Genomic DNA, 53,320 nt, shown 5'->3' on the forward strand with positions numbered 1-53,320 from the left:
CTATTGCACAAATCAGGTTTCCTGATGTGTATACCAAACTGGGAGGAGTGCAAAGTACCGGAAACAATTTAGTTGCTTCCTGGGGATACAAAGGCATTATATCTATGTGGGGTGGCTTATTTAGCGATAAAGTAATTGACACCAATTATCGTGCATATCCGACCATCTTTTTCAGAGGATCCAGCGATGATGGTATACCAGACAGTATGGGCCATTATGCACAATGCCCCAATTTTGGCATTATTTATGGCGCCACAGGTTTGTATGAAAGATGCCGGACCCAAAATACCCCATCGGTTTATTATTTGTTAGATGGGGCCTCACATCCTGCTTATGATGACATTTTCTGTGTTGAGCAATCAAGTTGTTTTCTTAAAGCAGTATTAGATAAAAGAGGATACACCGGGCAGTTTAGTGGTTACGTATCTTCCTGTCAATAAATACATATACCTAAATCTTAAAAGTAGTTTTCAAAAATTTTATTAACACCAAGTATTTACAGATATGAATATCAAATCTTTACTTCTAATCATAGCATTAACCGCAACATCGGGTATTTTATTTGCGCAAAATGCACCCAGAATTGTTTGGCAAAAAACATTTGGCGGCGCTGGCAACGACAGCCTGGTAGCTATTTTACCTACAAACGATGGCGGCTTTATCATGTCGGGCCATTCTAATTCTAATGCTTTTGGAGACAAAACACAGAATTCGTATAACAATACCCTTGACTATTGGGTAATTAAAACCAATAGCAAAGGCAAAATACAATGGTCAAGAACCCTTGGTGGGACAGGTATTGATAACGATCCTGTAGTTATTCAAACAGGAGATGGTGGATTTTTGGTAGGAGGTACTTCTATTTCAATGCTATCTGGCGATAAAACTGAAGATGCAATTAACGGAAGTAACGATTATTGGGTGGTTAAACTGGATAAAAATGGTGTAACACAATGGAATAATACTATTGGCAGTATACAAAGGGAATCATTAAATGCACTTGCACAAGCATCTGATGGCACTTATAGAATTGCCGGCAATTCCTGGTCAAATTTCCCCGGAGATGATAAACGCGACGCTAACCGTGGATCAAGTCTTTGGCCTGATTACTGGGTAGTTAAACTGGATAAAAAAGGTAAAGTTGTTTGGGACCATTGCTATGGTGGTGGTAACGAGGATTATCTTACCTGCTTAAAACCAACAAAAGACAGTGGATATATCATGGGCGGCTATTCTTATTCGCCTGCAGAATATGAAAAAACAGACAGTTTTATTGGCAGCAATGATTACTGGATTGTGAAAATGGATAAAGACGGAAATAAAACTTTTGACAAGACACTTGGTGGAGATTTATCAGATTACCAAACCGATGTACAGGAAACCTTTGACGGTGGTTATATACTTGGAGGCTATTCCAACTCAAATGCTACATTTAATAAAACCGGCATTTTTAAAGGATGGATGGACTACTGGATTGTAAAAACTGCTGCTGATGGTAGTGTTCAATGGGATAAAACCATGGGTGGAACTTTGGGAGATTATTTAAGCACAGTTCAACAAACAAAGGATTCCAGTTATATTATTGGTGGTACTTCCAGTTCACCAACCAGTGCTACTAAAAATAGCCCTAACAAAGGTCTTGAAGATTACTGGATAGTTAAACTAAATAAGAATGGCCAAAAGTTATGGGATACTACTTATGGTGGTTCAGGCTCAGACAGGTTAGGCGCCATTAAAGAAATTAGCACAGGCGAGTATATTGCTGGTGGCACTTCTAATACCAGCAGAAATGGTGATAAAACAACTGGTACTGTTGGCAACACTGGCCTTAACGATTTCTGGATTATACGCCTTAGCGAAACACCATTGCTTAAACCAGCTGCAAAATCTACCGAAAATATTCAACAGATTACCAGCAATGCTACACCAATTGAAATGTCAAAGCTTAGTATGCAAGCTAACCCCAACCCTACCAAAGGCCCGGTAAATATTAGCTATAGCAGTACAGAAAAATCGAACATATCCTTTATGGTATACGATGCAAAAGGTGCTTTGGTAATCACTAAAACATTGGCTGCAGGCAAAGGCAATTTCACTATTGATATCAGCAACCAGCAAACAGGTATTTACTATGTGGTTATGAACGCCAAAAACAATAGCGTAACCAGAAAAATTATAAAAGAATAATAAATTAGCTCAATAAAAAAAGGCATTCATAATTGAATGCCTTTTTTTATGTCTGTACTCTAATTAAACTGCTTTTTCTCTTTTTATCGCCACCCAATAATTTATTACCAGAACGCCTATCAAAATTAGTAGCCCAAAAAATTCTCTCGATTCCTCAATCCAGGGCTTTTCTGCTTTCATTGTTTCGGCAAGATTTTCCGCGTCATGCAGGTTAAGCCAATCCAATAAACCATTGGCGTCAAATACTTTGTACACCGCATACATGGCATACACAACAATACCCGCAATATAGGCTTTAGGATAATACCGTTGTTTTATGGCAAACCAACATAAAACAGCTGTATACACATAAATAGGCACCCAAATATAAGGGTCCGGGTCGTTATATTGTAAAGCCGCAAACACAATAAAAAGAAAACAAAAAATCCCATTAAATACTTTCATTAAAGCAATTTAAAGCAGTTAAAAAATATACCTCACTACAAAAACTGCAAAGCCCATTGAATGCAGTTTACCCTTTCAATAATTAAATATAAAATTTAGCTTTCATAAAAACTGCCAGAAGGTTATTTTTTTAAACAACAATAAAAATTGTTGCCCAACCATGGGTAATTCTGTTCAACAACTGTTGTGTCACTCACTTGTACTTCAGGATACTTTATGCAGCCATATCCATTTCGCATTGGTATTAGTTTATGCAACAGCATAAATACAACGAATCTCTTCTTAAAGGTTTTAACTTATGCCAAACATAGATAAGATAAACAAACCAATGATTAACGAAAAAAACGGCACTAATACCTTTTTATTTGCTGTATCCTGTTCTGTCGCTGGTAGCTGGTTAAAGGCGGCCACAGTAGTTTCAAAGTTTTTTTGGCTGCCTACCGTATTTGAAACTGCAAAATAAATTAAGGCAAATAAAGGAATGGCAAGCAATTTACCTACCGTTTTACCAGATAAAAATCCAAATACATCAGTAAGATTTTCCGAGAGTAACCTGTTAAACCCGGGAAGTGTGACTATACAAAAAAGCAAAAAATCCAGTAGTATCAAAAAAATAATGGCGCTTAATAAAATATTGCCATTCAACCTTCCTTTATTTCCATCTTTTCCATTGGCGGCAATTTCTTTGTATTGGCTGCCGTAAATAGCTTGCAGATATGTCATTTTTTTGCTTTAAAAGTCTGTGTATTTAGAGGACTTGACTATACCCATCACCGCGTATTTTTTGAAAAGCATAATAAAAAATATGGCTTAAATTGATAATAATGCGACTGCTGTTTTGCCGCCATAAAAGAGGAACCCTGAACCGAGCGTGGCAAGCGGTGATGCCATGGTTAACCAAAGCTGGTTTCAAAAAAAATAATAAGAATGTTTTTGTGCTTTATTATATAGAAGGTAAGAGTTGCGTTAAAGGAGTTTCTTCCGCAATGGTGCGGGTGGGAGTATTGTTTTGGTAGCTCCATTTTACCAATCTGATATAACCATTGGCAATTTCAATTCCCGTGATGGTACCACCCTGAAAGCAACAGCAACCTGTGTTGAAATAGGAAGGATTTAGATTTTTGTAGGATTCGTTTACAAATTTATATTGCTGTCTGCGGGTGGCAATTTCGGTTTCAATAGAGGCAATTTCAGCAGTGTTATTTTGATCTTTTGCCATTTCGAGTTGTAATAACAATCTTTCTAAATGGGTAAGCGATTCAAATACCGGCTGGTGCGTATGACCCGTAATTAATAAGGCATTTGGTTGTTTGCTGGCCCATTGATACATGATTTGGTTATGCAGGCTTTTAAGCTCCTCGTTAGCAGAAACTGAATTGGTGTTTATTTGCAAAAAAGATTGCAAGGGGCCCCAGATATAACTTACAAACCATTTGCTAAATGCATTGCCATCGCTTTGGGCATCGCCCTGGTGGCCGTGGGTACACAATATGTCTAAGTTTTTATCAGCAAGTGGAATACGTAAAACAGCAGCTTCGTAAATGGGTACTGGTTGTCCAAATAAATCTTTTAGTATGCCAGGAGCCAGCAGCGGATCGTTTTTCCAGAATAAATCATGATTGCCAATAATTTTACAGTAAGCATTTCTTTCCAGAAAAAGTTGCTCTGCCTTAAAGGTGGCTGGATAATTTTTTATAACGGTATTCACCGTATTCTCCCATAATTCTTCGCTATCGCCCAGGTTGATGAAGTAAAAATTGTTGGCGTTATAATGTTCCAATGCAGCCATATAATTGGCTTCGGCGGCTGCAAAATCATCTGAGCCATCCCTGGCACCCTTGTGCTGATCGGAGAAAATAATTACCGGTGTTTGGCCAATATCGTGTAATAGGAGGATATCTTTTTGCTTTTCTATGGGCTGCAAAGATTGATTATACAATTTTGTTAATGCGGCAAATACATTTTCCTGTTTGGGAGCAGAGGAATAGCGATGTGCCAAATAAGTAACAGGACGAGTAAGTATTTTTCGGAACAACTGCTTAAACATATTTAAATGTAAAGAATAGCGACAAATAAGTTGCCGATTTGCCAATTGCATCCAAAAATTAGTTGATTAGCTGAACTTTTTACTTTTTAAACCATTAGTTATATATGCAACATATTACTTTAAGCAATATCAGGAATTGGGAGCGGTTTTACAGGGCTAATTGTATTAATTGCCTTACTGGTTTTAAATCTGTTAGTTTAATAGGCAGTGTAAATGTAGCCGGCCAACCCAATCTTGCCATGTTTAGCAGTATTGTTCATTTGGGTTCTGACCCCGCATTGGTGGGGTATATCAACAGGCCAAGGGCCGCAGCACCGGATACACTACACAATATTGAAGCTACTGGTGTATATACCATTAACCATATTCAGGCAAATTTTATTGAGGCAGCGCACCAAACCAGCGCCAAATATCCCTCATCAGTAAATGAATTTGAAGTAGTTGGTTTGGAACCGGAATTCAGGGATGGTATTATTGCCCCTTTTGTGCGGGTGAGTGAGGTAAAATATGCTTTGAAACTGGTAGAGATTGTACCAATTAGCCATAACAATACATTTCTGGTAATTGGCGCTGTAACAGATGTTTTTATACGTCCGGATATTTTACAGCCAGATGGCTTTTTGGCGATTGAAAAAGCAGGCTCGCTTACCAGTTTGGGGGCAGATGGATATTATACTACACAGCCATTGGCAAGGTACCAATATGCTAAACCCGACACACCTGTAAAGCGGATAGAACAATAATTAAAAAGTACTTACCTGCCAGCTACGTTGAAATATTTGAGAGGCAGCCAATACATTGATACCTTCTTTTTCGGATAGTTCGCCGGTGGTGTTTTCACTATCGGCTATACCACACCAGGGTTCTATACAAACAAAATCGGCGTCTTTAGCATTCCAAATACCCATAAATGGAAATTGCTGAAAATTTACTGCAATGCCATGTTGGGTTGCATTGCTTAGAATGGAAATGCTTTCAGATTGCAGGTGCTTAAATACCAGGGCATCTTCATAAAACAAGGCTTTGGTTAAAGCAATGCGATTACTATTGTTAAAATAATTGTTAGGTGTTGTTTTAATTAAACCATCAGCAGTAAGTGGCCAGCGGCCACCGTTTTCTGTATGGCTAAATTGCAGATAATAATCCTCAAAACGGGTATTTGGGCTTAGCGGCACTTTAAATGCCGGATGGGCTCCTACTGAAAAATACATTTCTTCTGTACCCGTATTTTCTACGGTATACTGTACCTGCAAACTATTTTCTATTAGCGTATACTGCAGAGAAAAAATAAATGTAAACGGGTATTTTGCCAGCGTTACTGCGTTACTTTCTAAGGTAAAAGTGATGCTGTCATCTGTTTGGGCAGTTACGGTAAAATCCATTTCACGGGCAAAGCCGTGACGGCCCAAGGTATACGTGTTGCCTTTGTATTGATAAGCATTGTTTTTTAGCCCGCCTACCACCGGGAATAGTACCGGGCTTTTTTTACCCCAAAAAGCAGCATCGCCACTCCACATATATTCCAGTCCGGTGGTTTTATTAAACAGGCTTTGCAGTTCTGCACCTTTGGTATGTATTGATGCCCTTAATTGTGCATTTTGTATAGTGTAAATCATTGGGGTATGGATATTTTGTTGATGTGTATTTGCTGCATAACATTGTTGCCGTACAAGAGTGCGACGCAAGGATGCTGCCAAAGTGTACCATTGCCGGGCTACAAAAATTAACCCGAAGTATCTTCTTTTATTACTTCATCCTGTGCATTGGCTACAATCATGGCGCTCATTTTACGCAACGGATTTTTATGCATATCAGCATAGCGGGACCTAGCATTTACAATGTCTAATGCCGTGTACATGGCTTCGAGGAAGGATAGATGATCTGCAATACCCTTGCCCGCAATATCGAATGCGGTACCATGATCGGGACTGGTTCTTACCACCGGCAGGCCGGCTGTAAAATTTACACCCTCGCCATGCGCCAGCGATTTGAAGGGAATTAAACCCTGGTCGTGATACATGGCCAATACCGCGTCGAACTTTTCATGTTGGCCGCGGGCAAAAAAAGCATCGGCACTATAGGGGCCAAATGCCAGTATATTTTGGTGGCGGGCCTCTTTTAAAGCGGGTTTTAAAATGGTTTCTTCTTCGTTACCAATAAGTCCTTCATCACCAGCATGGGGGTTTAAACCCAGCACGGCAATTTTGGGTTTATCAATACCAAAATCTTTTTGCAAACTGGCATGCAGTATTTTAAGTTTACCCATCACATTGGCTTTGGTAATATTTTGGGCAATTCCGCTAACAGGTACATGTTCAGTAACAAGTGCCACCCGCATATTGCTGGCTACCATTAGCATTACCACATCGTTTACTTCAAAAAATGCTTTTAAATATGGCGTGTGGCCGCTATAATTAAATGCCTCGCTTTGTATATTTTTTTTATGAATGGGCGCTGTTACCAATGCCTGTATATGACCGGCTTTTAAGGCTTTGGTGGCCTGCTCTAAAGAGGATAATGCATATTTGCCACCTAACTCTGTTAACTGGCCTGGGGTTATTTGCACTTCTTCTTCCCAGCAATTGTATACGTTTACCTGTTTGGGGTTAAGGCGGCTAAAATCTTTTATGCTTTGATAGGCAAAGTTAATATCGGGTAATACCTTACGATAGAAATTAATGCTTTTGTTGCTGGCAAAAACTACGGGGATGCAAACATCGGTAATTCGACTGTCGGATAAACTTTTTATGATTAGTTCAATACCTATTCCGTTAATATCGCCACAACTAAAACCAACTACAGGCTTGTGCATTTCAACATTCATTCCGTTAGATTTATTGGTAAAAATACGGATTATAGTGAAGTATGCACCAGTAAATGCAAGTTATAGGGCTAAATGCGGGTAGCAACTAGTTTTAGTAAATATTTGTATTAACCCGGCAGTGGATATTTTATGGCATCGCCGCTTGCGTCGCACTCTTGTACTTTTGGTTATAGCATGGGCCAAATGGCCGGCGGCTGATAATTTATTAAATGGTTTTGCAGTTAATGCTATTGGCTGTTAAATGCCGCACCTAATTACTACAGTAAAAGTGAGCGACGCAAGTAAAGCATCAATTCAATTACATTGCCGGGCCCAAAAAACAAATGGGTTTATTTAAAATTTACTAATCATCCATTTGCCATTGTATACATATTGCAAAGCCGCTACCGGCGATTTTGCTTTTATAAAAACCGGTGTTTCGGTGGCTATAATTTGTATTTGGCCATTGGTTACAGGCAGGTTTTGTTGATGCATGCTATTGGCACCCGCAGTTGGGGTATATATGGTTACAGAATCTGTTTGTTTAAAAGTTATTTGACAAGACTGGGAGGCACCGGTTTCAGTAGGCATCCATACGGCATATATGTAACTGCCATTCAAATCATACTCATCTACAATTGGATAGGTTTGCAGGGTGCGTTTATAGCGGTAATTGCCCATTAATGCATTGGTTTGAAACAGGTAATCCATAGCTGGTTTACGCTGGTAAACAGAATCTGTTAAACCCATTGAATTGTATTGGGTGCTGCTATTGATATTATTGTCGTTTAACTCATAAAAGAACGTATGGTTTATACCTTCTCTTTGGTTAACGAGGGCAGAACGTAAAATCCAGTCGGCCTGCGTTTGCAAAGCGGTTTTATTGCCAATGGCAATGGCCTTACGCGGACTGCCCTGGTTGATATCGAAACCCATTTCGGTTATCCAAACTGGTTTGCTATAGGCATATTTTTCTGAGAATGAAACAAAAGCTTGAGCAACAGAATCTGCGCCGCCAATTTCAGGTGCTGCACCACGTGTAGCCACGCCCGACTGGGATTGGCCATTGTCAGTAGAATAGTGGTGATAATTGATTACATCCCAGCAAAGATTGATTGTGCCATCTGCTTTATAACCACGGTTTTGTTTACACCATTCAATCATTCCCCTTACATAAGATGGTTTAGACCACGCAATACCATTCATAACTACCTGAATCGTAGAATCTGCATTTTTAACGCCCACATCGGGGCCCAAAGCATTTTTGTGGCCATCATAAAATGCAGATAAGGCAGCAGCATATTCGTAAGGACTCATATAACCATTAATGCCTTTCCACCATTTATCCAGTTCGTTACCACATTCCATATAGTGTACATAATCCAAACCTATTTTTACGGTATTGGGCGGATCGTTTGTCCACCGTGGGGTAGTATTTACTTTTATAAGTGCCGGTGCAATATTTGTATTACTGCCATACCGCGCCGCAAACTGAAATGCTACTTTACCATATTCTATATAAGATTGTGGGTTATCTTTTGGCAGGCCATATTTCAAAGGAATATTATCAACAGCCTTTAACGAATCTGGCCAGGTATTTTGCATCCAGCTGGCAGTATTTTGTATGCAGGCCAATACTTCAATGCTATCGCGTTTACAACGTTCGTAGGTTAAGTCATAATCCCAACCGCCGGAATGGGTGGGGTTAAATGTGTATTGCCCTTCTGTATTCTCCAGCTTTTGCCAATCAATATAATGTCTAAAACCTCTGAAGTTTTGAATAGCGGCATATTTGTCTTCTGCAATAACTCTTGAATTTACAGATGGGCGTACAAAATCCCATTCAAAAGCATTCATGCCAAGTGTTGTACGAAAAGGGGCATAAGTTCTGGGTTTTTGTAATAAAATAGTTGGTGCTTTATAATAGCCGTAAAATTCTATTTCAGTTGGCAGATCGTTACGGTTGCAGCTAATGCCAATGTATTGGATATTGGTAATGGCAGAATCTAACATAAATTGAGCATCGCCTACAATGGTTCTATCCGGGTAAGGCCCTACCCAAACGTTATAATTACTACCTGTAAAACTGCCAATATTAATACGGGTGCCATCTTTTTTTATTACAAATAATTGTACAGGGTTGGCGGTAAATACACCTGTATAATCAAACATTTTTATTTGCTTCAGGGTAATAGATTCACCTTCATCAATCGGGTAAAGTGCTTCGTAGGTTGGTTTAAAACTAGAAGCCCCGGTGTTTATACTTTCAGTCGTTACACCATTAAATAATGAAACCAACCCATTAGGTACATAATTTAGCGTGTACCATCTTTTTGCTTCGATTGGTATTTTAACAATGGGAATGGTATCCGTTTTTTTAGTGGTATCCAGCTTGCCATAAGCCCAAACTTTTTGAGGGATATTATTACCGTATTTCCTAACAACGATTGCTTCGGCAGATGGGGTATCCACAAAATTATAGTCTACAAATTCTTTATATTTTAAACCCTGGAAATTGGCTTTTAGCGTAAGCGTACTGTCATTTTTAATAAATATAGCAGCAGGATTGGTGGTAAAAATACCCGCATCATCGAACAACGATATTTTACTGATTTTATAGGCAGCCGGAAATTTTACTTCCACATCTACCCATTGCATATTGATGGCATTGAACACAGGCTTTACCAGGCTGTCTGTGCTTTCCAATAACCAGGGGGTATAATCCATACCAGTAATAATGCCGGGCTTAACTGAGGTAATAGGCACCTTACTGTCTTCTACCGGCATATGAATCAATTTCATTTCGTCAAATGGCAAAGTGCGGCCAAAGGTTTGTACTTTTTGTGGTATGTTATTGCCGTATTTTCTTACAATAATGGCATCGGCCTGGGTTCCTTCGGGGATTACCATATCGACAAACTGCTTGTACAATAATCCCTGAAAAGTGCCTATCAGTTTCATAGAAGTATCCTTAAGTACATATACATAGGCGGGATTGGTGGTAAAAATACCGGCTTCATCATACAACCGTATTTTGGCTATTTGAGCCCTTTTATCGTTTAATAATAATTTTACGTCGGTGTACTGCAAATTGATGGGTGTGTATACACTTTTTACAAGATCGGTTAGATTATCTGTTAACCAGGGCTTATAGTTCATTCCTGTATTAACGAATGACTGAATACTATCCGTTAATAAACGAATGGGAGTGGAATCCGCAACAGCACCGGCTATATACTGGCTTCCATACACCTGCACTTTTTGCGGTATATTATTTCCATATTTTTTCATGGCAATTTTGGTAGCTACTACCGGAAAGGGACTGGCTATATCTACAAAAGCCTGGTAGGTTTCGCCGGTAAACTTGCCCAGATAGACTGTATCTGCACCATTGATAGCGTAGAAAAATGCGGGCTGATTGGTAAACACACCTGTATAATCATATAAAGAAAGTCGGGTAATATTACTTTTTGCCTGCAGATTAATAATTACGGTGGAATAACTATATTTCTGTAACCATACCGATGGCACGAAAGCACTAAGGTTATCATTTAAATAGTTGGAATAATTCCAGGCTGCAAAACTTTGATCTGCTACAGATACAATTGGAATTCTTTGTTCCGATTGCGCAATACTTAAGCACGGTATGCACAATAATAAAAACAAGCCAACAATTATTTGCTTCATTTGGTGTTATTGGTGCAGGGTATAGCTGCGGTTCAGGAATATGTAAGGGTATTACAATGTGCGGTAAAATTATTACAAAAGCACGCAGCAGCAAGGTGTTCAGGTATAAAGTAATATTAAGATAACCAGTTTTTTGGGGTAAAGGAGATTTGATTAGTTAAGCCACTTTAAAGTTTTCTAAACAAAATTTAATAAAAACTCCAGCGAAAAATAAACCAATTGCTATTTATACAAATTTATTTACATATATAAAATGCTATTTATAAATCTTAAAAAGGGGTTATGGTTTTTTTGAATTATCAAAATCCAAAATCTACCACCCGCCTGGAAAATAATTTGTCCTGAATAATCCAGGTTACCTCGTAGCCATTTTTATTGTCTATACTGTTTAGCATATAAATGTAGATTTTACTTCCATCGTTGGAAAGGTAAACAGCACAATTACATTTGGCATCGCTGCTAACATTTCCGGTACAAAATACCGGATCGTACAAATCGTTAATAGCTGTGGCAGGTATTTGTACCGTATCCCGGCCAATGGTTACTAATACTGATTCTATGGTTTTTTTAGGCATATCGCCCAGTTTGGCGCTAAAAAATGGTTTATTGTCCAGCTTTAAAGTGTATTTATCATCATACAACATTAGTTTGTGTTTGGTTTTATCGAAGGTACCGGCAGTGATGGTTACCGAAATTTTACCATTAGAAAATTGTACAAGTCCGGGTTTATTCTCCGTTAATGGCAGTTTTGGCAGGCTTTCTTTATTCAAAGCCTCGTCTAGACTACTAAGGGTAAAAGCCGCCAGTTCGCTACGCAGGCCTTTATCCAGTATTTTTTTATAATTGTCTTTCTTAGGCCTGTAATCGGGTATATCGCTTATTTGGGCATTGGCAAAACTGTATGACACCAACAAGCAAAACAATAATAAAAACCTTTGCATAATGTGTTTTTTGTTGTTAACTGATAGATAACGTTCACCCTATTAAAAAAGTACAAATAACCTGTTGTTTTATGTTGCAAATGGGTTTGCAGTACAAGTGTGCGACGCAAGCATGCCGATAGCGCCTTGCTGCCGGGTACATAATGCCAAATTATATCTGCAGATTGCTTAACATATCGGCCGTAATACGCTGCAAATCGTATTCATGTTGCCAACCCCAATCGGCCCGGGCAATGGAGTCATCAATGCTTTGCGGCCAGCTATTGGCAATTTGCTGCCGGTAATCGGGCTTATATTGAATGCTAAAACCGGGTTTATGCAGGGCAATTTCTGCGGCAATTTCTTTTGGCGAAAAGCTGATGCCCGCAATATTATACGAGGTGCGCACCGATATTTTTTCCGCAGGCGCTTCCATTAATTCAATGGTAGCTTTTATAGCATCGGGCATATACATCATGGGCAGGTAAGTATCCTCCGTTAAAAAACATTCGTAACTGTTTTGTTCCAGCGCCTCATGAAAAATTTCAATGGCATAATCGGTAGTGCCGCCACCGGGTGCAGATTTATAGCTAATAAGTCCGGGATACCGCAAACTGCGCACATCTACACCAAACCGCTTATGATAATAATTGCACCAAAACTCTCCGGCATATTTACTTATGCCATATACCGTTATAGGTTCTATTACAGTTTGCTGGGGGCAGTTTTGTTTTGGACTGGTGGGCCCAAATACCGCAATGCTGCTTGGCCAATATACTTTGGTAAGTTTTTCTTCACGGGCTATATCCAATACATTTAACAAGCCCTGCATATTCAGGTTCCAGGCAAGGTTGGGATTTTTCTCGCCGGTAGCCGATAAAATGGCAGCCAACAAATAAATCTGCGTAATATTCTGGCGTATTACCTGTACATGCAGCATTTCCTTATTCATCACATCCATAGAAACATAGGGCCCGGTACCTTTCAGCAATTCGTTTTCCTCCCGCATGTCAGATGCAATTACATTGCTGTTGCCATATATTTTTCTAAGGGCCAGCGTAAGTTCTACCCCAATTTGGCCACTGGCGCCAATCACCAATATTTTTTCTTTAACCATTGCGTTTAATTCTAAGTGGTAAAAATAAAGGTTATCTGTAAAACCTAACAATAATTAGTTATGGATATTTATTAGTTAGAAAACAAGGAAAATTAAATTAGTTAGCCGGGCAGCAGATGCTATATGAGGCTTTACTTGCGTCGCACTCTTGTACTGCAAATCAATAGTCAACAATACTGATGGTCTGTAATTAATCAGGAGTAAAACAGGAGGTAAAAGCCATCCATAAAAGATGGGGCCTTGCAGTTAATCCAGTACCACTTGTTTAATAAAATATCCGGCTGGGAATGTGGCCGTAAAAACATGGTTTGGCTCAAAAATACCAAAACAGGTACTGCCGCTGCCACTCATGGCTGCATAAACGGCCCCCTGATTATACAATGTTTCACAAATAGTTGTAATTACCGGGTGGGCAGCCGCAACTGCAACCTGAAAATCGTTGGTTAAACTTTGCCGCCAGTTAACTACCGGTGTTTGTATTAGCTCCAATAAATTTTTATCTGGTATTGCAGGACTGATCGCCTTAAAAGCCCAACCCGTATTTACATGTATTCCCGGGTTTACCATTACACATGTATACCCTTTTAACTGTACAGAAACCGGAGTTAATTCCTCTCCCCTGCCTGTGGCATAACTAGGTTGGTTAACAATAAAAAATGGACAATCGCTGCCCAATTGTAATGCATAGTGTATTAACTGTTGTTCAGTTAAGCCCAGTTGGTATTTTTTGTTAAGTGCCAGCAGGGTAAAAGCACCATCGGCACTACCACCACCCAGGCCTGCACCCATTGGAATAGCCTTATGCAAATGCATTTTTACAGGGGGCAATTGTGCAAAATCTTTATGTAAAAGCTGGTAGGCTTTAATACAAAGATTACTATCAGCCGGGCCATCAATGGCTAAGCCGCTGCAACTAAATTCAACACCGGTAAATTCCTGCTTATTGGGGTGGGTAATTATTTCTAGAGCATCTGTAATTGGAAGAGGATAGAAAACTGTTTCCAGGTTATGAAATCCATCATCCCGCCTGCTAATAACATGTAAGCCAAGATTAATTTTGCAATTGGGAAATACAACCATGTATGCTTTAATTAGGGAAAAAATAGTTGCTATTGCAGTTAGCTATTTGCGCTTATTAATTTCATCGCGAATTGAAATGGCCCTTATATAATCTTCCTGTTCAAGAACGTCATTTAATAAGGTATGTAACTCTTCCAGGTTTAATTTGCTTAATTCCTCTCTTGAAGCATCCGAGGTAACGGCAGAAGGTTCTTCCACCTGAATATCTGATTTGCGCTTTTTGCCGGTATCTTCCATTAAAATGCCTGCACTTTCCAAAATATGATCGTAGGTATAAATAGGGCAGCCAAAACGTACGGCCAATGCCAATGCATCGCTGGTACGGCTATCTATTTCCACTGTATCATGTTCGCTTATACAAACCAGTTTCGAGTAAAAAATGCCTTCCTGCAAATCACTGATGATAATTTCCATCAGCTCTACATTAAATGCATTCATAAAATTTTTCATCAGGTCGTGGGTAAGCGGACGACTGGGTTGCATACGTTCCAATGCCACTGCAATAGCCTGTGCTTCAAATCCGCCAATTACAATAGGTAAACGGCGCAGTCCATTTAGCTCACCCAACACAACTGCATATGAATGCGTTTGTGTTATGCTATGAGAAAGGGCCACAATTTCCAGTTCTATTTTCTTCATATCCTGACAAAAAATTTCTATTTGGCAAAAGTAAAGATTTAAAAGACTGTTTAAAAATTCAATTTCCACATACCAGCTATCATTTTTATGGCAGCATCCTTGCGTCGCAATCACTTTATCAGCAAATCATTTGGCAACTCTGGCCTCCGGTACAAAGGGCTTTGTAAAAAATACACCTGTTTCATGCATTTTTTATCAACTGCTAATTTCAAAACATAAAAATGGCTGCCATTAGACAATGGCAGCCAATGCACATGAGAAATATTCAAAATGTTTACAGATCGGTTGTTTTTAAATTTTTGGGGAATTTTACCTCCAGGGTTTGTTTCTTACCGTCGCGGCTAATTTCCACTTTTACAGTATCGCCTTTTTTAACCTCTTTCATTTTTTCTTTAAAATCATCTACTGAAGTGATGTCTTTACCATTTAAATTGGTAATAATATCCTCTTCTTCAATGCCTGCTTTGGCAGCTGGCTCATCCTCATTTACTTCCAATACGGTTACACCTTTACCATCTTCTGTATCCTGTACCTGAAACCCAAAACGGGGTTTATCATCGTTCCAAAAAGATTGTCCACCGGCAAAATCACGTATGCGTGGCATCATTTCTGGTGCAATTTGCATATTAAAGGCTTCATCATTATCAGCACCAGCCCCATTTCTCCAGCTATATACCCTAACCTGTTTATTTTCCCCTAAGGTAGCTTCGGTGGTAGCAGGTTTACCATCGCGTAAATAGGCAATGGTTACTTTGTCTTCAGGTTTTAGCTTGCCAATGGTTTTATACAGGTCATCCGCATCGGTTATGTTTTCATCGCCTACTTTGGTGATGATATCTCCTTCCTTAAGTCCAGCCGCTTCTGCTGCACTTTTATTAGTTACCTCAGTAATTTCAGCGCCTTTATCAGCCTTTTTTGTCATAACGCCCAAAAAGGCCTTATTGCTTCTCACCTCACGCATAAAATCATCGTTCATCGTGGTGAATCCGTTAGCCTCCGGTGCTAATGGCGCAATGGGCATTTCCATTTGCAATACGGCCAAATCGCCATCTTTTATAATTTCAATGTTTTTCCCCTTAAAATCAGCAACTGGTTTACCGTTAAGTGTTACTTTATTGCCATCAATTACAATGGTCATTTTTTCGTCGGCCTTGCCTTTTTTGCGGATGATGATATTCTCCTCCGTTTTTTTATCAGTAGTTGATGCTTTTGGTGCATTTTGTGCTGATGCAATGGTTACTGCACAAATACAAGCGAACATTGATAAACTTAGTATCTTTTTCATGTTATTTATTTTTACGTCTACGAAATGTTTAGTAGTTCAAATGTAGGGAGTTTTTTCAAATACGAAGAGTTTCGGAAATGTTAAAAGAATTTAATTTTGAATTAGCAACATCCAAACTATAAAATATATGGTTGTAATAGCCGTTTGCCTATTTAGTTTAAATATTCGTTATTAAGAAAAAAAATCACTACAAATGAATAAACAACCTTCACTGGTATTTTGCCTTTTAATGGATTTGCTTGGCAGTATTACCTATATCATTCCAGGTATTGGTGAAACGGCCGATATTATTTGGGCACCTATATCGGGTTATCTGTTTTATAAAACTTTTGGTGGGCGTAAAGCAGCTATTGGTGGCCTGTTTAACTTTGCAGAAGAACTGCTGCTGTTTACCGATATCATTCCCAGCTTTACCATTATGTGGCTTATACAGCGCTTTTATGCCAATAAGCCATTACCAATTTTGCCGCTATGAAAGCGGAACCCTGAACCGAGCGTGGCAAGCAAAGTTCCTTTTTATTCTACAGTTTAGTCCCAAAAAACAAATAACCAAAAGACAAAAAGCTTTAAAATAATTACCCAATTTTATTTTTACCAATTTGGGGTAATTATTATATTTATACATGCCTTTTCTTACCCCAAAAACTTTAAAAAAATACCCCTTCATCCGTTTGCTGGCAGCATTGGTTGCCGGTATAATATTGCAATGGTATATCAGTTTCTCTCCAATATTTCTTTTATCTGCATTTCTTGTTGTTTTGTTACTGCTACTTCTGTTTAGCTTGTTACCCAACGCCCGAAAATTTACAGGTAAATGGCTGCAAGGCCAATTGATTTTATTTGTGTTTTGCATTGCTGGTGCCCTGCTTGTTTATTCAAAAGATATTAGGCACCGCAATAACTGGATTGGTGCAGTTTATCAGCCGGGCGATACCATCCTGATAAGCTTATCAGAACCACTGGTTGAAAAAACAAATAGCTATAAAGCGCAGGCTGCTGTAAAAGCCATACAGCAAAATGGCAATTGGGTAAATGTACAGGGCAATATACTGGTGTATTTTAAAAAAGCTGATAGCCTGCCACCATTAGAATATGGTTCTGTAATAGCACTGTATAAAGCATTGCAACCCATCACCAATAGCGGTAATCCGGGTGCATTTGATTATAACCGCTATTGTTTGTTTCAGGATATTACCGCACAGGTATTTGTACAAGATGAAGATTATACTGTTTTGCCGCAATCAGATAAAAACCTTTTGCAGCAATTGATTTTTAATACCCGTGACGCAGCATTAAATACCCTGCAGCAATATATTCCCGGCGATAAAGAAACAGGGGTGGCAGAAGCCCTGCTTATTGGTTACCGCAACGATTTGGATAAGGACCTGGTACAGGCCTATAGCAACACCGGCGTAGTACATATCATCGCTATTAGTGGCTTGCATTTGGGTATGATCTACGCATTGCTTCGTGTATTTTTCAGTTTCTTTAAAAAGCGAAAATGGTTGTTGATTGTACAGCCACTCTCCATTTTGTTTGTGTTATGGGCATTTACATTGGTTGCAGGTGCCGCCCCTTCCATATTACGCTCTGCAGTAATGTTTACATTTATCGTTATTGCGGAAAGCATTGGCCGCCGCACCAATATGTACAATACCCTGGCAGCCGCTGCTTTTTGTATGCTGATATACAATCCATTTATGCTTTGGGATGTTGGTTTCCTGCTATCTTTTGCGGCGGTTATCAGTATTGTAAGTTTTATGGTACCGGTATATAACTGGTTTTATTTCAAAAATAAATTAGCCGATAAAATTTGGGCGCTTACGGCTGTTACCATCTCGGCTCAGGTGCTTACAGTGCCTATCATTATTTTTTATTTTCACCAGTTTCCTAACCTGTTTCTGCTCACCAATTTTATTGCCGTGCCACTCTCAGGTATTATTTTGTATGGGGAAATTATTTTAATTTGTTTGGCATTTATTCCATTGGTGGCCCATTATGTAGGCATTGCCCTTTTTGGGTTAATATGGTGTATGAATAGTTTTATTGAATTCATCAACCACCTGCCTTTTGCAGTTTGGAATAACCTGCAAATCTCCATTACCCAAACCTGGTTATTGTACCTGATTATTGTAAGTATATGCATATGGCTTTTAAGAAAATCCATAACAGCCTTGCTGTTTGCTGCAGGCGCATTTGCTGTATTGGCATTATCACTTAGCGTTAATTGGTTACAGGCTGCCAGTCAGCAACAGCTAATTGTATTTAATGTACCCAAACACACTGCTATGGATGTATTGCAGGGCCACCAGTACCATTTTAAAGGCGATGAAGAGATAGTAGCAGATGGTTTTTTACGCAATTTCCACCTAAAACCTGCCCGTATTGCCTTTTATGTAAATACTGATACAGTCCCACTTTTATCCATCCCGCACAATACCATTTTCCAAATAAATAACACCACGGTTTTGGTAATAGATAGCCTGCTTAGCCTACCGTCGCCTGCACAAAAAATACCGGTAGATTATATTATTCTCAGCCATAATCCACCGGTAGATCTCAATCAATTGGTGCAATTTTTTGCCTGTAAAACCATTGTTTTCGATAGCAGCAATCCTTTGTGGAAAACAGAGCTATGGAAAAAAGACTGCGAAAACTTACATTTGCGCTTTCATTCAGTAGCCCAACAGGGTGCTTTTATCACAGATCTTAATTAAAAAAGGCAGCAGGTTATTTTGTAACAGTACAAAAATTAGGTGCCCGGCAACAGAATCAAATAGCAGCATTCTTGCGTCGCACACTTGTACGTTCTGATTAAGTATCAGCAACACAGTACCCAATTTGCCAATAAAACAGTATCAATCATCATTGCCATGCAAAAGAAAATTCAATCTGCACTTATTTCCGTTTTTTATAAGGATGGTCTTGCCCCTGTTGTAAAAGAATTGGAGCGCCTGGGTATTACCATTTATACCACCGGCGGCACCCAAAAATTTATTGAAGATCTGGGTATTTCCTGTGTGGCGGTAGAAAGCCTAACCACCTACCCTTCTATTTTGGGTGGCCGAGTAAAAACATTGCACCCTGCTGTGTTTGGTGGTATTTTGGGCAGAAGAAGTGTTGCACAGGATCTTGTAGAAATGAAAGAATATAATATTCCCGAAATAGATCTGGTAATTGTTGACCTGTATCCTTTCGAGGAAACCTTACGTACCACCAGCGAAGAAAAACTAATTATAGAAAAAATAGATATTGGCGGCCCATCTATGATTCGCGCCGCAGCAAAAAACTTCAGCGATCTGGTTGTAATCGCGGCCAAAGACGATTATGCTTCACTGGTACAAATTTTAGAAACCCAGCATGGAGAAACATCGCTTGATCAACGCAAAGCCTATGCTGCAAAAGCTTTTGAAGTAGTAATGAATTACGATATTGCTATCAACAACTACTTTAACGGTAGCATTTTACAACCATTAACGCATAAACAATCCATGCGCTATGGCGAAAACCCACATCAACAGGCTTCATTTTATGGTAATCTTGCCGAAATGTTTAACCAATTAAATGGTAAAGAATTATCTTATAATAACCTGGTAGATGTGGATGCAGCTATTCAGCTTATTACCGAATTTCCGGCAGCCACTGCTGCAGAAGCGGTATTTGCCATTATTAAACACACCAATGTATGCGGTGTAGCTGCCAGGGCAACTGTAAAAGAAAGCTGGGATGCCGCTTTAGCCGGCGATCCTGAAAGTGCATTTGGCGGCGTACTTGTTAGTAACGGCACCATAGATAAAGCAACCGCCGAAGCCATTAACGAAATATTTTTTGAAGTTTTAATTGCCCCTTCATTTGATGAAGATGCACTGGCCGTTCTTAAAAGCAAAAAGAACAGAATTTTATTACAATTACAGGCCAATTTAGCTAAACCAACCCTGCAATTCAGGTCATTATTAAATGGTACGCTGGTACAGGGTACAGATATGGGCAATTATACTGACTGGAAAGAAGTTGGTGGCCGCGAAACCACTGCGGCCGAAAAATCAGATCTCAGCTTTGCCAATATCATCTGCAAACATTTGAAAAGTAATGCCATTGCACTTATTAAAAACAAACAACTTATCGGCAAAGGTTGCGGACAAACCAGCCGTATAGATTCCCTGCGCCAGAGTATTGATAAGGCCAAACAATTTAATTTCGATCTGCATGGTGCGGTGTTGGCCAGTGATGCCTTCTTTCCTTTTAACGATTGTGTGCAAATGTCTCATGCCGAAGGTATTGAAGCATTTATACAGCCAGGTGGTTCTATCAGGGATAAAGACAGCATTGAGTATTGTGTAGCACATTCTTTGGCAATGGTAATGACCGGCTTAAGGCATTTTAAACATTAAGATGGTTTTTTCTTCGGGTAAAATTGAAATAATATCCATGTAAAACAAGGCTCAACAAACGGGGTTTGTACGCTATGAGAAATAACAACCAACATACCCTTGCCAATAGCGGTGGCGGCAATAAACAAAAAGCCTATCTCGCATTGGCAGGCACCAGTATCATTTGGGGTACTACCTGGGTAGCCAGCCGTGTTGGTGTGCAACATATGCCAGGTTTGCAGCTTTCCTATTTACGCCAGTTTATTTCAGGTGCTATACTGCTTATTTTTTTTCTGATAAAGGGAGAAAAACTGCCCACCTGGCAACAGTTTAAATGGCTGGCTTTACTTTCTGTATTTATGTTTGTTTTGGCCAATGGGTTAAGTAGCTGGTGTGTAAAATATATTAGTAGCGGACTTGCATCTTTAATAAGTGCCTTATACCCGCTTTGTGTGGTTATAATTGAAATGATTTTTTACAAGAAACGCAACAACTCCCCACTCACTCTCATAGGCCTTGTGATTGGCATTATTGGTGTGGCTGTAGTTTTTTATGAAAATGCTTTTCACGAACAACCTGCCGGCTATGGCTTTGGCGTTTTGCTGGGTTTTCTGGCCATGTTTGGCTGGACCATCGGCACCATCCTGGTGTCGCGGAATAAATACCAAATGAACCCCTATTATGCATTGGGCTGGCAAATGTTTATTTCATCCTTTATTATTTTTATAGCGGCCAATTTAACCGGCAATACTATTCCCCTTAGCGATATTCCTTATCAATCCTGGTTGGCCATTGCTTACCTGGTGAGCATGGGTTCTTTAATTGCTTTTATGGCATTTATTTATTCCATAAAAAACCTGCCGCCAGCTATTTCTTCTTTGTATGCTTATATCAATCCGTTGGTAGCTATGTTGGTGGGTGCCTTGCTGTTAAACGAACCATTAACCACCTATATTATTGCCGGCGCCTGTATTACTTTGTTTGGTGTTTATCTGGTAAATTATAGCATCAAAAAAATGAAATAATCTGTATTTATTTCTGTTATTTTTTTTTGTTACCAGCCAATAATCAATATGCAGCTTTACTTGCCACGCTCGGTTCAGGGTTCCTCCTTTGTGGCAGCTGATAATATGTTGGTGTATATTTTTTACTCTTTGCTAGATCCAGGTTATGGGTCCAAAATACCTTGTTGAAGTATATCCCAAACGAACAAGAGTGCGACGCAAGCGGCGATGATAGCATTGGTATAGCCGGGCTAATGATACTTTTTTACACGCGGAAAATTATTCAAAATAAAAAGGCGGTACATTTCTCTCCAATCTTGCCATTCCTTTTGCTCAGTTAAAAAATGATTGTGAAAAATGGTAATCAGTGTGCCGCCTGTGGCTTTTGTGATATCATGGTAATATTGTAATTCTTTGGCGGCAGTCTCGGCGGTATAATGCTGTTCAAAAAAAGAGTTGGCCTCCATATAGCAAAAAGGGTGAATTAACAATGGTGTGGCCATGTTTGCTGCAAGATTAAACCAGTAAAAAGGTGTGGCAACCGAAGCCCTGAAACCATTGATGCTGCCATATCCCATAGAATAATCGTGCTGAATTCCTGCTTGTAAAAGCTGACTATACGTTTCAGGGAGATTCATTTTAATATAGTGCTGTCTGCTATGGGTTACTGGCTTCCCTGTTATGCTTTGTAATAACGAAATTTCTTGCTGTACAACCGCATGGCTATTATTGCTTTGCCAGGAAGGGTGAATGCCGGTTATATATTTTTTGTGCAGCCAGCGTATTAACTGCTGCATGTATTTATTGTTAGGAGAAATGTTTTTATCGTAGGCTTTTCTTTTTTGGGCCAATAAAAAAAAGTATACCGGATGCAGGTTGCATATTTCGTGCATAGCATCCATAAAATCATAATTTACAAAGGGGTCTTTCATGCCCATTAATAGTACCCCGGCTCTCTCCAATACCTTGTTTATACGGCCGGTGAAAAGATCCTTAATAAATCCCCCAATATTTTGAATTAGCGGTTTATGTAAATAGCAATAGGCAATATCAATATCGTAAGTGGGCAAAAATTTAAAATCTGGTTTTGGAATGCGTATTAATGGCTGTTGTTGCTGCAGCATTGCGATGGTGGCTGCCACCCATTGGTTTACCAGCGGTGCCTGTAGAAAATTATGTTGATATGCCAGACTATTGGTATGCGCATAACGGCCATAAGCATCCTGCTGATTGGGCAGGTATTCTTCATAGCGGCTAACAAGGTAAAAGCTGGCTGCCAGCAAATCAAATGGCAGGTGGCCATTAGTACCAAAAAAAACCGGCATGCCTTTCCATTGCGTTACCAGAATTTGTTGCTGCGCTATATCCTCCTGTTCCAATAAACCGTGGGGTTGTATCCACAGTTCCAGACTGCAAACGGGCGCCGCGGTATAATTTATTTTAAAACAATGGGTGGTATTTATAAATGCTGCTTTATCCTTTGTGCATTGTACCGTTAAACCGCCAATAGTACCAAACAGCAGTGCTGTGGTATATTCTATTCGGCTGGTGATATGGGGAGTATAAATTAGCAGTTTCATACGCACAAGGGCACTATAAGCTATCTGAATTTGATGATGATTGTTTTGCTGCAACCTTTAGCTGCATAAAGAACCAACCGTACAAGTGAGTGACACAACGGAAGCTTATACTTGATATACAGCCTGCTTAATAAAAGCATTATTGGTTATGTTGCTCTTTCCACATTTCGTTAAAGGTTTTCTGGCTAAAATGCAGTTCGCTTCTGTGGGTTGTCCAGCCTTTAAAAACTTTATTCACTACCCAGTTTTTCAGGTTGCCATTACCTATATTCATCATACTGCGGTTAAGGCTGCTTTGGCGCCATACTTTCCAGGCAATTCTTTCGCTAAGGCTGCTTTCGCCCTGTGCTACGGCTTCCTGTCTGTTTTCGAGCAGTAGTTCGTGCAAGTTTATTTTTACGGCGCACACCTGTGTACAATTGCCACATAAGGAGGAGGCATTGCTTAGATGTTTATAATCGCCCATGTTTTTTAAATGCGGCGTTATTACGCTGCCAATGGGGCCGCTATAGGTAGTTTCATAACTATGTCCGCCAATATTTTTATACACCGGGCAAGCATTTAAACAGGCACCGCAACGTATGCAATAAAGCGCTTCCCTTGTTTTGGCATTAGCCAATAAATTAGTGCGGCCATTGTTTAACAGAATAACATACATTTCTTCGGGACCATCCTTTTCGTTGGGTTGTTTGGGGCCACTTACAATGCTATTGTATACGGTAACCTGCTGGCCTGTGCCATAGGTAGATAATAAGGGCCAGAACAATGCCAGATCGTTGATAGATGGAATCATTTTTTCTATACCCACCACAACAATATGTGTGGGTGGCCAGGCGCAACTTAGCCGGGCATTGCCTTCATTTTCGGTAATGGCGATGGAACCGGTATCGGCTATAATAAAATTGGCGCCGGTAACACCTACCTGTGCAGCAGTATATTTTGTTCTAAGTTTATCTCTTGCAACAAGCGTAAGCTGTTCTGGAGTTAAACCCGGTGGCACCCCAAGTTTTTCTACAAATAATTTGGCAACATCTTCTTTGCTTTTGTGCATGGCGGGTGTAACAATATGGTAGGGAGGTTCACCATCCAGCTGTTGTATGTATTCGCCCAAATCGGTTTCTACACTTTCAATACCATTTTTCTCCAGAAAATCATTCAGGTGAATTTCTTCTGTTACCATGCTTTTGCTTTTTACCAGCGTGGTACAGTTTTTTGCTGCACATATTTTACCAATTTCGGCAAGGGCATCATCGGCAGTATCGGCCCATATTACTTTTGCGCCGCGTTCAGATATTTTTTTCTCAAACTCTTCCAGGTATTTATCCAGATTTTCTATGGCACGCCACTTAGCATTTTTAGCCCTTTCTCTTGCCAGCATTACATCGGTAAACTGTTCTTTGCCAATAGGCACTACGGCATTATATTTAGCTATATTAAAATTAATCTTGCGCCGATGCTCCATGTCGGCAGCTTTAATAGTGCTTTTGGCAATAAATGAGGCAGCTGTATCGGTCATAAAGAATTAGGTTTAATTGCTTTAATTAATCTGGCTGTTGGCTATTCATGTGTTCTGCGGTAGCGGCAAGGGTATCATAAAACTCCTGCCCGTATTTTCTTATAATAGATTCTTTTAGAAAAATATATACAGGCACTTTTAATTTTTTGCCCAGATTGCAGGCGGCTTTGCACAAATCTTCCCGAGGTTCATAGTTTACATATTCCAGATCGGGGTCCAGTTTGCTTTTTTGAATGCGGATTGGATACAAATGACAGCTGATAGGTTTTTTCCATTCCAGTTTACCATCATAATAAGCCTGTTCGATACCGCATTTTAAAATGCCCTTATTGTCTCTAAAACCATAGGCACACATTTCGCCTTTAATGGTGGGCGTTACCCAGCCAAAATGGGCATCATATGCATATTTGCCCTGCTTTTCAATGGCAGCCAAACCGGCTGTTGTTAAATAGGGTTTTATTACTTCAAAGTGTTGAATTATCTCATCCAATTCCCAATCTTCCAATGGGGCGCCGGCATCACCATCTTCACAGCATCCGCCTTTGCACTTGCTTAAATCGCAAACAAATTGTTCTTCAATTATATGGTCGCTTACCAGTTTATTATCAATTGCTATCATAAAATATACCCCGTTTCTGTTGCTTACAGCTATTTAATAGCAGCAAATATACGTATAACGAAACGCTATGGCACAACTGTTGAATGCTATAGCCAAAGCGAATCATCACCAAAATTGCTCTAAATGAAAAAGCCGCATTTATCCGCCAGCACTTTTTGCTGGCAGGAATAAACAGTTATTTTATTTAATTATTAATTATATATTTAATAGCTAACTCAAACAAGGGTATCCTGTTACATGTAAAACACCATAACAATTGTTTTTTACCAACTAAAACAAACTTATGAGTTTACAAGTAATTGGTGCCGGTTTTGGAAGAACAGGCACCATGTCTACCTACAAAGCCCTGATAGAACTGGGCTTTCCCTGCTATCATATGAAGGAGATTATCCTTAACAAAGCCAATGCCTCGCATATTGATTTTTGGGACAAGGTTACCAATGCCCCCGCAGGACAGCAACACAACTGGAATGAAGTGTTTGCCAATTATACTGCCGCAGTAGATAACCCAGCCTGTTGTGTATGGCATGAGTTAATGGTTGCTTACCCCAATGCCAAGGTGTTGTTAACCGTGCATCCCGGCGGCGCCGAAGCCTGGTACAACAGCACCATGGATACCATTTATTTTACTGAAACCTTATGGCAGTTTAAAGTACTAAAAGCCGTTGTACCGGCCATGCGCAAATTTGGCAATATCTCCAAAAACCTTATCTGGAAACGCTCTCACAAGGGCACTATGGAAAATAAAGCTGCCGCCATTGCACATTATCATGCACATATTGAGGAAGTAAAAGCAACAGTGCCTGCAGAAAAATTACTCGTCTTTAATGTAACCGAGGGCTGGGAGCCGCTATGTACATTTCTTGGTGTAGATATTCCTGCTACCCCTTTCCCTAACGTAAACGACAGGGCCGAGATTAAGAAAACCATTAGCGATTTTACCAAAGGCGCCTATGTTATTCTGGCTATTGGTGCAGCGGTACTTTTACTGGCAGCCTTTTTACTTTTTAAATTTTTTGCCTAACCAAGGTGATGGAAGGTTTGGCATTTTTTTGGGCCAGGCAATAGATTCAATTGCGGCTTTACTTGCGTCGCACACTTGTACGGCGGGATGATTGGGCAGCTTTTATACAGCCGGGGAATAGCAGATTGTTTTAAACATGTTTTTAAATAACAGTAGCAGGTGCTCATCTCCTGCTATTGTTATTAATGGTTTAATGGCCGCTTTTTTATCATACCCCCTTTGGTATCTTTTACACTGCTCATTATAACAAAAGCATGTGGATCAATCTTTTCAATTTCAGTGTTTAGTTTGTTTAATTCAAGTCGGGTAATCACGGTATATACAATATCTATATCGTTTTTCTCGCCATGTTTGCCAAAACCCCGCTGGCCCTTATATACAGTTACGCCCCTGCCCATAACATCAATAATCATCAGCCTTATATCGTTGCTGTGGGTAGAAATAATGGTAACGCCGGTATATTCTTCAATTCCCTCAATTACAAAGTCGAGTGTTTTAGATGCCGCCAGATAGGTAATCATAGAGTACAACGCAATTTCAATCGATAACAAATAAGCTGCCGCAGAAAAAATAACCACGTTTATGACAATGATAATATCACCAATGGTGGCGCCAAATTTTTTACTTAAAAAAATGGCCAGTACTTCGGTGCCATCAATCACCGCACCGCCCCTTACCGAAAGGCCAATTCCTGCACCCAGAAAAAAGCCACCAAAAATGGCTACCAGCAAATTGTCTTTGGTAATATCCGGAAACTGCACCGTAGCCAGTACCAGTGCCAAACCCGAAATGGCCAAAGCTGTTTTTATGGCAAAGGCTTTACCCACCACATTATAGCCCAGAATAACAAAGGGAATATTAATGCAAATAATCAACAGATACAGGGGGATAGAAGTTAGGGCAGAAATTAGCAACGATATACCTGTTGCACCCCCATCAATAAAATGATTGGTTAATAAAAAACCTTTAAACCCAAATGCCGCTGAAAAAATGCCCAGTGTTATCAATACCACATCTTTTAATGTGTGGGTAAAAATGATTTTTAATTCACGAAACTTTTTAGCCAATTGAAACTGAGAATACGCCGGGCTTTCACCAGCAATGGATTTGCCTTTTTTGTTCTTTAATGTTTGTACTACAATTTGCGTGAAAAAATGATTCATGGTTAGCGGTGTATTTGATGATTAGGTGGTGTTGATTGAAGATAACACATGTTGTTTTAAAAAATTCCCAAATTCTGCCAATAGCCTAAATGAAAAGGATAATTCAGGAATTGCCTGCGCACAATTACAATAGCAAAATCCTTTTACTTTTCACCTAACGGGATGGCAATTTTACCATTCAACAAAGTATTTTACTTTTTAAGCAAGGGTTTTCCGCGAATTTGTATATTTAATTAAGATGCCACAAGTACAGGTGATGAAGTGATTGCGACGCAAGGATGCTGCCACTAGTGCATTAGCCGGTATTTACCTTAGCATTATTTGATTTTTATACCTATTTTTTATTTCACCATTTGAATTGTATACTATGAAATTTGTATTATTTGTATTACTCTTTGTATTGCTGGCTTTTAAAATTCAAGCCCAACAAGAAAATAGCATTGTTATTGGAAAAGTGGACAGTGTGTATTCCAGGATTTTAAATGAGCAGCGAAAAATTTGGGTATATGTGCCTGATATGAGGGGTGGCATGCATGCCCCCAACCAAAAATATCCTGTAGTGTATTTACTAGACGGCGACGGACACTTTGAATCGGTAGTAGGCATGATACAGCAACTGAGTGAAGTAAATGGCAATACAGTTGTTCCTGAAATGATTGTAGTAGGTATACCAAATACCGACCGCACAAGGGATTTAACCCCTACCCATATTGACAGCGATTTACCAATGATGGATAGTGGCTTTTCAAGAACTACCGGGGGTAATGAAAACTTTATTTCGTTTATTGAAAAGGAATTGATGCCGCATATTGATTCTGCTTACCCCACACAACCATATAAAACACTGATAGGCCATTCGTTTGGCGGCTTAACAGTGATGAATGTACTTACCAATCATACTAAACTTTTTAATGCATATATTGCTATAGACCCCAGCATGTGGTATGATAAAGAACGCTTTTTACAAGCTACCAAACAGAAGCTTACCGCTAAAAAATATGATGGTACAAGATTGTATTTAGGCATCGCCAATACCATGCCCGAAGGTATGACGCTGGATAAAATGAAAAAAGATACCAGTGTCGATACCCGTCATATTCGTTCCATTTTTGCAATGGACCAATTTATAAAATCCAACAGCGCTAATGGGCTAACGTATGCCAGCAAATATTATGCAGATGATGATCATGGATCAGTGCCATTGATAAGTGAATACGATGGACTGAGATCTATTTTTAATTATTATCGATTTAAATTTACGCAAGCGGATTTTACTGATTCAAGTACTGCTTTGCCTACCAGGCTGGCAAAACATTATACTACTATATCAAAAGCATTTGGATATACCGTTTCTCCGCCCGAAATGCAAATTAACGGGTTGGGTTATCAGGCATTAAGCCTTGGGCAGTATACAAAAGCAGCAGTTTTATTTCAAATGAATATTGCCAACTATCCATCCAGCGGTAATGCACTGGATTCTTATGGCGATTTACTGGCTGCCAAAAAAGATACCCTTAATGCAATTGCCTATTACGAGAAAGCTTTGGCCATCAACAGCAATGAAGAAACCAAACAAAAGTTACTGCAACTACAAGGCAAAGCTGCATTTACCATCAGTGCGCAAGACCTTCAAAAATATGTGGCTGCATTTGAATTTACCGATGTACCAGCCACTGCTACCACAGCTATCAAAGACAACGCTTTATTTGCTACAGTACCCGGACAGGGATCGTTTGAGCTGGTGCCGGTTGCAACCGATACTTTTAAAATTAAAGGTTTGGAAGGTTTTAAAATTCACTTTGAAATGGATGGCAATACGGTGATTGGATTAACTTCAATACAGGCAAATGGTACATATAAAGCAAAGGTGAAAAAATAAAAAACCAATTATTATAGTTGTTGCATTAAACTATTTTTTGAGCCCGGCACTTGAATTTCTATTGGGCTTAACTTGCGTCGCACACTTGTACGGTTGGATTTATTCTTAAACAGTGTAATACTATCTTTGCAGCGAGTAAGTCTCATTGCTGCATAAAGTATCTATCAGCACAAGTGTGCGACGCAACGGATGTTTAATGCTTTATAAAAGCCGGGCTAATAATTTTCCTTTTGTATTTATGGTGCCTTATTTACATTAATTTTTATACCCTGGCTATGGCTGCCAAAAGCAGGCGCATACATACATTCTATACTTGCAATACCTGCGGTAAAACTACCCGCCTGTGTAATAAAAACCGGATACTCAAAAATATAAGTGCCCTTATTAATATTGCTGATAAAAAAGTTGGTAGCAGCATCTTTTGTTGATTCGTAATAGCCCAATCCATCCTGCCATTTATAGCCACTTAATACATTAACCGGTTCCATGGTAGCTGCACGCATATCTTTAAGATGTAAGTACTCCATTGGCCTGTCGCAATGCAATTCAATGCGAATAATTATTTTTTGCCCAACGGTTAATTCCTGTCCATCAGTTACAGGTTGCAGCACTTTACCGCTACTGGTATTTTCTTGTATAAACAATGATCGGGAAAGGGTTAAAGGCGAAGCTGCAGGAGTTATTTTATCCAGATCTTCAAAATATTGCCAGTATACAGCACCCCAGGATGGCAGTGCGATTTTATTGTTAACCGCATTTTTTGCACTACTGGTAGTAACAGTAATATTACCCATACCAGCCGTTACGGCATTGCCACTGATACGTGTTTTGATATAGCCGGTACCAGCCTGCGCATTGGATATATTTACAAGTTGGTTGTTTAAAGATATTTGCACCATGGTGTTATTAGTGATGGCTTTTGCAGTGTCTAGTAACAGGCTGTAACAGGCGTCTGCTGTGGCTTTGGTGGTTTCCCAATTATTGGTTTGCTTGTTTAATATTAGCCAGGTGCACATATTATTTGCATCAGTAGTTAGTTTACTGTTTTTTTGTTGCGCTGCCATTTCGCTTACAAGTTGAATAAGCAATGCCTGTTGCTCAATAGGATGCTGATACCAGTAATACCCGGCTTTACTGTTTTTCCAATACATGCCTTTTATACTGTCTGTTACTGCATTTTCTAAAATGGAAGGCAATATGTTTTTTTCGGTAAAAATTTGCTGACCTGTTTTGTTTAATGCCAATGCAATCATGGCCTTTAGATAAGTATTTTGAACATTCCAGTATAGTTTAGCCTGACGGGTATAATAATTTTGTGCGTTTGTAATACCCTCATTTGCTTTAATATTGGCAAAGTAACTGCGCATGTATAAATACTGTATTTGCAACATACCCAAATGGTTGTTATTGGCATCTTTTGCAGTTATGAAATGTTTGTCATTTTCAATTGCCAAATCTGCATAGTGAATACCTTTTGTAATAATGCTTTGCAATAATCCATCAGTAGTATTATCAATAGCGCCAAGTGCTTTTAATTTGCCGATACCGGTTAATATGTATTGTGTAATATACCTGTCTTCATAACCACCACTAAACCAGGGGAATGCTCCATTTTCCAACTGCATTTGCTGCAATTGTTGTAATGCTTTTGCAGAGGAAGCACTCATGTTTAATACATCAAATAGTAGGGCAATATTTTGTTGTTGCTGTGTTTCGGTGGCAGCATCTAATACCCATGGCGTTTCCTCCAGCAGAATTTGTTTTAGTTCAGGATTTAAGGCAAGATTAGATTGCAGCGACTGATGAGTTGTGTCGTTTTTCCATTGTGCAAAAACGGATTTAATCCTGGGGAATCTGGCTACAATATAGGCAGCCAGCGTATTGGCATAAAAACGGTTAAATGTTTGTTCGGCACAATCCTGTGGGTATTCCATTAAATAGGGCAAAGCCTTTATGGCAAACCAAACGGGGTCTGGTGTATATTCAACAGTAAGGCTTTCGTTGGTTAAACTGGCAGAATTATTTTGCAGCAGTTTGGTAAAGTTGAATGTTTTTGAACCATTACCATGCATTAACAAAGGCAGGCTTTCTGTTACCAATATTCGGTTTGATAATAAAGGCAAAGTGTTTTCTTCACCATCAGAATAATTGCCAGCCTGTGCAATAATTTTAATGGTTAATGGATTCGGATAAGTAAATGGAATACTAACTGGAAATGTAACCTGAGTACTTTTACCGGCCTCAGCAGTAAAATATTGATTAGGAAAAACGTTTTGAAACAGACCATCTACAGCTTCATTGGTAACGGCATCTATCAATTGCAGGTAAGCCTGACCGGTTAGGCTGCTATCGCTGATATTACTGATTTTAGCAGATAATTCTATCTGGTCTCCCTCCCTTAAAAAGCGGGGCAAATTGGGTTGCACCATCAATGTTTTTTGGGTGGTAATGGTTTGTTGTGCATAACCAAATGCGAGCTCTTTGGTATAAGCGAAACTCATCCATTTCCATTGTGTTAATGCATCAGGCATAGTAAAACCAAACTGGTAATTGCCATCTGCATCAGCCATTAATTGTGGTAGGAAGAACGCTGTTTCATTAAAATTTTTACGGGCTTGTATATTGGGCGGAGTTGCTGCTGATGTACCGTATGCCTGACCAGCTCCTGATTTCGTTTCTTCGTCTTTTATTATTTGTGGCGGAGTAAATTTCTTATCCCCTACTTTATTGTATGCCATTGCTTCTGGCATCATCACATCACTTTTGTCTCCTGCTTGAGTGATGTACCCCATCCTTGTCTGGTCATAACCATATTGCCAAAGCACATCTCCACTGGTAACCAATTCATCATAGCTACTATAACCACTTTCTATGCTGGTTGGCAGCTCATTTTCTTCACCGCTTTTTGTACCAAAAGCATTGCGGCCATTAAATTCGTTTCGGGTGCTATAAGTTTCCCAAATATTGGGGGTAACCCATTTGTGTGGGATGAATTGGTCTAAAGAAGCGTCATACATGGTGGTTAATAATTCAGCAACCACTTTTTTCTCGTTATGGCCTTTTACAGTAAGCGACCATTGCTCCTTACTGCCAGGTTCGGTTTTATTTCTAAAACTACCATACGCTATGGTTAGTTCTTTGTCGATATATGGAATGTTCACATCCATACCCCCGGTATAAAACCGATTATGTTTTACAAATGCATAATAAACACCAAGCCCATTTCTATCGGCTTCACCAGCCAATAACTCAATTTTTTTCTTGCTGTCAGTTAGGCTATAAAACGAATAATTATCGGCTCTGTTGGGGTTTGAAGCCTGTCCTTTTATTTGCTGAATTACAAATACATCCTTCTCGTTTGTCCCTATCATTAATGCAGCTTTTTCACCGGGTTGTACGGTATTGTTTATAACCGTATTCCAGTTAGGCTGAGGGGAAGGCAAATTGTTGCTTTCCTTTGTAAATACCTGTATGTATTGCACATTTTTTATCTTATTGCCATCCTTATCAATTGTGCTGGCTTCAATACAATACCAACCTTGCTTTAAAATACCTGGTTGAATGATAAAATTTTGAGCATCGCCAGTATTCAAGCTATCAATTATGATTGGGTTTTCAACAGTCCATGTATGGTAATCGCTTTCTGCTTCATATTCATCATAGGGGAAATATGTTGTAAAACTGGCTTTATCCAAACTAAATACATCCGGTCTTTCCCATAACCGTTTTCTATATAATTGTGTGGGCACAGTTAAAGGTGATATACTAATAATTACGTTTGCTGGCACCAACTGTCCGGCAATATTCTCTGTACGCACCGTTATTGCCTTAAAAATTGCAGCATCAACCACGTCTGGCACCTGCAGTTGCAATTGCATAGATGTATACCCAACTGAAATAACACTGCTGGTTTCATGGGTTTCTCCACTGATATCGGTTACAGTAATATCGATAGTAAAATCAAATACAGGATCGTTGCTTTTATCAGTGGTAACATCTGGCAATGCAGTAATTGCTATTGCAAAACGTCCGTCATCATTTGTTGTAACTACTCCTTCGGCTATTTCCTGTTCATTAGAACCGGGCTCAGCCATTTTCCAAAACATCCAGGGATACAGGAACCTGGTATTTCTCTTTATATTATAAGTTACTGTGGCTCCACCTAAAGGCTGACCAGCAAAAGCCTTTGCAAATCCGGTAAGTTGTATGATTTCATTTAAACGATAGCTGCTTTTTAGTGTATCTATTGCAATATAAAATGCCGGGCGTTTATATGCCTCTACCTGCACACTTGCAAGGCTGTTAAACAAATTAGTAGTTATGCTAAAACTGCCCGTTAATACCTGTTTTGGCAATTGAAAGGAGCCGGTAAAAGAACCAAAATCATTTAGCTTTACCTTAAGAGAATCTATCAACTGGTTATTTACATCTTTTAATTCTACCATAATACTGTCCTTAAAATCCGATAATCTGGCGCCAGTGGCATTGGGCTCCTTATAAATACCAATTCCTTTAAAAAGAATGGTTTGCCCGGGGCGGTAAATGCTTCTATCAGTAAAAATATGAATGGTAGTATTTAGTTCTATAGCATTTACAGCTGGCGGGGCGCTGCTAGTATTATTAAATGATCCATAATAATTGCTGTTTTGCAATACTAAAGAATCGTTGCCCTGTTTAAAAACAAGTGAAATATTTCCTTCATTTTTAAAATCAATATTTCTTAAAGAAAAATAGCCATGCATATCTGTTGCCAAATGGCCAGCATTGGCAATTATATAAGCACTCTTTGTATAATCATATCGTTGAATGGCAAATTGTATTGTTGCATCTTTAATTGGCGCTCCGGTTTCCCTGTTTAAAACAAAATAATCAGCGCCATTATTAATAAAACTGATATTACTAACATCAAAACTTTGCACTACCAGTTTATCATTTTGCGTATCAAAACGGTCACTGCCTGCTGCCAATATAAAATAGCTACCTGCACCCAACCCATCAATTTTTATTTCGGTAGCATGCTCCTGATAATCATTGGTGGCAGGTAAAGCCTGCGAGAGGGTTTTTATTGCAGGTACAGCAGTGATGGCTTCCCAGTAGCCATCTTCCCACCGTTTCATTTTGATAGTTTTTAATTCGGCTGCATTAATAATTCTAATATTGATATTAGTTATATTCCGGTATTTTACCAGCATGCGAAAAGGTTGGTCAGGCACATTTATACTTTCAACCGTGGTGGATAACTGTTGTTCCTTAATACTAAATAGCAAGTGCTGCATATTTAAAACACCCATACTGTCAGCATCCTTTTGTTGTAATTGTTTCCCTGCAATACCTATCGCCTTTAAATAATCGTAGCGATAACTGGTATCCCCAAACGGCGTATACAATTTTGCCTGGTCGGCATATTGTTTGGCCAGTAAATACCATGCATTAATGGTAAATTTATCATTGGGAAAGCTGGTTGTAATATCTTCCAGTGCTTTTGTATATAGTACTTTTTTATTTTCAAAAATTCCGTGTTCATTTACCCATTCAATTCGTTCCAGATTTATATCAATAAAAGCAGCAGGATCATTATCACGGGCATGAAACCGCATCAGTTGTTGAAAAAGTTGTAATGACAATAACAAGTTAGAACTGCTATCTTTTGAAATAAAACGGGCATCCATAAATATTGCTGCACTGCCCAATGCCGCAGAATCCTTTATGGTAAATGCATAAGCAGGCTTGGTGATATAATTGTTCTCATCTTTGTAATACTGAAGGGCAACATGTGCCAATAAATCGTATAAAGTAGGCCTCAGGTTAGATCTGTTACCTTTATAAATAATTGGTGCATACGCATCAGTTTTTATTTGCTGTAATAAGGTTACAGGCTCCAGCGCCTTTGCATATAATTTGTTAATGGCTCTATTTAAATCATCAGGGCTCCAGGTGCTAATATCGTTTTTAATTGTAGCAACAGTGGTACTTCTGTCAAACGACTGCCATCGCAATTCGTTGGTATAAATATTTGCCAGCATTATTTGCAATACACTTTTTTGGGCTATATTTTTGGTGCTGTTAATTTCATTTTGAAGCAGTTTTACTGTGGCATTCGCGTCTTCATCTGTAACCTTTTCCTGCAGACTAATTATATAAATTAAGGCTTTTAGCACCTGCGCATCAAGCCCTCTTTTTTTGGCATCTGTATAAATAATTTTTACTTTTTGCAAGGCTGTTTTAGGCAGGCTTTTCTGTACAATCAGTGTGTCAATTATCTTCCATTCTTTGGTATAATTTATATCTTTCATCTGTGCAACTGATATTAGGTAAAAAGCTATGGTACAAAGGGTAAATAATACTATCTTTTTCATGAACCGGTGTTTGATGATACAAAATAAACAATTAATCTACAGATGCAGGAATAACTATTTTACATATTGACTATGGTTTGTTAAATCTTTTACCAGCAGGTGTTACCGGCTGTATATTATTGTGCAGCTGCTGTTGTGTCACTCACTTGTACGTTTATAACAATAGGCAACATTAGTAACAACACTTTTATTGATTGTATCATACTTTAAACAGGCATTTGGGTTAATACCTACAGCCCGGTTTAAATACAGCAGTACAAGTGTGCGACGCAAGTAAAGCCTCATATACATTCATTTGCCTGGCCCATAAAAATGCAAAAGGGCCGCGGAGAACCACAGCCCGTAATGCACAAACGAGAAATATTCCAGGTTGACTAATCAACTATATTACCAGTTGCTAAAGCGTATACCCACAGCATAGGGATATTGCTCTAAACCGGTTTGGTGTAACCTGTTTAAACTATAACTGCCATATACCCTTATTGGTCCAAGCCCCAATTCGGTAACAGCGGCAAGGCGAAATGGTTCTAAATCAAAATCACCCTTGGTTTTATCCTTGCCTCTTTCGCTGCTTATTTGTTTATTACGGCTACCTACTTTATATCCCGCACTAACACCGGCACTAATGCTGAAGCCTTTTCTTTTAGACGGGGTTGCATCAATATTAAGCATTAATGGCACGGTTGCATAGCCAACATATAATTTGTTTTTAGAAAAATCAACATCATCTCTTATTATAGATGCAGGGCTTTTAACATAGCTGATATTATTCTCGTAACGATAATTGTACATTTCCATGCCAAGACCATATTTAAGGTTAAGCACATGTTTGGAGATGTTTACTTTTTGCATAAATAACCACAAATTGGCATTGGTTGATTTGCCGGTTCTTATTGACAAATCGCTTTTGGTAAAAGGTGCGCCGGCTCCGGCATTTAAATAACTATTTGCTTCAGCTGAGCCATATACTGTTTTATCACGCAGGTTCGCAAATCCCAGGTCGAATATAAGCCAGTTGGTACTTACATTCGATCTTTTACGTTCTTTATTATTGGTTACATTAAGCGATCCTACATTAATATCAATGTATACATTCTTTTTCCCGTTGCTGCCCGTATCTGTTCCCTGCCTGTCTTTTTTAACAATAATAAAATTGCCTACTTTAATGGTATCGGGCCCATTATTTAAAATGGTAGTATCTGTTTGGGCAAAAGCATTGGCCGTAAACAACAGGATTGCTGCTGTGTAAAAAATCCGTTTCATATTTGTTTGATTGTAAATTGTTGTACTAATTTTTGTTTATTTCAAAGTTGGCAACCTGCAGTTTGCCTTGTTCGTTGGCGGCTACAGCAGATTTGTTTTTGCCTGCAAAAATGCCGCCTACTTTTTTTATTACGCCGCGTAATTTGTTTTTATTAATGTTTAGGTTTCCTACGTATAAAGATGCATCATTATCGTCGTTGGTATTTAGTTCCCGGTAAGCCGCAGGCTGTGTTACAGCTGCCAAAACCTGTTCCTGTGTATTTGCCGGTACCGGCAATACATTTGTTTCTTCCTTAGCAATGGTGGGTATATATGTTTCTACATTAACTTCTTTAACCCCGTTGTTGGTTTGTGGTAAAAGGTTGTTGTCATTATTGGTTTGGGCAACAGTTTTATCATTATTTGTCTGTATGGGTATGGGCTGTTTGCGTTGCTCAACGGGCTTTGTAATAATATTGGCAACAGCTGTTTTTGGCACCTCCACAGGTGCAGTTATTGCGGGAGATTTTGTACTGGCCACCGGCTGCTGCTGTTTTAAGTTATTTGCCGGAGTAAGAGCTACTACATTTGCTGGTGCAATATCGGTGGTTCCGGGAACCATCCACCATATCACAATTGCAAGGCCTGCAATGGCAGCTGCTACCGCCAACCTCATCCAACCAATAGGTATAACCCTTCTTTCTTCCTTTTTGTAAAGGCTGTCTTTGCCGGTAAATTCAATAATTTCTGCCGGCAAAACCAATTCCCTAAGTAAAGTAAAATTTACCTGTAATGCCGGATGCTGTAATACAAATGTTTCTACTTCCGCTTTTGATTTGGCATCCAGTTCATTATCTATATAAAGTAAAAAATACGATTCGTAGTTGTCCATTGTAATTGTTTCACCGGTTTTATATAAACCAGATTTATCCATTAACATGGCTTCATTATCTATGCTCAGCACGGTTTGTTGTAAAATCTCCAGTTCCTGTTTCAAATCAGGGTTATCCTGCACAAATAATTCTACTGCCTTGCGCTGGTCGGGCGTAAGCTCTGCATCTGCATACAGTAAAAAATATTCTTCGTAATTATGTCGGTTAATCATTGTGTTCTAATTAAAAATGGCTGTTACTAAATGCCTGTTTGGCTACATCACGTTTTCCGGACTAACCAGGTAATTGCGCAAGGTTAGTCTGGCCCTGTGCAGATATACTTTCACCTGTGCCGCATTTAAGCCGGTAATTTGTCCAATTTCTTCATAACTATATCCTTCATAGTCTTTTAACATTACCAGGCTCTTCTGCACCTCATTTAATCTGTTTAGTGCTTCCTGCAGCGATTGCCTTAGGTTGGTTACCGGTTGACGGGTGCTTCTCCCATCTTCCTTTAATTCATCCGTTAATTGCACCCTCTTGCTTTTTCTCAAATGATCTATCATCTGGTTATAGGCCACCGTAAACAGGTAAGATTTGCATTTTGCATATTCCACCATATCCCGGTTGCGCCAGAGTTTTTCAAACGCTGTTTGAACAATATCCTTCGCATCATCCTCATGCCGTAAATTCTTTACGATGAAGCGAAACACGTTGTCAGCGTATTGATTCACACATTGGTTATATTCCCTTTCCGTCATAAGCTGTATTTCTTGGTCTGTGCATTGAAAGTACACCTGTTATACGTTGCAGCATTTTTAAAGTTACAGGGTAGGCAAAATATTTCTACAATTGGCCTTATTCATTTTTATACCTCTTTTATTAGCCCTGCAATATCATTTCATAGCATCGCCGCTTGCGTCGCACTCTTGTACTTATGGGGCAATGGTCGGCAAGGCAATGCTATAGCTATTAAAAAAGGGGCAATAAACTACAAATCTGGTCTGTTTTTGCCTTTTTAGCCCCAAAATCATCATTCTTTAACGGCAATACTGGCATTACTTAAAAAAAAAATAACTAAACCAGCAATTGCAAACTTTGAAATACCTAAACCCTTACCTTTGCGCCAAATTTTAAAACCTTTCTATATATGGCCTCAAAAGGTAAAATCAAACAAATTATCGGCGCGGTGGTTGACGTGCAATTCCATGAAGGCAACCTCCCGGAGATTTATAACGCATTGGAACTGAGGAGAGATAACGGTGATAAATTGGTTCTGGAAGTACAGCAACACCTCGGTGAGGATAGCGTTCGTACCATCGCCATGGACGGTACAGAAGGTCTTGTACGTGGCATGGATGTAACAGATACCGGCAAAGCAATTGCAATGCCTACCGGAGATGCTATTTATGGTCGCTTATTTAATGTAACCGGAGATGCAATCGATGGTTTACCTCAGGTAAGCAAAGAAAATGGCCGTCCTATTCACGCCATGCCTCCTTTATTTGAGAACCTGAGTACATCTACAGAAATCTTATTTACCGGTATTAAAGTAATTGACCTGATTGAGCCATACGCAAAAGGTGGTAAAATTGGTTTGTTTGGTGGTGCTGGTGTGGGTAAAACCGTATTGATTCAGGAATTGATTAACAATATCGCCAAAGGTTATGGTGGTTTATCCGTATTTGCCGGTGTGGGTGAACGTACCCGTGAGGGAAACGATCTGTTGCGTGAAATGATTGAAGCTGGTATCATGAACTATGGTGACAACTTTAAACATAGCATGGAAGAAGGCGGTTGGGATTTGAGTAAAGTAGACTTGGAAGGTTTAAAAGATTCTAAAGCTACTTTCGTATTTGGTCAAATGAACGAACCTCCCGGAGCCCGTGCACGTGTGGCGTTATCTGGTTTAACTATTGCAGAATACTTCCGCGATGGTGATGGTACCGGTAAAGGAAAAGACATTTTGTTCTTCGTAGATAATATCTTCCGTTTCACTCAAGCTGGTTCTGAGGTATCTGCCCTGTTAGGTCGTATGCCTTCAGCGGTGGGTTACCAACCTACCCTGGCTACAGAAATGGGTTTAATGCAAGAGCGTATCACTTCAACTAAAAATGGTTCAATTACCTCTGTACAAGCGGTATATGTACCTGCGGATGACTTGACTGACCCTGCTCCTGCCACCACATTTGCTCACCTGGATGCTACTACGGTATTAAGCCGTAAAATATCCGACTTAGGTATTTATCCTGCGGTTGACCCATTGGATTCTACCAGTCGTATTTTGTCTCCATTGATTGTAGGCGACGAGCATTACGATTGTGCTAACCGTGTTAAGTTAATTTTACAGCGCTATAAAGAATTGCAGGATATCATCGCCATTCTTGGTATGGACGAGTTGAGCGATGAAGATAAATTAACTGTATCAAGGGCACGCCGTGTTCAGCGTTTCCTAAGCCAGCCATTCTTTGTGGCTGAGCAGTTTACCGGTTTAAAAGGTGTTTTTGTTGATATCAGCGATACCATCAAAGGCTTTAACATGATTATGGATGGCGAAGTAGATCAATATCCTGAAGCTGCTTTTAACCTGGTAGGTACTATTGATGACGCAATTGAAAAAGGTAAGAAATTGCTGGCTCAGGCAAATGGTTAGTACCCCTTTGCAGCTAAACAAATTTCTTTTCATCCACCTGAAAATGTATATATAAATGACTTTAGAAATATTAACACCAGAAAAAAAAGTATACAGCGGCAATGTTTATGGCGTTCAATTACCCGGTATTACCGGTTTATTTGAAGTGCTTGATAAACATGCGCCAATGGTAACTGCACTTACAAAAGGCAATCTTAAAATTCTGGTTGATAAAAGCACAGTTGAAAATTATACTATACAGGCTGGGTTTGTTGAAATTTTAAACAATAAAGCCACTGTACTGGTAGAAGGTGCTACTATATAGCTATCTTTATAATATCGTTCAAAAGCAGGTGTTGTACACCTGCTTTTTTTATGTAGTTATGTGTGGACTTTTATAAATGTAACTTTTTTATGAGCCAGGCTAATGGCCTGCAAACCAGGCTTTACTTGCGTCGCACTCTTGTACGGCAGCAAATGGGGCAACAAAGATTTTACCCACTGTTTATGGCTTTACAAATGGATTGGCACCTGTATTTGAAATAATCAATACCCAAAAAAAAACTGCTGCCTGTGGGTATAAACGTACAAGTGAGTGACACAACGGATGCATCATGCTTATTCTACAGCCGGCTACCCACAACTAACTAAACAAAGTGCCTGCAGCCAAATTATTACCCGGCTTTTTGCCTAAATGTTCATAAGCCTTAATGGTGGCTTCGCGGCCACGGGGGGTTCTTTGCAAAAAGCCTTCCTGTATTAAAAATGGCTCATATACTTCTTCCAATGTGCCAGGTTCTTCGCCAACAGCGGTGGCAATGGTGGTTAAACCCACCGGCCCGCCCTTAAATTTCTCTATAATGGCAGAAAGAATGCGGTTATCCATTTCATCCAAACCATGCTCATCCACATTTAAAGCACGCAGGGCATGTTGGGTAATGCCAAGGTCAATTTGGCCGTCATTAAGTACTTGAGCAAAATCCCGTACCCTGCGTAACAGTCCATTGGCAATACGTGGTGTACCACGGCTGCGGCGGGCAATTTCACCAGCCGCATCAGAGCTAATAGGTGTTTGAAAAATGGCTGCACTACGCTGGATAATTTTTTTAAGTACATCGGCTGTATAATATTCCAACCTTGATTTAATACCAAAACGGGATAATAAGGGTGCAGTTAATAAACCACTGCGTGTAGTAGCGCCAATTAGCGTAAAGGGATTTAAATTTATTTGTATACTGCGGGCATTGGGGCCGCTATCAATCATGATATCTATACGGTAATCTTCCATGGCCGCATACAGATATTCTTCCACAACGGTGCTAAGCCGGTGAATTTCATCAATAAACAAAACATCGTTGGGCTGCAGATTTGTAAGTAAACCTGCCAGGTCGCCCGGTTTTTCAATTACCGGACCACTGGTTTCTTTTATTGTTACCCCCAGTTCATTAGCCACAATACGGGATAAAGTAGTTTTACCCAAACCCGGCGGACCATGAAACAACACATGATCCAGTGCTTCACCACGAATTTTAGCCGCCTTAATAAATATGAGCAGGTTTTCTACCAGCTGCGGCTGGCCTGAAAAATCATCCAGCTCCTGTGGACGGATGGCATTCTCAAATTCCTTTTCGGCAGAAGTGAGTTCAGATTTCTCGGTATGTAAATTGGGATTACTCATGATAGATTACAATTCTGCGCTTTATTAGCTAAAGATATAGCAGCAATGACACTGATTACTTTTTAATTAATATAATTCCAGCTACAATCAATGCAGCACCGGCCAATTTTTCGAGGGTAATTGTTTTTACCGCCGAGCCAAATAAACCGTAATGATCTATAAGTAAGGAAATAAATATTTGTCCGCTTACCACCAGCGCAAAGGTAAGCGCCACGCCTTGTTCCTGATTAACCCAGGTAATAAAGCCCACGAAAATAGCCCCAATTACACCTCCCATCCATAAATACCATGGGCCGGTGGCAGTAGGCTTTAACTGCATTAAAGCTGTACTATTGGTGCCCAGATTTAGCAGGGTAAGGCATATCATGCCAACACCAAAACTCATTAGCGAACCCATAAGCGGCCCGCCTACCTGCCTGCCCAGCCGGGTATTTAATACTGCCTGTACAGGTATAATTGTACCCACAAAAAAGGTAAGCACCATCAATATGTATTTCATGCCTTATTTTTTGGAAAGTTAAAAAAATAAAAATATTTGTATATACAAATAAAAACATTCTATCTTTGACATCTCAAAAAAACAAAAGCACCTGGTGCTATTAATGAAAACCTCAGAAAGCAGATATTGTAAGTGTATGTATTTTTCAGCCAATGCTCTGGCCCGAAAAATAGAAAAACTCGCAGTTGACAGCTGGAAGATGATTGATTTATCGCCCAGCCACGCTTATTTACTGATGGCCGTTATTAGTGAACCGGGTATACAGCCAGGCGGACTGGCAGATGAGCTACAACTTACACCCAGCACCATTACCCGGCTTATTGAAAAACTGGAAGAAAAAAAATTAGTGGTACGTACCACAGATGGTAAACTTACCAATGTGTACCCAACACCAAAAGCAAAAGAGCTGCAACCAAAAATGAAAGAATGCTCAGCCAGATTTTACGAAAACTATGCCGGCATATTGGGCAGGGAAGAAAGTTATAAGCTGGTAGAAAGCATTAACAAACTGGCAGATAAACTATAATATATTTTTTTAACACAACATTTGTATATACAAATATAATTCCTCTAAAAGAGCAATAGTTAAAAACAATTTTCCACATATAAATTAAACACAATGAAATTCGTCATCACAGGTTCTTTGGGCAACATTAGCAAACCACTTTCACTAGCCCTTATCAATGCAGGTCACCAGGTTACTATCGTAACGTCAAAATCAGCTAATGCTGCTGCCATTGAAGCATTGGGCGCTACAGCTGCTGTAGGTTCAGTGGAAGATGTAGATTTTTTAACTGCCACTTTTAGCGGTGCAGATGCAGTGTACACCATGATTCCGCCAAAATGGGATGCTGCAGACTGGAAAGCCTATATAGGCGGTATCGGTGCCAATTATACAGCAGCTATAGCCGCATCAGGGGTAAAAAAAGTGGTTAACCTAAGTAGCATAGGTGCCCACTTACCCGAAGGCTGTGGCCCGGTAACAGGTTTATATCGTGCTGAGCAGTCGCTAAACACCCTTACAGATGTGGCCATCAGGCACCTGCGCCCTGCTTATTTTTTTACCAATCTTTTTGCCAATATTGGTTTAATAAAACACCTCAATGTTATCGGCAGTAATTTTGGCGAGCAACCCATTGCGCTAGTACATCCTACAGATATTGCCGCTGTTGCAGCCGAAGAATTACTTTCCCTTTCCTTTACCGGACATAGTGTAAATTATATTGTTGGCGATGAAAGAACCGGCAACGAAATTGCCTCTGTATTGGGTACAGCTATTGGCCAGCCCGATTTACCATGGGTTGTTTTCTCAGATGAACAATCACTGCAAGGTGCCATTGGTGCAGGACTTTCTCACGAAGTAGCCAGTAACTATACCGAAATGGGTACTGCCATGCGTTCAGGCGCTATGAGCGAAGATTTTCTACAAAACCGCAATGCATTAACCAGCACCAAACTCGAGGACTTTGCACCTGCTTTTGCCGCCGCATTTCATGCATAGCAAAACAATATTATATGCCCGGCTGTAGTACAGTCATGCAGCATCCTTGCGTCGCACACTTGTACTGCACCAAATAAATGCAGCAAAAACAACAATAAGCAGCAACACAATGAAAGCAATTGTTTTAACTGAAAAAGGTTCGTTTGATAATGTAGTAGTTTCAGAAATAGAAAAACCCATTATTGGCGATCATGAAATATTGGTAAAAATCCAGTCGGCCGGCGTTAACCCGGTCGACTGGAAAGCTGCCCTAAACGGGTACTTCCCTACCCCATTAATATTGGGCAGTGATATTGCCGGCACCATAGAAGCCGTTGGAAAAGCCGTTGCCACCTACACCGTTGGAGATGAAATTATTGGCTCGTTAGACTGGAGCAAACAAAGTGCTTTTGCAGAATATGTTGCCACCAGGGAAAAGTACATTACCCGTAAGCCAAACAATATATCATTAACAGATGCGGCGGCTATTCCGTTGGCGGCACTAACCGCCTGGCAAGCGCTGTTTGATCATGCGGATATACAACCTGGTCAAAGAATTGTAATACATGCAGCCGCAGGTGGTGTTGGCTTATTTGCACTACAATTTGCCAAATGGAAAGGTGCCCATGTAATTGCAACAGCATCGTCCCGCAATAGTGCTTTTTTACTGGCACTTGGTGCAGATGAAGTAATAGATTACACACTGTACCCGCTTTCACAAAAAGTAAAAAATGTTGATGCTGTGTTAGACAGTATTGCCACTCCTGAAGTTCAGCTGGAATCTTTTAAAGCCTTAAAACAGGGAGGCAAATATGTGTCTATTACCGCACCACCAAGAGAAGAATTACTAAAAGATTTTAATATCAGTGCAGTAAGGTTTCTTTTCCATTCAAATCCTGTACAACTGTCGCAAATTGTTGCCTTACTGGAGCAGGGTATTGTACAACTATTTATTGAAAAAAGGTTTCCCCTAAAAGAAGCCAAAGAAGCACTGGCTTATGTGCACAAGGGAAGAACAAGAGGTAAAGTAGTTCTGGTAAATGAAGGGTAAGCACAGGCATAATTGCAGTAATAAACTCACGCATTCTTTGCTTAGCTATTGATGCAGTACAAGTGTGCGACGCAAGTATGCCCAATAGTACTGCCTTAGCCCGGCTAATAATTTTATAACACCAAATAACAAAAACACTTACTTATGAAAATTGGAATTATTGGCTCCGGAATTGTGGGCCAAACACTAGCAAAGGCGTTTTCCAGCGAAGGCCATACCGTAATGCTGGGCACCCGCAATATTGCAAAGAAGGAAGTGGTTGATTTTAATATGGCCAACCCACAAATAGCCATTGGCGATTTTGCTACAACGGCAGCCTTTGGCGAAGTGCTGGTACTGGCAACAGGCGGTGCCGTAACACTGGAAGCCATTACATTGTCAGGCACAGTAAATTTTGCCAACAAAGTGGTAATAGATACTACCAATCCCATAGCAGCTGCACCGCCTGTAGATGGCGTATTGCAATACTTTACAGGCCCCAATGAATCGTTGATGGAACGCATTCAACAACATATTCCCGATGCATGGGTAGTAAAAGCATTTAACAGCGTAGGCAATGCCGCATTTTATAAACCAGCTTTTACTGAAGGCACACCCACCATGTTTATAGCAGGCAATAGCGATACTGCAAAAGCAACCGTTACAACCATACTTGCAGCATTTGGATGGGATACGGCAGACATGGGCAAAGCTGCCGCTGCAAGGGCCATAGAACCATTGTGTATGCTCTGGTGTATTGATGGATTTGTAAAAAACGACTGGTATCACGCATTTAAAATATTACGTAAATAAAAAATAAAATAACACATATGTCAACAAAAATTGCACTGGTAACAGGTGCCAATAAAGGAATAGGTTTAGCCACTGCAGAGCAACTGGCACAGGCAGGCGTAAAGGTTTTTGCAGCATCAAGAAATGAAGCAAAAGGCAAGGCAGCTGTAGCCACTTTATCAGAAAAGGGATTGGATGTAACCTATATAAAACTGGATGTAAACAGTCAGGCAGATATTGATGCAGTATATGAATTTTTCAACAGCAATTATGGCAGGTTGGATATACTGGTAAACAATGCCGGCATTCAAATAGAAAGCGATAATTGGGGCGAAAACACAGCTACCGATATTTCTGCACCAGCTCTACGCGAAACCTTCGACACCAATTTTTTTAGTGTGGTAAGCCTTACCAATACCTTGCTGCCCTTACTTAAAAAAAGCAGTGCCGGCCGCATAGTAAACCTTAGCAGCATTTTAGGTTCATTGCATTTGCATGCTACACCGGGTTCGCCCATTTATGATTCAAAACTATTTGCCTATAATGCCTCTAAAACTGCATTAAATGCTTATACCATACACCTGGCACACGCCCTAAAAAATACCAATATACAGGTAAATGCAGCGCATCCGGGTTGGGTAAAAACTGATCTTGGCAGCAATGCGGCACCTATGAGTATTGCAGACGGTGCTAAAACATCTGTAGCGTTGGCCCTTGCCGGCGAAGAAGGCAGCACTGGTAAATACATTCACCTGGGCGCTGAATTACCCTGGTAATAACCAAACAATTTGTAAGTTTTTCTGTAATACAACGTAGTAATAAATATGAACACAATTATTGCAAACCCAACAGATACAAGAAATAGAATTGATGTTGCCTATATCAATAAAAGCATCGATTACGAAGAATACAGAAGATTAATAGACGCATTAATTATGGTAGGCCGTTCAACTGCCACGCACGAATCAGAAAGCTTGGTGGAATACAGTAAACTGAATGTGGTGCGCATGAAAAGATTAGACAAAACCATAGAATTGATACCGGAAGCAGTAGAATATGTGAAGAGAATATCTGCGCCGCAAACCTGGATAGTGATTACAGAAGGTTGGTGTGGCGATGCGGCGCAGATTATTCCGGTATTACATCATATGGCAGCAATAAATCCCAACATACGTTTACGGTTTTTGCTGCGGGATGATAATCTGCCATTAATGGACCAATATTTAACCAATGGCAAAAGTCGCAGTATTCCTATTGTAATTGTGCTTAATCAAAACAACGAAGAGTTGTTTCATTTTGGGCCAAGGCCACAGGCGTTGCAGGAGCTTTTTTATCAATTAAAAGCCAATGCCATAGACAATAACAGTATCAAGGAAGAAATGCATCGCTGGTATGCCAAAGATAAAACGGTAACCACGCAGCAGGAGTTCTTACAACTGTTACTTGAAAATGAATAAATAATAAAAGAGCATTGATTTTTTCAATGCTCTTTTTATATACCCGGCAATAGTATTGTTATTAGGCATACTTGCGTCGCACACTTGTACTGCAACAAAACATGCAGCTATAAACAGCCGATTGCAGTTTACAACAAACAATACAGTAACAAAGGCAATCTTTTTAATAGCGTAAGTTTGCAACAATAAAAACACAACTATGAAATATAAATTATTAGGCAGGTCGGGATTAAAAGTTTCTGAACTATGCTTAGGCACCATGGGCTTTGGCACCGAGGCCGGATGGGGCGCCACCAAAGAACAAAGCTTCGAAATAATGGAAGCATATGCCAATGCGGGTGGTAATTTTTTAGACACTGCCAACATTTACAAGCTGGGCACCAGTGAAAAAATTATTGGTGAATTTATGCACCCCCGTGACCGTGATTATTTTGTACTGGCCACCAAGTACTCGCTACTGGATAATAAAACCAATCCCAATGCCAGTGGCAATAACAGAAAAAATATGATGCGCAGTGTGGAGCAAAGTCTGCAACGCCTGCAAACAGATTTTATTGATGTACTATACCTGCACATTTGGGATAACCTTACACCCATTGACGAAGTGTTGCGTGGCCTTGATGATTTGGTACGCAATGGCATGGTAAACTATATTGCCATTAGCGATACACCGGCCTGGGTAGTTGCAAAAGGCAATACATTGGCCGAACTAATGGGATGGAGCCAGTTTATTGCATTACAGGTAGAATACAGTTTATTACAACGCACACCCGAAAGAGAATTAATACCTATGGCCCAACATTTTGGTATGACACTTACCCCATGGGCACCACTGGCAGGCGGTGCATTAACAGGCAAATACCTGCGTGGCGATTTTGGTCGTATTAAAGAAGGCAGTAACCGCTTAAATGAGCGCAGCCAATCTATTACCAAAGAAGTGGTTGCCATTGCCGAAGAATTGGGTGTACAGGCTTCGCATGTAGCTTTAAAATGGACCATGCAGCAGCCCTTTCAAAGCATACCTATTGTGGGTGCCACCAAGTTAAGTCAGCTACAGGAAAACCTAAAAACCATTGATGTAACGCTTACACCCGAACATATGCAGCGCCTTGATGAGGTAAGTGCTATACCATTGGGTTTTCCGGGAGACTTTTTTAAGGAGGAAGGGGTGCGACTAAATAATTTTGGCGGATTTTATGACAAAATAGAAAAAAGATAAATTGTATAATTCGTATAATAAAATGCTCCTGATACAGGGGCATTTTTGTTTTAACCCACTTGTAGAAAGGATAGTAATGGCAAAAAAATACCCGGACTTTAAAAAAGCCCGGGCGGGTGTACAAAAGGTTAGTAACGGCGTTACTTAAGCAGACCTACAGGGGTTGGGGTTAAAACCAGCACAAATGTAGATATCCCATTTTTCCTGTACAAGGTGATTTATCACGCATTTTTTCGCGTGATAAATCACACCCTGCGTGATTTATCACGCGAAAACCGGGTTTTAACCTGATTTGCAGTGGCTTATATATGCTATCATTTTACTTTCGTGAAAAATATTGGCTATGAATATTTTAGATTTTATAAAAACTACTGAAGAAACCACCCAACCGGCAGGGTTAACAGTGCACCTGGCAGCACTTTGGCAGGATGCAAAAGGCGATTGGCAGGCTGCACATAGTTTGATAGACCAGTTAACAGATACCACATCGGCATGGGTACATGCTTATCTGCACCGTAAAGAAGGGGATAACAGCAATGCCCGTTACTGGTATAACCGTGCAGGCAAACCTTTCCCTTCTATTAGTTTACAGGAAGAATGGACTGTGATAGCCACGGCCTTATTGGCAAAACGCTAATGCCGCCACAAAGGAGGAACCCTGAACCGAGCGTGGCAAGTAAAGCCTGATATTTATTCTACTGTTGGTAACATAAAAAAAGAGCCGTTATTTACTAACGACTCTTTCTGCTAACAGATAGTTTATTAATTAGCATTGGGCGTGCTGTCTGTATTCTTTTTATCCTGCAACATTTGCAATAACTGCAAACCCATAAGACCACTTAAAGAACCATCAGATCCATTGTTACCGCTTACAATTAAATCGGGTATAATTTTAATATTACCCTTACCAATTTCTTCGGTAATCTTAAACTTGGTAAAGTTATCGCCACCCATTGCACGTACCTGCAATTCGTAGGCTTCGGCGGTAGACTTACCAATGGCCATAATTTTCTCTGCTTCGGCCAAACCGGTTTTAGCAATTTGTTCAGCTTGTGCGCTGGCATTTAGTTTTGTAGCATCGGCTTGTGCACCGGCCCTTGCACGGGTAGCTTCTGCCTCGGCACTGGCACGCATTTTTGTGGCTTCTGCTTCGGCGTTTACATTTAGTTTTAAACTGGTGGCATCACCTTCTGCTTTTTTAACAGTAGCATCGGCAGTGCGTTGTGCAATTTCTACGCTTTGCTGTGCTTTTACTATTTCTTTCTGCATATCGGCAATAGCGGTTTCCTTTTCCATACCCTGGCGTTTTTCCTGCGCCATTCTTTGGGTTTCGTAGGTTTTTTCTTCTTCCTGGGCAATCTTCCTGTTGGTTAAGGTTTTCATTAATGCTTCAGGAGGCACTATGTCGCCAATAAGCGTGTCAACCGCGTTTACGTTATAATCATCCAATACTGCTTTAATATGCTCTTTAGCAGCAGTCTGACGCTCTTTACGGGTGGTTAAGAAACTAATTACATCGCTGTCCTGTGCACTATTACGGAAATAGTTACCAATAGTAGGTTCCAATACCTGCGATACCAGGTTACCCATACTACCAAAACGGGCAATCACTTTTGGTGCTTCGTTGGCGGGTATATGTATAATCTGCGCTACATCCAGGTTAAAAGGGAAACCGTCTTTTGAACGCACGGTAATGGTAGACAGATTTTTATCCAGGTTATGCGATTCACTTCTGGCATTGGCCCAGTTTAATACCAGGTTGGTGGTAGGCACCAGTTCTACCTTCATGGTATATTTATTAATGGGGTATTTACCGGGGCCCAGGGGCTCCATCCATACACCACGGAAACCTTTACTTACAATATTACCGTGTTTAAAACTATCGCCGGTTACGTCCACCCCATCTTCACCAATATAACTGATTACTACGCCTACGTGGCCAATAGGTACATCGGTCATGGGGTTTTCTTCAATTTGTACTGCCCATGGGTTTATATAATAGCTACCGGCCAATATAACCTGTGGTTGTAAACCACGGCAACCGCCATTGTTCATAAAAGTGTCGATATCCTGGAAGTTATTGTGCCCGTCTACATTATTACCGGCAATTTTACCTTGAGGAATGGGCTGACCATCCAGTGATGTAATGATACCCACCATGTTTTCATTAATAATGATTTGGTCGGCAATGGTTACATCAAATAAAAAGCTGTTGATACGGTAAGAACCGGCGGTAATATAAGCGGTTTGTCTACCACGCTGGCCGCCATTATCCAGGAATTTTTGCGCATCCTGATAATTATCGCTGTCAACCTTACGTGCCAGAATTCTACCGGTAGGTATTTCTGCACCATCCTTACTAAGTACCAGTCCAATCTTGCCTTCGGGTATTACAGTAAAGGGTATCATGTCTACCCCATACTGCCAAGGCCACATACCCCAGTACAAACCCGGCGCAAGTGTTTTAGCTTGAAAACCCGCTTCACCCTTAGTAGCAATAATACGTCCATCAGGTAATTCGCGGTTAGCACCAAATAACACGAATTTTTTGGTGGCCAATCCAATTCTGTTCTCTGGTACTATTACCATACCAAAGAAAACACGCAGAATAAACTTGTAAAACAATAAGAATAATAATACAATAAAAATCCACCAATAGGAGGATAAAATGCCTGAAATGTCCATAGTTGTTTTGTTTAATGGTTGTTGAAATAAATGTTGGTTGTTATTGGCTTTTATTAGAAAGTTGTTGCTTTTAAGTGGCTGTATATTTTATCAGCCAAGCTACTAAATACGCCAGCTTCCGCAAAATGCCAATAATATGTTGCTGTTAAATGTGTATAAATTGTTTACCATAAAAGTGGATGAATTAGCATCTCGGCAATACTGTTACCCATACCACTGGCAGGTGCAGGTATTTTTTTATGTTGTTTATGCGAAACAGTGGTGATAACAGCTGCATGGCTGTTATGGTGCAACAGCGCATACATTGTTATTGCTGCCAGTATAATCACCAATAATATTGGTTTCATGTTGTTGTTTAATTACAGTTGGTGTAGGGGCATACTGGTAAGGTAAAGGCAACAGTACAATATACTGATTAGCCAATTTTACAATATGCCCAAACGAAAAATGCAAAAAAGAATGCTGAAATAATTACCGGAAAAAGTTCTGCTGTTTAAGTGCGGAAATTTATCTGCGGGGTGGTTTAACTCTTTGCCTGCAACGTGCCAAGAGAAACTCGAGTATGTGGTTCATAACTGGTGGAGACTGGCTCCTGTTTGTTTTGGAATTGTAAAGATACTATCAACGGCAGGGATTAACGAAGATAATCCATGACCAATGGGACTGGCGGTTTCACCAATGGTAAAGTATGCTTGATGAGTGGTAACCGGAAACAAATAAGTGTACCTGTAAGTATATAAACAACTTATCTATCGGCCAATACCCTTTTAAACCGCTGTACATCTGCCAGGGGATTAATAGGCAACTGGTGTAATAAGTGCTGGGTAAGTTCATGGGCAAAAAATGGTGCCAGCGAACAACCCTTGGTACCCATACCATTTAAAATGCCCAATAATGGCTGGTGCGGATGCAGTCCCACAAAAGGCCGGCGCTCAATATTGGCGGGCCGCTCAGCAGCCAAATGATCGGTAATGGTATAAGGTATGCGCAGCCAATAGTTTAATTGCTCTTCCACCTTTTTTCTAAAAGCGACGGTAGGCAAAACATCTTCATAATCCCATACATAGTTCGATCCTATCCAGAAAAGTCCATCCTTCCATGGAACAATGGTGATGCCTTGCTTATACAATTGGGTACGGGGTAAACCGGGTATATCTGCAATAATGGCTTCGCCTTTGGTGCGTACATAGGGCAATTTATTAAACCAGGGCAGGTTAAAGCCGGCAACCCCATCGCAACAAATTATTTTAGCGGCGCTAAAATCCTTATACTGCACTTCTTCTGCTGCGGTATTAAAAACCAGCTCCCCATGGTTAAATGTTTCTTCCAGTAAAAGCTGGTGTTGTTGCAAATACAATCTCCAATTGGCCAGCATGGCTTGCAGGTGCAATATCAATGCAGGTTGTATTTTGCCAATGCCATAATTGTATCTAAAAAAGTGTTGCCAGCTGGCATCTTCCTCCTTATCGGGCAGGTGCAAATAGGTGGGTTCCTGTGGCAGCCGCTCAGCAAAAGCCTGTTGCATTTGGGGTGTTGGGTGAAAATCCAATATGCTGCTTTCCTCTACCAGCGTGGTGTTTATCTGCTGCCCCAATTGTGTATAAGCGTCTATAGCAAAAGGCAACAAATCTTCAATCATCCAGGTACGTACAATGCGGCGACCGGTAACGGGATTAATAATACCACTGGCCACCTTGGTAGCGGTAAAGGGCTGTGGCGCATCTATCACCAGAACAGATTTGCCGGCTTTTAATAAGTTCCAGCTTAAAAATGTACCGCAAAGGCCCTGACCAACAATAATATAATCTACCCGCATGCTGCAAAGAAACTACAGCCAGCCGAGGCAACAAAAAACTAATTATTGGCCCGGCAGTAGCGCCAGTGGCAACTTTACTTGCGTCGCACTATTGTACGGTTGGATACTTTATTCGGCAATTATTGGCGGGCAAATTATAGCAACTAACATTGGGTAGGTGCCTACCAAAAAAATGGTACTATGGATATTACCCACACT

Annotated in this window: 43 protein-coding genes (1 of these 43 only partly in view); 19 read left to right on the plus strand and 24 right to left on the minus strand. The window is 40.0% G+C overall.

Translation table 11 applies throughout. From position 1 onward, the window contains the following. Together GD597_RS15000 and GD597_RS15005 are read left to right on the plus strand one after the other, a co-directional pair. A protein-coding gene (locus tag GD597_RS15000; RefSeq protein WP_171608696.1) for an alpha/beta hydrolase crosses the window boundary here: on the plus strand, positions 1 to 440 show its 3' end. It extends 562 nt beyond the left edge of the window; only the last 440 of its 1,002 coding nucleotides appear in the window; its start codon lies beyond the left edge, outside the window; its stop codon occupies positions 438 to 440. 64 nt (positions 441 to 504) lie between these two features. After that, entirely contained in the window at positions 505 to 2,187 is a 1,683-nt protein-coding gene (locus tag GD597_RS15005; protein ID WP_171608697.1) for a T9SS type A sorting domain-containing protein, read from the plus strand. 63 nt (positions 2,188 to 2,250) lie between these two features. Here GD597_RS15005 and GD597_RS15010 read toward each other — a convergent pair whose 3' ends face one another. From GD597_RS15010 to GD597_RS15020, 3 genes are all read right to left on the minus strand, one after another. Continuing rightward, positions 2,251 to 2,631, minus strand: a complete 381-nt coding sequence (locus GD597_RS15010) for a transmembrane 220 family protein (protein WP_171608698.1) — start codon at positions 2,629 to 2,631, stop codon at positions 2,251 to 2,253. Between the two features lie 291 nt (positions 2,632 to 2,922). Next, the gene (locus tag GD597_RS15015; RefSeq protein WP_171608699.1) at positions 2,923 to 3,354 is read right to left on the minus strand and encodes a hypothetical protein; all 432 of its coding nucleotides are present in this window, start codon (positions 3,352 to 3,354) and stop codon (positions 2,923 to 2,925) included. Between the two features lie 220 nt (positions 3,355 to 3,574). Then, complete coding sequence (locus tag GD597_RS15020; RefSeq protein WP_171608700.1) at positions 3,575 to 4,678, minus strand: metallophosphoesterase; 1,104 nt, start codon at positions 4,676 to 4,678, stop codon at positions 3,575 to 3,577. A 104-nt stretch (positions 4,679 to 4,782) separates the two neighbouring features. On the opposite strand from GD597_RS15020, the gene GD597_RS15025 reads away from it, so the two are divergent. Next, the gene (locus tag GD597_RS15025) at positions 4,783 to 5,421 is read left to right on the plus strand and encodes a flavin reductase family protein (RefSeq protein WP_171608701.1); all 639 of its coding nucleotides are present in this window, start codon (positions 4,783 to 4,785) and stop codon (positions 5,419 to 5,421) included. Here GD597_RS15025 and GD597_RS15030 read toward each other — a convergent pair whose 3' ends face one another. The 8 genes from GD597_RS15030 to GD597_RS15065 all read right to left on the minus strand — a co-directional run bounded on the left by GD597_RS15030 (position 5,422) and on the right by GD597_RS15065 (position 16,209). Next, the gene (locus GD597_RS15030; protein ID WP_171608702.1) at positions 5,422 to 6,294 is read right to left on the minus strand and encodes an aldose 1-epimerase family protein; all 873 of its coding nucleotides are present in this window, start codon (positions 6,292 to 6,294) and stop codon (positions 5,422 to 5,424) included. Between the two features lie 107 nt (positions 6,295 to 6,401). Continuing rightward, complete coding sequence (gene pdxA / locus GD597_RS15035) at positions 6,402 to 7,502, minus strand: 4-hydroxythreonine-4-phosphate dehydrogenase PdxA (protein WP_171608703.1); 1,101 nt, start codon at positions 7,500 to 7,502, stop codon at positions 6,402 to 6,404. Between the two features lie 333 nt (positions 7,503 to 7,835). Then, a complete protein-coding gene (locus GD597_RS15040) occupies positions 7,836 to 11,168 on the minus strand; it encodes a hypothetical protein (RefSeq protein ID WP_171608704.1) in 3,333 nt (1,110 codons plus the stop codon). A 299-nt stretch (positions 11,169 to 11,467) separates the two neighbouring features. Next, on the minus strand, positions 11,468 to 12,109 hold the full coding sequence (locus tag GD597_RS15045) for a hypothetical protein (protein WP_171608705.1): 642 nt from the start codon (positions 12,107 to 12,109) through the stop codon (positions 11,468 to 11,470). A gap of 151 nt (positions 12,110 to 12,260) precedes the next feature. Next, positions 12,261 to 13,205 (minus strand): NAD-dependent epimerase/dehydratase family protein, encoded by a 945-nt coding sequence (locus GD597_RS15050; protein WP_171608706.1) that lies wholly within the window; start codon positions 13,203 to 13,205, stop codon positions 12,261 to 12,263. A gap of 246 nt (positions 13,206 to 13,451) precedes the next feature. After that, entirely contained in the window at positions 13,452 to 14,285 is an 834-nt protein-coding gene (ispE, locus tag GD597_RS15055) for a 4-(cytidine 5'-diphospho)-2-C-methyl-D-erythritol kinase (RefSeq protein ID WP_171608707.1), read from the minus strand. A 42-nt stretch (positions 14,286 to 14,327) separates the two neighbouring features. Then, positions 14,328 to 14,924: a bifunctional nuclease family protein gene (locus GD597_RS15060; RefSeq protein ID WP_171608708.1), complete on the minus strand. Its 597-nt coding sequence runs from the start codon at positions 14,922 to 14,924 to the stop codon at positions 14,328 to 14,330. A 274-nt stretch (positions 14,925 to 15,198) separates the two neighbouring features. After that, on the minus strand, positions 15,199 to 16,209 hold the full coding sequence (locus GD597_RS15065) for a PDZ domain-containing protein (RefSeq protein ID WP_171608709.1): 1,011 nt from the start codon (positions 16,207 to 16,209) through the stop codon (positions 15,199 to 15,201). A 193-nt stretch (positions 16,210 to 16,402) separates the two neighbouring features. On the opposite strand from GD597_RS15065, the gene GD597_RS15070 reads away from it, so the two are divergent. The 4 genes from GD597_RS15070 (at position 16,403) to GD597_RS15085 (ending at position 21,604) form a co-directional block, all read left to right on the plus strand. Continuing rightward, positions 16,403 to 16,684: a hypothetical protein gene (locus tag GD597_RS15070; RefSeq protein ID WP_171608710.1), complete on the plus strand. Its 282-nt coding sequence runs from the start codon at positions 16,403 to 16,405 to the stop codon at positions 16,682 to 16,684. Positions 16,685 to 16,832: 148 nt separating this feature from the next. After that, positions 16,833 to 18,926, plus strand: coding sequence for a ComEC/Rec2 family competence protein (locus GD597_RS15075; protein ID WP_171608711.1), 2,094 nt, complete (start codon positions 16,833 to 16,835; stop codon positions 18,924 to 18,926). 156 nt (positions 18,927 to 19,082) lie between these two features. Continuing rightward, positions 19,083 to 20,600 carry a bifunctional phosphoribosylaminoimidazolecarboxamide formyltransferase/IMP cyclohydrolase gene (purH, locus tag GD597_RS15080; protein WP_171608712.1) on the plus strand — a complete coding sequence of 506 codons (1,518 nt, stop codon included), beginning with the start codon at positions 19,083 to 19,085 and terminating at the stop codon, positions 20,598 to 20,600. A 74-nt stretch (positions 20,601 to 20,674) separates the two neighbouring features. Next, on the plus strand, positions 20,675 to 21,604 hold the full coding sequence (locus GD597_RS15085) for a DMT family transporter (protein WP_171608713.1): 930 nt from the start codon (positions 20,675 to 20,677) through the stop codon (positions 21,602 to 21,604). A gap of 230 nt (positions 21,605 to 21,834) precedes the next feature. Here GD597_RS15085 and GD597_RS15090 read toward each other — a convergent pair whose 3' ends face one another. The 3 genes from GD597_RS15090 to GD597_RS15100 all read right to left on the minus strand — a co-directional run bounded on the left by GD597_RS15090 (position 21,835) and on the right by GD597_RS15100 (position 25,298). After that, positions 21,835 to 23,163 (minus strand): polysaccharide deacetylase family protein, encoded by a 1,329-nt coding sequence (locus GD597_RS15090; protein WP_171608714.1) that lies wholly within the window; start codon positions 23,161 to 23,163, stop codon positions 21,835 to 21,837. Positions 23,164 to 23,302: 139 nt separating this feature from the next. Continuing rightward, positions 23,303 to 24,679 carry a LutB/LldF family L-lactate oxidation iron-sulfur protein gene (locus GD597_RS15095; RefSeq protein WP_171608715.1) on the minus strand — a complete coding sequence of 459 codons (1,377 nt, stop codon included), beginning with the start codon at positions 24,677 to 24,679 and terminating at the stop codon, positions 23,303 to 23,305. A gap of 25 nt (positions 24,680 to 24,704) precedes the next feature. After that, a complete protein-coding gene (locus GD597_RS15100) occupies positions 24,705 to 25,298 on the minus strand; it encodes a DUF3109 family protein (protein ID WP_171608716.1) in 594 nt (197 codons plus the stop codon). 283 nt (positions 25,299 to 25,581) lie between these two features. Between GD597_RS15100 and GD597_RS15105 the strand changes: the two genes are divergently transcribed. Beyond that, the gene (locus GD597_RS15105; protein WP_171608717.1) at positions 25,582 to 26,322 is read left to right on the plus strand and encodes a sulfotransferase family protein; all 741 of its coding nucleotides are present in this window, start codon (positions 25,582 to 25,584) and stop codon (positions 26,320 to 26,322) included. Between the two features lie 182 nt (positions 26,323 to 26,504). On the opposite strand, the gene GD597_RS15110 is transcribed toward GD597_RS15105, so the two are convergent. Beyond that, complete coding sequence (locus GD597_RS15110) at positions 26,505 to 27,485, minus strand: YitT family protein (RefSeq protein ID WP_171608718.1); 981 nt, start codon at positions 27,483 to 27,485, stop codon at positions 26,505 to 26,507. 367 nt (positions 27,486 to 27,852) lie between these two features. Between GD597_RS15110 and GD597_RS15115 the strand changes: the two genes are divergently transcribed. Then, complete coding sequence (locus GD597_RS15115) at positions 27,853 to 29,364, plus strand: alpha/beta hydrolase-fold protein (protein WP_171608719.1); 1,512 nt, start codon at positions 27,853 to 27,855, stop codon at positions 29,362 to 29,364. Positions 29,365 to 29,600: 236 nt separating this feature from the next. On the opposite strand, the gene GD597_RS15120 is transcribed toward GD597_RS15115, so the two are convergent. The 4 genes from GD597_RS15120 to GD597_RS15135 form a co-directional block, all read right to left on the minus strand. Then, the gene (locus tag GD597_RS15120) at positions 29,601 to 35,720 is read right to left on the minus strand and encodes an alpha-2-macroglobulin family protein (protein ID WP_171608720.1); all 6,120 of its coding nucleotides are present in this window, start codon (positions 35,718 to 35,720) and stop codon (positions 29,601 to 29,603) included. A gap of 387 nt (positions 35,721 to 36,107) precedes the next feature. After that, entirely contained in the window at positions 36,108 to 36,983 is an 876-nt protein-coding gene (locus tag GD597_RS15125) for an outer membrane beta-barrel protein (RefSeq protein WP_171608721.1), read from the minus strand. 25 nt (positions 36,984 to 37,008) lie between these two features. Beyond that, on the minus strand, positions 37,009 to 38,067 hold the full coding sequence (locus GD597_RS15130; RefSeq protein ID WP_171608722.1) for an anti-sigma factor family protein: 1,059 nt from the start codon (positions 38,065 to 38,067) through the stop codon (positions 37,009 to 37,011). Between the two features lie 42 nt (positions 38,068 to 38,109). Continuing rightward, entirely contained in the window at positions 38,110 to 38,595 is a 486-nt protein-coding gene (locus tag GD597_RS15135; protein ID WP_171608723.1) for an RNA polymerase sigma factor, read from the minus strand. A gap of 389 nt (positions 38,596 to 38,984) precedes the next feature. Between GD597_RS15135 and atpD the strand changes: the two genes are divergently transcribed. Together atpD and atpC are read left to right on the plus strand one after the other, a co-directional pair. Then, positions 38,985 to 40,487 carry a F0F1 ATP synthase subunit beta gene (gene atpD / locus GD597_RS15140; protein WP_171608724.1) on the plus strand — a complete coding sequence of 501 codons (1,503 nt, stop codon included), beginning with the start codon at positions 38,985 to 38,987 and terminating at the stop codon, positions 40,485 to 40,487. A 55-nt stretch (positions 40,488 to 40,542) separates the two neighbouring features. Further along, a complete protein-coding gene (atpC, locus tag GD597_RS15145; protein ID WP_171608725.1) occupies positions 40,543 to 40,791 on the plus strand; it encodes an ATP synthase F1 subunit epsilon in 249 nt (82 codons plus the stop codon). 318 nt (positions 40,792 to 41,109) lie between these two features. Here the strand turns inward: atpC and ruvB are convergent, their stop codons facing one another. Together ruvB and GD597_RS15155 are read right to left on the minus strand one after the other, a co-directional pair. Next, on the minus strand, positions 41,110 to 42,144 hold the full coding sequence (gene ruvB, locus GD597_RS15150; protein ID WP_171608726.1) for a Holliday junction branch migration DNA helicase RuvB: 1,035 nt from the start codon (positions 42,142 to 42,144) through the stop codon (positions 41,110 to 41,112). A gap of 55 nt (positions 42,145 to 42,199) precedes the next feature. Then, positions 42,200 to 42,643, minus strand: a complete 444-nt coding sequence (locus tag GD597_RS15155; protein ID WP_171608727.1) for a DMT family transporter — start codon at positions 42,641 to 42,643, stop codon at positions 42,200 to 42,202. Between the two features lie 103 nt (positions 42,644 to 42,746). On the opposite strand from GD597_RS15155, the gene GD597_RS15160 reads away from it, so the two are divergent. The 8 genes from GD597_RS15160 to GD597_RS15195 all read left to right on the plus strand — a co-directional run bounded on the left by GD597_RS15160 (position 42,747) and on the right by GD597_RS15195 (position 49,258). Beyond that, on the plus strand, positions 42,747 to 43,169 hold the full coding sequence (locus GD597_RS15160) for a MarR family winged helix-turn-helix transcriptional regulator (protein WP_171608728.1): 423 nt from the start codon (positions 42,747 to 42,749) through the stop codon (positions 43,167 to 43,169). Between the two features lie 93 nt (positions 43,170 to 43,262). Further along, entirely contained in the window at positions 43,263 to 44,144 is an 882-nt protein-coding gene (locus tag GD597_RS15165; protein ID WP_171608729.1) for an NAD(P)H-binding protein, read from the plus strand. A gap of 109 nt (positions 44,145 to 44,253) precedes the next feature. Further along, complete coding sequence (locus GD597_RS15170; protein WP_171608730.1) at positions 44,254 to 45,174, plus strand: NADP-dependent oxidoreductase; 921 nt, start codon at positions 44,254 to 44,256, stop codon at positions 45,172 to 45,174. Between the two features lie 144 nt (positions 45,175 to 45,318). Continuing rightward, positions 45,319 to 45,966, plus strand: coding sequence for an NADPH-dependent F420 reductase (locus GD597_RS15175; RefSeq protein ID WP_171608731.1), 648 nt, complete (start codon positions 45,319 to 45,321; stop codon positions 45,964 to 45,966). 17 nt (positions 45,967 to 45,983) lie between these two features. Then, positions 45,984 to 46,721, plus strand: coding sequence for an SDR family oxidoreductase (locus GD597_RS15180; RefSeq protein ID WP_171608732.1), 738 nt, complete (start codon positions 45,984 to 45,986; stop codon positions 46,719 to 46,721). 48 nt (positions 46,722 to 46,769) lie between these two features. Next, positions 46,770 to 47,402, plus strand: a complete 633-nt coding sequence (locus GD597_RS15185) for a thioredoxin family protein (RefSeq protein ID WP_171608733.1) — start codon at positions 46,770 to 46,772, stop codon at positions 47,400 to 47,402. Between the two features lie 199 nt (positions 47,403 to 47,601). Continuing rightward, on the plus strand, positions 47,602 to 48,621 hold the full coding sequence (locus GD597_RS15190) for an aldo/keto reductase (RefSeq protein ID WP_171608734.1): 1,020 nt from the start codon (positions 47,602 to 47,604) through the stop codon (positions 48,619 to 48,621). A gap of 343 nt (positions 48,622 to 48,964) precedes the next feature. Continuing rightward, complete coding sequence (locus GD597_RS15195; protein ID WP_171608735.1) at positions 48,965 to 49,258, plus strand: hypothetical protein; 294 nt, start codon at positions 48,965 to 48,967, stop codon at positions 49,256 to 49,258. Positions 49,259 to 49,383: 125 nt separating this feature from the next. On the opposite strand, the gene GD597_RS15200 is transcribed toward GD597_RS15195, so the two are convergent. The 3 genes from GD597_RS15200 to GD597_RS15210 all read right to left on the minus strand — a co-directional run bounded on the left by GD597_RS15200 (position 49,384) and on the right by GD597_RS15210 (position 53,122). Further along, the gene (locus tag GD597_RS15200; protein ID WP_171608736.1) at positions 49,384 to 51,306 is read right to left on the minus strand and encodes an SPFH domain-containing protein; all 1,923 of its coding nucleotides are present in this window, start codon (positions 51,304 to 51,306) and stop codon (positions 49,384 to 49,386) included. A 164-nt stretch (positions 51,307 to 51,470) separates the two neighbouring features. Further along, positions 51,471 to 51,653 (minus strand): hypothetical protein, encoded by a 183-nt coding sequence (locus GD597_RS15205; RefSeq protein WP_171608737.1) that lies wholly within the window; start codon positions 51,651 to 51,653, stop codon positions 51,471 to 51,473. A 398-nt stretch (positions 51,654 to 52,051) separates the two neighbouring features. Beyond that, a complete protein-coding gene (locus GD597_RS15210) occupies positions 52,052 to 53,122 on the minus strand; it encodes an NAD(P)/FAD-dependent oxidoreductase (protein WP_171608738.1) in 1,071 nt (356 codons plus the stop codon). Positions 53,123 to 53,320: the final 198 nt, after the last annotated feature.

This window comes from Limnovirga soli, from assembly GCF_013106755.1.
In the GTDB taxonomy this organism is placed as follows: domain Bacteria; phylum Bacteroidota; class Bacteroidia; order Chitinophagales; family Chitinophagaceae; genus Limnovirga; species Limnovirga soli.

Coding starts and splice junctions, on each gene's coding strand:
- GD597_RS15115 (WP_171608719.1), top strand. CDS start 27,853: ATGAAATTTGTATTATTTGTATTACTCTTTGTATTGCTGGCTTTTAAA.
- GD597_RS15010 (WP_171608698.1), bottom strand. CDS start 2,631: ATGAAAGTATTTAATGGGATTTTTTGTTTTCTTTTTATTGTGTTTGCG.
- GD597_RS15060 (WP_171608708.1), bottom strand. CDS start 14,924: ATGAAGAAAATAGAACTGGAAATTGTGGCCCTTTCTCATAGCATAACA.
- GD597_RS15155 (WP_171608727.1), bottom strand. CDS start 42,643: ATGAAATACATATTGATGGTGCTTACCTTTTTTGTGGGTACAATTATA.
- GD597_RS15085 (WP_171608713.1), top strand. CDS start 20,675: ATGAGAAATAACAACCAACATACCCTTGCCAATAGCGGTGGCGGCAAT.
- pdxA (WP_171608703.1), bottom strand. CDS start 7,502: ATGAATGTTGAAATGCACAAGCCTGTAGTTGGTTTTAGTTGTGGCGAT.
- ispE (WP_171608707.1), bottom strand. CDS start 14,285: ATGGTTGTATTTCCCAATTGCAAAATTAATCTTGGCTTACATGTTATT.
- GD597_RS15200 (WP_171608736.1), bottom strand. CDS start 51,306: ATGGACATTTCAGGCATTTTATCCTCCTATTGGTGGATTTTTATTGTA.
- GD597_RS15090 (WP_171608714.1), bottom strand. CDS start 23,163: ATGAAACTGCTAATTTATACTCCCCATATCACCAGCCGAATAGAATAT.
- GD597_RS15105 (WP_171608717.1), top strand. CDS start 25,582: ATGAGTTTACAAGTAATTGGTGCCGGTTTTGGAAGAACAGGCACCATG.
- GD597_RS15025 (WP_171608701.1), top strand. CDS start 4,783: ATGCAACATATTACTTTAAGCAATATCAGGAATTGGGAGCGGTTTTAC.
- GD597_RS15100 (WP_171608716.1), bottom strand. CDS start 25,298: ATGATAGCAATTGATAATAAACTGGTAAGCGACCATATAATTGAAGAA.
- GD597_RS15170 (WP_171608730.1), top strand. CDS start 44,254: ATGAAAGCAATTGTTTTAACTGAAAAAGGTTCGTTTGATAATGTAGTA.
- GD597_RS15070 (WP_171608710.1), top strand. CDS start 16,403: ATGAATAAACAACCTTCACTGGTATTTTGCCTTTTAATGGATTTGCTT.
- GD597_RS15095 (WP_171608715.1), bottom strand. CDS start 24,679: ATGACCGATACAGCTGCCTCATTTATTGCCAAAAGCACTATTAAAGCT.
- GD597_RS15175 (WP_171608731.1), top strand. CDS start 45,319: ATGAAAATTGGAATTATTGGCTCCGGAATTGTGGGCCAAACACTAGCA.
- GD597_RS15075 (WP_171608711.1), top strand. CDS start 16,833: ATGCCTTTTCTTACCCCAAAAACTTTAAAAAAATACCCCTTCATCCGT.
- GD597_RS15210 (WP_171608738.1), bottom strand. CDS start 53,122: ATGCGGGTAGATTATATTATTGTTGGTCAGGGCCTTTGCGGTACATTT.
- GD597_RS15180 (WP_171608732.1), top strand. CDS start 45,984: ATGTCAACAAAAATTGCACTGGTAACAGGTGCCAATAAAGGAATAGGT.
- GD597_RS15160 (WP_171608728.1), top strand. CDS start 42,747: ATGAAAACCTCAGAAAGCAGATATTGTAAGTGTATGTATTTTTCAGCC.
- GD597_RS15135 (WP_171608723.1), bottom strand. CDS start 38,595: ATGACGGAAAGGGAATATAACCAATGTGTGAATCAATACGCTGACAAC.
- GD597_RS15190 (WP_171608734.1), top strand. CDS start 47,602: ATGAAATATAAATTATTAGGCAGGTCGGGATTAAAAGTTTCTGAACTA.
- GD597_RS15030 (WP_171608702.1), bottom strand. CDS start 6,294: ATGATTTACACTATACAAAATGCACAATTAAGGGCATCAATACATACC.
- GD597_RS15195 (WP_171608735.1), top strand. CDS start 48,965: ATGAATATTTTAGATTTTATAAAAACTACTGAAGAAACCACCCAACCG.
- GD597_RS15005 (WP_171608697.1), top strand. CDS start 505: ATGAATATCAAATCTTTACTTCTAATCATAGCATTAACCGCAACATCG.
- GD597_RS15015 (WP_171608699.1), bottom strand. CDS start 3,354: ATGACATATCTGCAAGCTATTTACGGCAGCCAATACAAAGAAATTGCC.
- GD597_RS15045 (WP_171608705.1), bottom strand. CDS start 12,109: ATGCAAAGGTTTTTATTATTGTTTTGCTTGTTGGTGTCATACAGTTTT.
- atpC (WP_171608725.1), top strand. CDS start 40,543: ATGACTTTAGAAATATTAACACCAGAAAAAAAAGTATACAGCGGCAAT.
- GD597_RS15205 (WP_171608737.1), bottom strand. CDS start 51,653: ATGAAACCAATATTATTGGTGATTATACTGGCAGCAATAACAATGTAT.
- GD597_RS15165 (WP_171608729.1), top strand. CDS start 43,263: ATGAAATTCGTCATCACAGGTTCTTTGGGCAACATTAGCAAACCACTT.
- GD597_RS15050 (WP_171608706.1), bottom strand. CDS start 13,205: ATGGTTAAAGAAAAAATATTGGTGATTGGCGCCAGTGGCCAAATTGGG.
- GD597_RS15065 (WP_171608709.1), bottom strand. CDS start 16,209: ATGAAAAAGATACTAAGTTTATCAATGTTCGCTTGTATTTGTGCAGTA.
- ruvB (WP_171608726.1), bottom strand. CDS start 42,144: ATGAGTAATCCCAATTTACATACCGAGAAATCTGAACTCACTTCTGCC.
- GD597_RS15110 (WP_171608718.1), bottom strand. CDS start 27,485: ATGAATCATTTTTTCACGCAAATTGTAGTACAAACATTAAAGAACAAA.
- GD597_RS15185 (WP_171608733.1), top strand. CDS start 46,770: ATGAACACAATTATTGCAAACCCAACAGATACAAGAAATAGAATTGAT.
- GD597_RS15120 (WP_171608720.1), bottom strand. CDS start 35,720: ATGAAAAAGATAGTATTATTTACCCTTTGTACCATAGCTTTTTACCTA.
- atpD (WP_171608724.1), top strand. CDS start 38,985: ATGGCCTCAAAAGGTAAAATCAAACAAATTATCGGCGCGGTGGTTGAC.
- GD597_RS15020 (WP_171608700.1), bottom strand. CDS start 4,678: ATGTTTAAGCAGTTGTTCCGAAAAATACTTACTCGTCCTGTTACTTAT.
- GD597_RS15040 (WP_171608704.1), bottom strand. CDS start 11,168: ATGAAGCAAATAATTGTTGGCTTGTTTTTATTATTGTGCATACCGTGC.
- GD597_RS15130 (WP_171608722.1), bottom strand. CDS start 38,067: ATGATTAACCGACATAATTACGAAGAATATTTTTTACTGTATGCAGAT.
- GD597_RS15125 (WP_171608721.1), bottom strand. CDS start 36,983: ATGAAACGGATTTTTTACACAGCAGCAATCCTGTTGTTTACGGCCAAT.
- purH (WP_171608712.1), top strand. CDS start 19,083: ATGCAAAAGAAAATTCAATCTGCACTTATTTCCGTTTTTTATAAGGAT.